Raw genomic sequence first — 57,671 nt, 5'->3', positions numbered from 1 at the left:
GGTGGTTCAGCAGTGCTTCCAAATCGTACCTACAATTGTTTAATAGAGAATAACATCATTGATCATCCGGGAGCAACGACAGATTCAAGAATGCCCGGGCGTGGAAGTTCGGTATGGAATATTTGGTCCATCAATACAGTAGTTCAGTATAATATGTGCCTAAGTACCAGAGGATATTTAGATTCTTATGGAATTCATATTGATAAAGAAAATGAAAATACTTTTGTTCAATATAACTATATGGATGATTGTGAAGGCGGTTTTGTTGAAATTTTGGCAGGAAATAAAAACGCAGTTTACAGGTTTAATGTTAGTGTAAATAGTGGGTTTAGAGTATCAAACTGGGCTAATAGTAACTGTACAATTTATGTTTACTCTGACCGATGGGTAGATCCGCCCAATAGCCTGAATTTAAATGATGGTGTTTATATAAATAACAATACAGTGGTAATTAATAAAGGAACGAAACCTAACGGAGATTCGTTTACCACTAGTATCAGCCTTGATGGAAAAAACATGTTTGTTTATAACAATATTTTTTCTTCAACAAATGGCTCAGGAATGGGTGCAAATAACTTTGCAATCAATGCCAACGGAACACCTTTAACCGTAACTAATAACTTGTTTGAAGGTACTGTGAACCCAGACTGGATAAATACAGATACTAATCCACAAATAGGGAGTGCTCTCTTTACAAGTGTTGGTGAACATAAATTTGCTTTTCAAGTTCATGAAAATAGTTTGGCCGTAAATAACGGTATTTCAATTCAAGGTCCAGTTTTGCTAGGTGCGGGAACTGGAGTATTTGAAAATGTACCTGCATATCCTAATGTTGATTTTTATGGAAACCCTATCGATTTGGCTTCAGGAACACCAAATATTGGTGCTTATAACGGGAAGTCCAATGATGACCTTTTAAGTAACAAAAACAATATTTCAAAATTAGATTTATCCTGGCGAGTTTATCCTAATTCAGAGGTTTCTGAACTTGTTATAACAAACCCTGCTCTAAAATCAAATGCCCCTCTAGAATTGAAATTAGCAAACCTGAAAGGTCAAATTGTGATGTCTAAAAAGATTGTTAAGCATGAAAATCAGTATAGACTTAAATTGCCTTTAGGCTTATCAAACGGTATTTATGTTCTTAATTTGAATATTGACACTATTTCACATAGCAGAAAAATTATACTCCATAAATAGAATTAATAACTTCTAAAATGAATAGAATAATTATTTGTGTGGCATTGTTAACGTGTATGTTTTTTAAGGCCGCTTTTGCACAAAATCAACCCAACATACTTTGGATTGTTACAGATGACCACAGGTATGATGCTGTGAGAGCATTTAATAAAATGCTAACTGGTAATGAAATGAGTGAATTGGGTTATGTGGAGTCCCCTAATATTGACCGCCTATCAGAAATGGGAACCACATTTATAAATACGTATTGTCAGGCACAGGGTTGCGCGCCTTCAAGGTCTTCAATGCATATGGGGCGTTATCCTTTTAGAAGCGGAATTTATGAATTTGAATACTATAATAATAAGGCAGAACACTTACAACCAACATTGCCTGAACAATTGGAAGCGTTAGGTTATCAAACTTTACGCGTAGGTAAGCTAGGTGTACGCATTAAAACTCTTAATGAAAAAGGAAAAGCCATAAAGCATAACATTTATCAGAATAATATTGACTTTAAAAAATTAGGTAGAGATGGTTTTACTGCTTGGGGTAAAGATTGGTTTTATGAATTAGATGGTAAAAAGTTTGATAAAGTCATTAAAAACCTTGAATATTTTGTAACTGATGAAGGGGAGTTTAAATACACCTCATTAGAATTGGAGAAACTAAGACCAGAATATACAGGAATGGCAGAAAATACGCTTAAGGAATATGATATTCTGAGACATTATAACAAGAAAAAAGGCAAGTATATTGATAAAGGCATGATTTTATCAGGAGTAAGCTCAAGAAAAGCGGGTAACACTAGAGATGGCTATTATACTTCGGTTTTTATAGACTATTTGAAAAATAAGGGTAAAACTTTTACTGTTGGTTCACAAACTATTGCAGGTATAGAAGAAAACAAACCACAGTTTTTTTATATAGGATATGATTTTCCTCATACACCAGTATTGCCCCCGGCAAGCTACAGAGAACGTTTTAAGAAGTATACTTATCAGGTACCAGAGTTTAATGAAGTAGAGTTAAATAAAATGCCTGCACAACTGAAAAAGCAGCGTAGTTTTGGAGCATCAGACCATTTTACAGACCAAGAAAAACAAAAAATGATTCAGGACTATTTTGCGTTTTGTGCCTATGGAGATAATTTGGTAGGTCAGGCCGTTGATGCGTTTATCACATACAACGAAGCACGAAACAAACCTTATTTAATTGTTTATGTGAATGGTGACCATGGTTGGAAACTAAATGATCATGGCTCGGTTTCTAAATTTACACCTTGGGATGTTGATGCTCATAACCCCATAGTTGTGGTATCTTCTGATAAAAATAAGTTTCCAGAGGGTAAAGTTATTACGGATTTTACAGAGTTTGTTGATGTTGCACCCACTATATTATCGGCTGTAGGCGCTCAGTTATCTGATGAAAAATATCAATATTTAGACGGTTTAGATATGGCTTTGGTGGCTTCAGGAAAAGCACCAAAACGAGACTATGTGATAGGCGAAAGTCATGCTGTTACTGGTCCCAGAGCATTCATTAGAACAAAGGATTATGTGTTTTCTATGCAAACACGTCCGCATAAAAAGCGAGGCGTGGATTTAGAATGGGCATTAAATGCAACCTATGAAGCGTTAGATCCAGCATTGTATCATATGCCATCAGACCCTAAAGAAGTTAATAACTTAGCTTTTGATAAGGCACATGAAGCTGTGGCAATGAAAATGAAAGACAAACTAATTAAAATTGTTTTGGGAGATAACCGTGTAGAAGTTGGTTGGGGAGATAAAGCAGAAGGTATTGCGGTTTACAGAAGTAATTTTGCACCTGGAGTACATGATTATAAATTATCATTAAAATAAATCAATTATGAACAAGTTTTGTACATGTTTATTTCTTGTATTTTTAAGTATAAGTGGTTTTGCTCAAGAAGCTGATATTGCTACATTTTTAAATATTAAGTCATTTGGAGCTAAAGGTGATGGTAAAACTGATGATACAATAGCCTTTGAAAAAGCTATGGAAGCAGCTACCAAATCTGAAGGAACTGTTTATTTTCCACATGGTAAATATCTTATTAATCCGGTAAAAGTTCCAAGCCACATTACACTTTTGGGCTATTCAGCTTGGGCTTATGCTAATAAGGATAAGCAAGATAAGGATTATATAGGTAAAACTATTTTAATTGCAAAATCAGGTAATGCCCGTGCCTTATTAGATTTAGGAAATAATCGCGGTATTCGTATAATAGGTTTAACGCTTGATGGTAAGCAATTAGGAAAGCGCATGCATGGCGTTTATGCCCGACATTCAGGGTGTGAACAACATAATAATATTGAAGATTGTAGAATTCAACAATTTAGCGGTTCAGGTATTCGATTAGAGCGTTCATGGGTGTTTTCTGTACGCCGAAATCTATTAATGTTTAACCAAGAACATGGTGTTGATATTACCGGAGGCTATGATGGCTGGATTATTGATAATCAACTAACAGCCAATAAAGGATATGGTTTGTTTGCTCGTGGAGAACCACATCCAGATAAGACTGATGCGGAAATAAAAGATTTAAGATTCTTTGGTGGTGCTTCGGTTATGGTTACGGCTAACCGAATAGAATGGAACAAAGAGGGAGGAATTTCTCTAAATCATTCAAATTCAATGCAAATTACAGGTTGTGCTATTGACCATAATTTTGGACCAGGTATTAAAATTACCAATGGAACGGCTCATACCATTTCAGGTAATTTATTGCGTAGTAACGGGGTTGATGCTAAAGAAGATGCTTGTTCACAAATATGGCTGGAAAATCTTAAAGGCGTATCGGTTACCGGAAACTCTATTTGGGGTTGGTATAATCGTAAAGAACATAAATTTGAATTTCCATATCCGTTTTACGGTATAATTATTAAGAATCTTAAGGGAAGTGTCATTTCCCAAAATGCCATGTATCATAGCTCCAGCAAAGAAGGGGTAAGTGATAGAGGTGGAAATGAAACCTCAATTATAAAGGATAACGCCTATGTTAAGCCTATTATTGAAAAGACTGAAAACGGTTTTCGTTTAGTAAACTAACCATAATGAAATGAAGAAAATACTTTTATTCCTAGTTGTTATTTTAGAGCTGAATATGGCTTTTGCGCAATCCAAAAATATTTTGGCATTGCCGGAAAATCAGGCTCCAGAGGATAGAATCTGTTTTGCCTTATATACGGTTCATGATAATATATTGAAGTTAACAGCTCAGTTTTATCCTATTAAGGATTATGAACCATTTTCATCTTTGCTTCAAATAAAAAATGGTGACATATGGGAAACCCTTCAGGAATCAGATATAGAATATCCAGGTTATACGTCTCATTTTAGAATAGAACATTGGGATGACACCAAACAGAAAAATTATCGCATTGTACATAACAACAAAGCATTTTATGAAGGCACCATTCAAAAAAATCCAAATGCCAAAGATGAAATTGTTATGGCGGCATTTTCTTGCCTATCTATTTACAAAAGACATGGGGGGCAAGAGCCAGCTAAAGATATTATAGACAATCTTAAGAAGCTTAAACCCGATGTTTTATTTTTTGCTGGAGATCAAGTATATAACCATAGTGAGCACTATAAAAACTGGATAAAATTTGGAGAATCTTTTGGAGAATTAATTAGTAACACGCCAACAATTACCATTCCTGATGATCATGATGTTGGCCAAGGTAATTTATGGGGTAATGGCGGAAAAAAAATAAGCAGTAGAGATGGCGATCAAGGCGGATATTATATGCCTGTAAATTATATAAAAGAGGTAGAGCGCACCCAAACAAGTCATTTACCCGATCCATATGATCCCACGCCAATAGAACAGGGTATTGGGGTGTATTACACGAATCTTACCTGGGGAGGCATTAGTTTTGCCATTATTGAAGATAGAAAATTTAAATCTGGCCCTAAGCGCGTTCTGGAAAAGAAACATTATAAAGACACACGTGAAATGGATGTTGACGGCGCTACCTTATTGGGTGAAAGACAATTAGATTTTCTCGAAGACTGGACAACCAATTGGAAAGATGCCGATATGAAAGCGGTGTTATCTCAAACCATTTTTACAAACTTAGCAACACATACACCAACCATTGATAAAAAACAGCGTTATAGTACAGATGCTAACGGTTGGCCGCAATCGGGAAGAAATAAAGCTTTAAAGGTTATTAGAAAAAGCTTTTCTTGTATGATAGCAGGCGATCAGCATCTAGGCTCTGTAGTGCATCATGGTGTTGAAGATTGGAATAATGCAGGATTTTCTTTTGCAGTGCCTGCAACATCAAATTTTTGGATGCGTTGGTGGAATCCAGATGCGCCTGGCAAAAATAGAATGAAAGGGGCTCCAGATTATACGGGAGAGTTCAAAGACGCTTTTCATAATAAAATTACCGTACATGCCGTGGCTAATCCTACGCATAAAGACAATAAACCCAGAGAAGATTTATTAAAAGGACGCGCAGCAGGTTATGGTATTATAAAATTTAACAAACCTAACCGACAAATCACTTTTGAATGCTGGGAGCGTAATGTAGATATGTTTGCCCCTAACAGTAGGCCGTATACAGGATGGCCAGTAACATGCAATCAAGAGGATAACTTTCTTATAAAAAACGGGTATGAACTTCCTACGTTAAAGCTGTCAAAATCTAATCAGGTGGTCACCGTCAGAGATAGGTATACTAAAGACGTGATTCATTCCATTCGAATTAAAGGCAATACTTACAAACCCAAAGTGATGTATTCAGGAATTTATACTGTTGAAGTAGGTGAAGGAGAAGCTATGCAGTCACTTTATGACCTTGAGGCAAAGACAAAGAACAAAGACATTATATCTGTAGAAATTTTGTAAATAACACACTTCTGTAAAATGAGTAATATGCAAAATATGATTAGATGTGGTTTTATCTGTATACTTTTTATGGTTTATGGGGTAGAAGCACAAGTAGCAAGCGTAGGGCCACCTAAACCACCATTAGGGAAACGCTGGGTTTTAAATCCTGATTTTTCCGATGAATTTAATGGCACAGAACTAGACACTACTAAATGGTTGAATTATCACCCTACATGGATTGGCAGACCACCAGGACTTTTCATGCCGTCTCAGGTTTCTGTTAAAGATGGATTTCTTCAAATAAAAGGCGAAAAAATGAAACAAGATACTATTGTGCATGCCTATGGGAAAGACATTGTTTTTAATATTAAAGGAGGTGCGGTAGTTTCAAAAAAGGCGGCGTTTTTAGGTTATTATGAATGCAGAGTTAAAGCAGCTGCAACATCCATGAGTACTACATTTTGGTTTTCAGGAAATAATGTCACGGGACCAAAGGGCTGTGACCAGTATAGTCAAGAATGGGATATTCAGGAATGTATTGGTAAACAAGGAGACTTTAAGGGAAGCTATTTTGCCAGTGGGATGCATTCAAATGCACATTATTGGTATAATGACTGTGAAGGGGAAAGGCATGACTACAGAGCTTCGCAAGTACGATTTGAGAACGAAGAGGTAGCTTCAAAAGATTTTCATGTGTATGGCGGATGGTGGCGTGATGCTTTACATGCCAGTTATTATTACGATAATCGCGCTCCTAAACATCAAAAGTTTTTTGATTCTATAAGTAGTAAACCTATGAATACACCAATGTATATGCGTTTGGTTTGTGAAACCTACCCTTTTCCTTGGATTTCATTACCAACAGATGAGGAGTTGGCTGATGATACTAAGAACACCGTTTATTATGATTGGGTAAGAGGTTATGAATTAGTTGATGTTCATGAAAGCACAACATTGAAACCTGAAGCGTTGATTAAAATCTATGATGAAGGCGTGTATTTTGAACAGAGTGTTTTACAAGTTAAAAGCACTAACAAGCTAAAAATACCACTCACCTATAAAGCCAATGTTGATAGAACAGTGACTTTAAAGTTGTTGAACGAGGAAGGTAAAATGGTGGCTCAAAAGAAATTTACAGCCCATGCAGGCTATGCTAATATGGAGTTTGATTTTGAACTTCTTCAAGTTCCTAAAAGAAGTTCAAATTATAAACTAGTAAGCCATATGTGTATAAAAGAGCAAAAGGATCAAATATTAGATATTAATACTATAATCATTAACCTAAAAAACTAAATAAGATATAATGATAAAAATAACCAGAATTTTATGTGTAGCTCTAGGCATTTTTAGTACAGCATGTGCTCAAAAAGATAAAGAGCAGGAAACCAATACAGACCATGCACCGTTTCCTTATATGTTACCAGATGAAAAACCCAATATCCCTTTGAGTGCTGCATTAAATAGAAATTATGATGCTTATATGGGGGCAAAACCTGAAACTAATGAGTTATTTACGCAATTCAAATACACCAAATTAAAAGGTTTTGATTATAACAATGGAGATGGAACCATTACACGACGCGACCCTTCAAAAATCCTTTTTACCAACGGAAAATACTATGTGTGGTATACCCACAGAAACACCGCTTCAGCTCCAGTAGGGGTTTCAAATGCCCATTTGAGTAACGATACTATTCCCTCAGCAGACTGGGATTTATCTGATATTTATTATGCTACTTCAGATGATGGTTTTACATGGGAAGAGCAAGGTGTTGCCGTACCAAGACCACCAAAACCAAATGTGGGATGGCGTTCTGTAACTACGACTGATATTTTAGAATGGGAAGGAAAATATTACCTGTACTATCAAGCTTTCTCTGAAGCGCCAGGTAAAAGTGGCGGGGATAACTGCCCAGTAGCGGTTTCTTATGCCGATTCACCCGATGGACCTTGGAAGCCTTATAACAAGGAAGTTATACCAAATGGTGTGCCAGGGTCATGGGATCAATTTTCAATTCACGATCCATACCCATTGGTACACGATGGTAAAATTTATATATACTACAAATCAGACTTTGGTAAGTCTGACACTTCAAAATTAGTACGTATGCATGGTTTGGCTATTGCGGATAACCCTTTTGGTCCCTTTGAAAAGCACCCTTTAAACCCTATAATGAGCTCAGGGCATGAAACCACATTATTTCCTTTTAAAGAAGGCGTTGCGGCTTTTGCTATTAGAGACGGAAATGAAAGTAATACCATTCAATACGCTAAAGACTGGGTGAATTTTGAAATAGCCAGTACCGTTGAGTTAATGCCAGATGCGGCTGGCCCATATGTTTCTGATGCTTTCACAAACACCAAAAAGGGAAAAGGTATAACGTGGGGATTATCTCATTTTACGGTTCCTCATGGAGATTGGAAACGCAATCATTCGGTATTACTTCGTTTTGATTGCGATTTAAGTCTTGACGTTCATGATGAGGGTATGAAAGGACATCACTATAAACCGGATTTTGAAGATTTATTTAAACATGGATTAAGTGGAGAGCAGCGAGAACGTGTTTTAAAAGAAAATGAAAAATTAAAAAATAAGTAGTTTTAACTTTAGTATTGAAATATAAGTTCATTCTATTTTGAGTTTTGTAGATCGACTATAAAAGGTTAACAAAACTCAAAATAGAAAAGCCTTTAAATTGGAAAATTACTATCTTCAAAATCTAAAAATTTTGATGTTTAATGGCCCAAAATAAAGAATTAGAGTTAGCCTATAAATTTGTAAATTCTACCAATCAGTCCATATTTTTAACAGGTAAAGCAGGAACTGGAAAAACAACGTTTCTGCATCGTTTAAAGCGGGAAAGCCTAAAGCGGTTGGTTGTAGTGGCGCCTACAGGTGTGGCAGCCATTAATGCAAAAGGGGTTACCATTCATTCCTTTTTTCAAATGCCCTTTGGGCCTATTTTACCAGAAACAGATTTAAATGCTTCTAAAGGATTCAATAGAAAATTCAGTAAAACTAAAATCAATATAATTAAGTCCATAGATCTGCTTGTTATTGATGAGATTAGTATGGTAAGGGCCGATTTATTAGATGGAATTGACCGTACGTTACGTCGTTTTAGGAATAGAAATAAAGTGTTTGGCGGAGTACAGGTTCTTATGATTGGTGATTTACAACAGCTTTCGCCTGTAATAAAAGAACAAGAATGGGAGGTATTAAAACAGGTCTACAAAAATGGATTCTTTTTTAGTAGTCAAGCGTTTCAACAGTGTCAGGCTATTACTATTGAACTAAAGCATATATACCGTCAAGAAAACCCAAAATTTATAGAGATTTTAAATGCTATTAGAGATAATCAACTGACAGAATCTATTGCTTCAGAACTCAATAAGCGGTACATTTCTAATTTTCAAACGCAACCCGAAGATGGCTATATTTCTTTAACCACACATAATAATAAAGCAGATGCAGTAAATAAGGCAGAGTTAGACAAATTAACCTCGAAGAAATCTATTTATAAAGCGACCCTTGATGGTAAATTTCCTGAATATGCGTATCCCAATAGTCAGGAATTAACCTTGAAAGTAGGGGCGCAGGTCATGTTTGTTAAAAATGATAGTCATTCAGACAAACGCTATTTTAATGGAAAAATAGGCAAGGTTATTCATTTAGATTCAGATGAAGTTGTTGTGCATTGCCCAGATGATGAAAAAGCTATTATTGTAACACCTGAAACTTGGGAGAATATAACCTACAATGTTGATCCTGATACTAAAGCAATAACAGAAGAAAAAATAGGGTCGTATACACAAATACCGTTGCGCTTGGCTTGGTCAATTACCATACATAAAAGTCAGGGGTTAACGTTTGAAAAAGCAATTATTGATGCCGAAGGTGCCTTTGCACATGGGCAAACTTACGTAGCCTTGAGTAGATGTAAATCTTTAGAAGGTTTGGTTTTAAAACATAAAATTCATCCCAACCAGATAGTTAATGATAGCCATGTAACAGCATTCAATGAAGAGACAGAAAACAATAGACCAGATGAGATTGTTTTAAGTGATTCTCAAAAGAAATTTCAGTTAGACTTAATGGCTGAAATATTTGAATTTTTTGAGTTTTTATATCCTGTCAATAGAATTTTAGATATTTATTATAAAAATAGAACCGTGGTTGAAGGACCTGTTGAACAGGTCTTTCTTGGTATAAAAGATTGTGTAACACATCTGCTTAAAGTAAGCAACAGTTTTAAGCATCAGCTCAATCAGCTTTCAGAAGAATTTGGTTTAGCCGAAAAAAGTCCCATCATCCAAGAGCGTTTTATTAAAGGCTTAAATTATTTCGCTTCAGAATTGGAAGCAAGAATAGTGAAACCTTTAAAGGATTTTGCCTTTACAACAGATAATCAGACTATAGGAGCTGAAATCACAAAACATCTTGATCATTTTGAAGAACTTCTTGAAGTGAAATTATTATATTTTAAAGGACTAGAATGTGGGTTTAAAACTGAACAATTTCTTGAATTGAGAGCCCAATCTGTATTCCAAGGAAAAAATAAACCCAAGAAATCACGAAAAACAGTTATTGATGGTACCAGTCATGTTGAACTCTTTGAAAAGCTTAGACTACTTCGCAATGATATTGCTCGAGAAAATGATTTAATTCACTACCAGATTTTTTCTCAAAAAGCGCTTTATGAAATGTGCGAAACGTTACCAACCACGACAAAAGAATTGCTTCAGATTAATGGTATGGGCAAAAAACGAGTAGAGAAGTATGGCTCAGTAATTTTGAAAGTAATACGCGCGTATTGCGAAGTGCACAACATTGAAACCTCAGAAGAAGAAACACTATTTGAGCAGGCTAAACCCAAACGAAAACGTGGCGACTCTAAGAAAGAATCATTACTATTATTTCAATCTGGAAAATCTATTGAAGAGATTGCTCATGAACGTGAATTGAATGAAAATACAGTGTTTACACATTTGGCAAGCTTTATTAAAACAGGAGAAACAAAAGTAACAGATTTAATTTCAGAGGAGCATTATAATGAATTGAAAGCATTAATTCCTCAAAAAGAATTTGAAACCTTATCAGATTTAAAGCATCAACTAGATGAAAAGTATTCTTATGGAGCATTGCGGTTGGTGTTAGAAAATTTAAACTTTAAGGATTAAGTTTTTGGTGCTTTTTGTGATGTTTTAAAAGCACTAGGGGTTGCACTAAGTTGCTTTTTAAAGATTCTAGAAAAGTAATTGTAGTCTTCATAGCCAATAAGCGTTGCTATCTTTTTTAAAGAGTAATTGGTGGTTGTTATAAGTAAAATGGCTCTTTCTATACGCTTTTGTTGAACATATTTACTAGGCCTGACACCAAACGTTTTGGTAAACTTTCTTGAAAAGTGATCAATGCTTAAATCACAAAAATGAGCCATTTCTTTTACTGATATTGGTTGGCTAAGATGTTCTGAAATATAGTACAGTACCGATTTTGAAAAAGATTTAGAAACTTTTGGTTTTAAAGACACTTTGTAGTTAATAAACTTGGATAGAAGTATTTTCAAAATACCTTGCGTTTCCATAAAAGCACTTGCTGAGAGCTCTTGATTTTTTCGTTCAAACGTTGATAATGTTTCATAATTATCATAATGCTCAGGGGAGTTATTAATTAACGTTCTATTTTTATTGAGATGCAATAAGCGCTCAAATAAGGCTTTGTCAAATGCATTAGCTTCAACTTCATATTTAAAATCTGCAAAATTATAAATAGATAGACTTTTACCAAGTTCCTCAAAAAAACTAATGTAAAACTGTTCGTGGTATACATCACATTTATAACTACTATAAGTAAAGCTAGGAATGAGGTATAGGTGGTTAGGCATTAAATTAAACTTTCTGCTATTGTGATACACTTGAGCGTTTCCTTTGGTTATGAGGTATAATCGGGTAAACGGACTAATCACATTATCAAAATCCCAATGATTATCTAGCTTAGAATAGCCTACGTTTAATAGCCTAAGTTTTAATGATTGAAATTGATTAACCATGAGCCATATATTGAAGCAGTTGTTGTTTTCTATAACTACCAGGACTTGATCCTGTTAATGCTTTAAATTTTCTTGAAAAGTACGATGTATTTGGCATGCCCACATGTGCTGCTATTTGAGGAATACTATCTTTTGTAGTTGATAATAAAAATTGAGCACGTTCAATGCGTTTATGTTGCATATATCTACTGGGTGTAATTTCAAATTTGCTAAAAAAACACTTTGTAAAATGGTCGGGACTTAAATCGCAATATTCAGCTAGGTGTTTAACCGTGATATTTTTATCAATATGTTTACCTATATAAGCTAGAACTTTGGTTAAATCACCTTTAAATCCAACATTTTTGGGCAAAAGAATATCCTTATTGTTAATAAATCTTGAAAAAAGAATAGATAAAATACCTTGAGTTTCTATAATATAATCATCCATGTTTGTATTAATAATTTCGCTATTTAATAACGAATGATTAATATGAGATTTCGGCGTTTTGTCTTTTACGGCTTTATACGGATGAATTTCTAATAAGCGTTTAAAGAGTATTACATCTTGATCTGTAGCTTTAACTTGATAATTAAAATGCTTGAGGTCAAAAACAGACAACCCTAACTTTACCTCTTCAAAAAATCCTGCGTAGTATTGTTCATGATGTGTTTCACAGCTATAACTGTTAAGGGTGTGGTTTGGTACCAAATATAAAAAACCTGGTTCTAAATTAAATATCTGATTTGAATGAGATAAAATAGCTCTCCCTTTTGTAACTAAAATAAGTCTAACAAAAGGACTTATTACGTTTTGATAATTCCAATTGCTATCAAGTTTTTCAAATCCTACATGGAGTAATTTTAGTTTGAGAGAAAGTAGAAAATCGTTCACGAATACCCTAGAGGTTACCTTTTGTTAACCATAAAAGTAAGCAAAAAGTTTTGTTCAAGGTGTTTTTAATATCGGAAATGTGCATTTTTTAGGCTGATTTATTTAGGCTTTTGTTTAATCGTACCCTTAATTTTGCAAGGATAGCAGAAAAATTAAGTTAATAAGGTATGAGATTAAGTTTCCTAGTACTGGTTACTCTAGTATGTTGTGCGTGCAATAATGTGGACATTCCTGATTCGGTGTATGTTGAGTATCAAAAACTACCTAAAAAAGTAGATTTTAATCAACATGTTAAACCTATTTTGTCTGATAAGTGCTTTTTATGTCACGGGCCAGATAAAGATAATATTAAAGGAGGTTTGCAATTGCATACCGCAGAGTTGGCATATGCCGAATTGTCTGAAAGTCCAGGAATCTACCCTATAAAACCCAAAAACTTAAATAAAAGTGAAGTGTTTCATCGTATTTTAAGTGAGGATCCAGAACTGGTAATGCCTGTGCCAAGCTCACATTTAACTTTAGATGATTATGAAAAGGCCGTACTTATTAAATGGATAGAAGATGGTGCAGAATACAAAGATCATTGGGCGTTCATTAAGCCAGTAAAGCATGAGATACCTGATGTTAAACATAAAAATCAGGTAGCAAATGGCATTGATAATTTTGTTTTAGAAGAATTAGAACTTGTTGGTTTAAAGCTTTCAGAAAAGGCAGATAAAGAATTGCTTTTACGGAGAGCATCTCTTGATTTAACAGGACTTCAACCAACTATTGAAGAATTAGATGTTTTTTTAAAAGATGAATCTCCCGAAGCTTATGAAAAGCAAATAGACCGTTTGTTAGCATCGTTGCAGTATGGAGAGCAACGTACTTTAGATTGGATGGACGTGGCACGGTATGCTGACACGCATGGTTACAGTGTTGATTGGTATCGCGATGTTTCACCGTGGCGTGATTGGGTAATTAAGGCCTTCAACGAAAATATGCCTTATGACGAATTCATACTTTGGCAACTTGCAGGTGATATGTTGCCTAATGCAACAAGAGAACAGCGCTTGGCAACAACCTTCAACCGGTTACACCCACAAAATCTTGAAGGAGGAATTATAGATGAAGAATTTCGTTCTGAATATGTGTCTGATAGAACAGCCACGGTAGGGCAGGCATTTTTAGGGCTTACAGTGGCTTGTGCAAAATGTCACGATCATAAATATGACCCTATTTCCCAAAAAGATCATTTTGAACTGTACAGCTTCTTTAATAATGTAAATGAAACAGGGCTTATTCCTTGGGATTTAGCAACTCCAGTACCAACCATGTTACTTCCTACAAACGAGCAAGAAGAATTGATGTTGTATCTGGAATCTCTTGTTGACGAGAAAGAAAAAATGGTTAGTGAGGTTATTAAGAATGAGTCTGATAAAGCTAATAATTGGATAATCAATGAATCTTATAAAACAATAAATACCAAACAAAAGCCTCTTGGTTTAATTGCTCATTTAGACTTCAATCAACAGAATTTTAAAAATAATGTCGCACAAAAAGAAAAACAAAATATTAGAATGCGACAACATTTTGCCGATAACCAAAAGGCCGTTTTTAAAGCGGGAATTTCAGGTTACGGTTTAGCAATGGATGGTGATACGTGGCTGGATTTAGATAAAATTGGTATTTTCAAAAGAGACCAGGCATTCAGTATAGGGATTCAAGTATTCGTTCCAAAAGATTTAAAAAACGGTGTTATTTTCCATAAAATGCAGGGCCCAGAACTTCATAGTTACAGAGGGTATCACCTAAATATAAAGGATAATAAAATAGAAGCCCTTCTGGCTCATGTTTGGCCAGATAATGCTATTGTAAAGCAGTCTTTAATTGATGTACCCAAGGAAAAATGGATTCAGCTTACCATAACCTATGATGGCTCAAGTAAAGCCAGCGGTGTAAACATATACCTTGATGGAGAAAAGCTTGAAACCGAAATTATGGTTGATAACCTGTATAAAGATATCATCTTTAAAAATCAATCTATTGGGATATATAAAGGAAAAACCGAACCTGGTTTAAGAATAGGAGCTATTTGGCGAGGTAAAGGTTTAAGAAATGGAATGGTTGATGATATTTTGGTGTTTAACCGTGAATTGACAGGGCTTGAAGTTATGCAGTTTGCAAATTCCACGAGGTTGAATCAGCTTTTGTCAAAATCAGAAAAAGAACTTAATGCTTCTGAAAAACAACTTCTTAAAGCGTATTTTGTAACCACAAAATCAAACGCTTACAAAGCCTCACTTAAGGAATTGATGAATGCAAGGTCACAATATGTAGATAGTATTGAGCCTATTAAAGAAATCATGGTGATGAAGGAAATGGAAAAACCAAGACAAGCTTATGTGCTTGATAGGGGGCAATACGACTCGCCCACAGATTCGGTTTTTCCTGATGTGCCAGAACGAATCTTCGCTTTTCCAGATGACTTAGAGAGAAACCGTATAGGCCTATCAAAATGGTTAACCCATGAGGATAATCCGTTAACGGCTAGAGTTACCGTAAATAGATACTGGCAAAATATTTTTGGTCGTGGACTTGTAAAAACCTCTGAAGATTTCGGAAATCAGGGAGAGCTTCCTAGTCATCCTAAATTATTAGACTGGTTGGCTATAAAGTTTATAGAATCTGGTTGGGATGTTAAGGCACTGCATAAATTGATAGTAATGTCAAGCACATACCAGCAAACAAGTATTGCAAGTAAAGAGTTGATGGCTATAGACAAAGAGAACAAACTTTTAGCTAGAGGCCCTTCAAAACGATTATCTGGTGAAATGTTAAGAGACAATGCCTTGTATGCTTCGGGCTTATTAAATCAAAAAATAGGAGGAGAGAGTGTTTATCCGTATCAACCTCCAGGATTATGGCGAGTTAGTGGCGGAACATATGAAGAAGGTACAGGAGAGGCTTTATACAGACGAAGTATGTACACCATTTGGAAGCGTACGGTACCCAATCCTACAATAGCAACGTTTGATGCACCAACAAGAGATTTATGTACCACAAGACGTCAAGAAACGAATACGCCATTACAGGCCTTAGTACTATTAAATGACCCAACTTTTATTGAAGCGGCTAGGGTAATGGGGAAGAAAATAGCTGGGTATAATGATTTAAAAGAAGGTGTTGCTACCATATTTAGAAAGCTAACAGGTAGAGAAATTAAATCAACTGAATTGGATGTTTTGTTGGATTTACAACAATCAGAATTAGAAAAATTTAAAAATAACGAAGCTAAGGCTAACGGATGGATAAGTCTGGGAGAGTATAAAATAGAACCAACAGATGACAAAGCGTTAATTGCTGCAAATGCTGTGGTGGCATCAACAATTATAAATTCTGACGCTTTTATAACGAAACGATAATTTCAACAAAACTTAAAACGCCATGTGTGATCATCACGATATATTAAGATCAAATAACAAGGATTTACAAAGCTTTGAAAAACAATTTGATAGAAGGCATTTTTTAAAGAAAACCTCACTAGGTATTGGAGCCCTAGCGCTAGGTAGTTTATTAAATACAGAAAAAGCTTGGGCTAATGTAGGTAGTAATATGCCTTTATTTAATAAAAATAAACAGGGGTTACCGCATCATTTACCTAAAGCCAAACGCATTATATATCTATTTCAAAGTGGAGGGCCATCACAATTAGATTTATTTGATTATAAACCTAAACTGGTAGATATGTTTGGTAAAGACTTACCAGAATCGGTTATAGGCGGACAAAGACTTACTGGTATGAGTGGCAGTCAAAGTACTTTACCAGTAGCACCTTCATCATTAAAATTTAAACAGTATGGGGAGTCTAGAGCTTGGGTAAGTGAAGCTATGCCTTATTTATCAGAAGTGGTTGATGATTTATGCTTCATAAAATCCATGCAAACCGATCAAATTAACCATACACCAGCAGTAACATTTTTTCAAACGGGTCATCAACTTCCAGGTAGGCCTTCCATGGGATCATGGTTAAGTTATGGTTTAGGATCTGATAATGATAATTTACCAACCTTTATTACGCTGGTTTCAAAAAACGGAAAAGGTCAGCCCCTAAAGGCAAGTTTATGGGGCAATGGTTTTTTACCTACTGAGCACCAAGGTGTTCAATTTAGATCAGGAAAAGATCCTGTACTTTACTTAAATAATCCTGATAATTATGATGGGAATGACCGCAAAAAGATGTTAGATTATTTAGGGAGGCTTAACAATATTCAAAATGATGCTTACGGAGATCCCGAAATTCAGGCTAGAATGACACAGTATGAAATGGCTTATCGTATGCAAACATCAGTGCCAGAAGTTACAGATACTTCTGATGAGCCAGATCATATTTTTGAATTATATGGAAAAGACAGCCGTGATGCTGGAACGTATGCAGCCAACTGTTTAATGGCAAGAAAACTTTTAGAAAAAGGCGTGAAATTTGTACAGTTATTTCATCAAGGTTGGGATCAGCATATAGGATGTCCTGGAGGTGTTAGAAACCAAAGTAGGAAAACAGATCAGGCTACAGCCGCTTTAATAAAAGATTTAAAGCAACGAGGTATGCTTGATGATACGCTGGTTGTTTGGGGCGGAGAGTTTGGAAGAACGGTGTATTCACAGGGGCAATTAACCGATAAGAATTATGGTAGAGATCATCACCCAAAAGCATTTACAATGTGGATGGCAGGTGCTGGCGTAAAACCTGGATTTTCTTATGGAGAAACTGATGATTTTAGTTATAACGTAGTGAAAGATCCTGTTCATGTTCATGATTTTCATGCTACACTATTACATCTTTTTGGTATTGACCATGAGCGTTTAACCTTTAAACACCAAGGAAGAAGGTTCAGATTAACAGATGTTCACGGTCATGTTGTAAAAGATTTACTTACCTAATACTAAACTAAAAATTATGACTACTAGAAGAAACTTTTTAAAAAACACAAGCTTAGCAGGAGCCGCTTTGGCAGCATCTTCATCAACTTTTGGAGCGTCTATTATTACAAGTAAGAAACAATCAAATCATTTGCTTAATGAAACAGATACAATTCTAGGTCATGGTGATTATAAGTATAAACTTACTAAAAACTGGGCACAATTGAGTTCTACCAGAACACCATTATTAAATTGCCATGAAATGGTAATGGATAGCAAAGGTCGTTTGATCATGATAGGCGATCATCCGCAAAATAATATTCTAATTTTTGATAAATCTGGTAAGTTATTAGATTTTTGGGGCACAGCTTATCAAGGAGGTCATGGGTTGACATTACATGACGAAGGCGGAGAAGATATGTTATATATAGCAGATTCTGGTTGGGCACTAGGTAAGAATAACAAAATGGTAAAGCATAATGGTCGTGTTGCGAAAACTACGGTTGATGGTAAGGTAATTTTTGATATCGGACACCCAGTAACTATTGGTATTTATAAGCCAGGTGAGGATTTTTGTCCAACCGAAACCGCCATTGGACCAAACGGTGATATTTATGTTGCTGATGGCTATGGTATGAGTCGCGTTGTTCAATATGATGCTTATGGAAGATACATTAGGCATTGGGGAGGAAGTGATAATCCAGATGAAAACTACCGGATAATGAGCGCCCATGGCGTTGCAATAGATTATCGAGATAAAAACAATCCAATGGTTGTTGTAACATCTCGAAGTCAAGCTTGTTTTAAATGGTTTACGTTAGATGGGAAGTATATTAAAACGTTACACTTACCAAATATGCAGGTATGCAGGCCCGTTTTTGATGATACTAATTTGTATGCTGGTGTTTGTTGGTCTCAACCTAAAGTCGGTAAAACCAACTGGAAAGATCATACTGGTTTTGTAACTATTTTAGAGGGTGATAAAGTTGTCTCCAATCCAGGCGGTACAGCGCCTGTTTATAAGGATGGTGAACTTCAAAAGTCTTTTCAAATTGACGAAAAGCCTATACTACATGGTCACGATGTATGTATAGATGAAGATAAAAATGTATATATATGTCAGTGGAATGCTAACCATTCCGCACCATATAAGTTAGAACGTGTTTAAACAAAATTGAGAGTTTTTTATGACTGAAGTACCAGATTTTGTGCTGTTTTTAGGAAGGTTTCACCCCTTAGTAGTGCATTTGCCTATTGGCTTTTTGTTTTTTGCCTTTTTGTTAGAATGGTTTGGAAAACACCCTGATAGAAAAGCGCTAAAATCGGCTGTGCCTTTTGCTCTATTTTTAGGCTTTATAACAGCGCTAATAGCATGTGTTTTAGGGTATATGCTTTCATTGAGTGGTGATTATGAAGTGTCTATGCTAGACTCCCATTTTTATTTTGGAGTCGTTACAACGGTAATTGTTTTACTGGCTTGGTTGATTCGGGTGGATAAATTAAAGTTGACCGTTTTAAATACTGCTAAATCAAATATTTCATTGTTAACGCTCATTGTGGTCTTACTGAGTATCACTGGACATTATGGTGGAAATTTAACACACGGAAGTGACTACTTAACCAAATATTTACCATTTACTCAAAAGGAGCAAAAAACGCTTCCTAAGATTGCTAAAGTAGAGGATGCTGTTATTTTTGACTATTTAGCTCAACCTATTATTGAAGAGAAATGTATAAGCTGCCACAATTCAAATAAGAAAAAGGGCGGATTGTCTTTTCAAGATTCACTATCTATTTTTAAAGGAGGTAAAAATGGAAAAGTTGTAGTGGCCGGAAATGCGATGGAATCTGAAATGATAAAACGTGTGTTGTTAGATCCAAAACATGATGATTTCATGCCTCCTGAGGGCAAAACACCATTGACTGAAGATGAAATTTTTATTTTGAAGTATTGGATAGATAATGCCCATGCTAATTTCAGTTCAAAAGTATCTGCAGTAAAAACCTCAGACAGTATGAAGCATATTGCATCTGTTTTTTTAGGGTTTGAAAAAATGGGGCATAACAAGGAAGTTACTTTGCCAAAAGTATCTCCAGTTGAAACTCATGTTCTTGAAGAGTTAATGGCTGAAGGGTTTAATTTTAGGGAATTGGTTTTCAATTCAAATGTTTATGAGGTAGTTTTACCAAACTACAATATGGATAAGGGTACAAAGGATTTGACTCTAAAACTTCAAAAACTTGCTAATTTAAAGAGCAATATACTGTGGTTATATATTGAAGATAATCAACTTACCGATGCACATCTTGAGATAATTAACACTTTTAATAATCTGGAAAAATTAGTTGTTAATAGAAATCAAATAACTGATAAAGGCTTAAAATTACTAGAAAATCATTCCAATCTTTTAAGCTTGAATATTTATAATAACAACATTACAGATAATTGCTTAGAGAGTTTAATGCATATGCATAAGTTACAAAAGGTTTATGCTTGGCAAACAGCAATAACAGAAGAGAGCCTTAATAAGTATCAGCAAGAGGCTAACTTTCCTGAGGTAATACTTGCATCATATTAAATGCTTGCTTTAAAATAAGGTATAGAAAATTCATAATCTTCATACTGAAATAGTTAAATATTTTTTTAATAATAATATTTAACTATTTTAGTATGCATGAATAACATCTTGCAAGCCAACTTAAAAACACTTCAGAAATCTCAATATATATTAAGTGGTTTAACCAATGACCAATTTTCTGACACTTCGGTAGCACCTTATTATTCCAGTATTGGTAGCCATATTAGACATGTTTTAGATTTTTACGATTGTATTTTTAGGGGTACAAATGAAGGCGTTGTTGATTTAATTGCTAGACGCCGCAACAAAGTGGTAGAGTATGATTGTCAATCGGCTATACAATACTTAAATGAAAGTATTGAAAAATTAAAATCAGTCACTTTCAATATGAGTGATGCACTTATTGTGATTGATGATTTGGGGTTAGGGAAAACAATGATACCTTATACTTACGGAAGCTTGTTTGCTCAGGCCAATAGCCATACTATTCATCATTACGCTATTATCAATTATATTCTTGAGCGTTTAGGGATTGTTTCTAGTGATGTAACGTTTGGCTATAACCCAAGTACTCCAAAACCACTAATTGAGTAATTATTAGTTACAACTATTTCTTAAACATACTATCCATGATGATTTTAATGCCTTTAAACATCATGAAAACAGCCATGGCACAAATAGCGCAGCCAATAATTAATAATGGTAAGTAAAGCGGTTCATCAGGTTTACTAAAAGCAAAACTTAAAAGTATAGGTCCCATAAAGAGGCTTAATAGAGAGAAGAGTAATGTTTTTAGTCCTTTAAATAGTAATTTTTTGTCTGTTTTATTGTCTTGCATCATTATAATTTTTAATCGCCTCACGTACACTTTTGTACTTGGTAAGGAGTTCTAAAGCCAAAGCTTCAGGTATTTGTAGTTCGGTCATTATCATTTTGGTGCCACGATCAACTAATTTATTATTGCTTAGCTGCATATCTACCATTTTATTGCCTTTAACGTGTCCCAATTGAATCATACTAGCTGTAGTAAGCATATTTAATACTAGTTTTTGGGCAGTACCAGCCTTCATTCTAGAACTTCCTGTAACAAATTCAGGACCTACAATAACTTCAACAGGAAATTGGGCAGTTAAAGCAAGTGGACTCTTTTCATTGCAGGTAATACAACCTGTAATAATCTTGTTGTTATTACATTGTTCAAGGGCAGAAATAACGTATGGTGTAGTGCCAGAAGCTGCTATACCAATAACAACATCTTTTTGAGAAATATTATAGGCTTGTAAATCTTTCCAACCTTGTTCGGTTGAATCTTCGGCAAATTCAACGGCTTTTCTAATGGCTGAATCTCCACCAGCAATGAGTCCTACAACCAAATCATGAGAAACTCCAAACGTTGGTGGGCACTCAGAAGCATCAACAATGCCTAGTCTTCCACTAGTACCAGCACCTAAATAAAATAATCGCCCGCCATGTTTAAGTTTAGAAACTATTTGAATCACTAAAGCCTCAATTTGAGGTAGGGCTTTTTCAACGGCTAAGGGAACTGTTTTGTCTTCGTTGTTGATGTTTTTAAGAAGCTTTGAAACAGGCATCTTCTCCAGATGATTATAGTTAGAATCTTGTTCGGTAGTTTTGGTAAAATTCATGATTCAAAAGTAATCAAAATTCATTTACTACTAGGTTGATATTTTAATAAATAGCAAAGGCTTACTTGAATGTAAACGAACTAATACCTTATTGAACAATATATGTTATTTCGTCTGTTTCGGTAACTCTAAAATAACCTAAAGGATAATTTTTAGGATTGCTGGTATTAATACAATTTCCTCTTACTGTGGCAGGCTGTGTTTCAAAAGGATCTCCAGAATTATCATCCGTTTGCTGCAGTAAAATATTTAAAAAATTATAGGTGCGTTCTGAAATTCCTGAATTTTTGATAATCAATTCATCACCAGCTTTTAAATCTTCGTCCGTATAAAAGGCAAAAATTTGATTTCCATCTGTAAATTCATCATCATAAACTTCTAAACTTAAGGTGTTTCTTTCAACAACTAAAAATTCAAATAAATAAAAATTTTCAATATCAGCAGGGTCTGTATAATAGACTTTAATTTCAATATCTTCACCTGAAAAACCACCATCATTTTTTTGTTCAACAAAATCTATAGGAACAACAGGAACAAGGGTTTCTGTAGCTGTATAGGTTTCATTTTTATAATTAATATTAAGTGTATAAGTTTCATCAATAACAGGAATGAAATTGGCGTTGGTATAAACCCCAGATTCTCCTTGCTCTAAAAAATTAAAACTTGTGTTATTGGAATCCGTGACGCTTACGGTTGCTCCGGTGGCTGGTGGCACATTATCTGCAAAATATGGTGCAGTAAGCGTTAATCTTATAGACTGCGAGCTGCCATTAGTGCCTTTTTTCCAACTTAAAGAAGCATCAATAACCAATCTAGGTTCAGCAGTTTGTAAATCAACATCGATAACGTCTTGGCAAGATGTTAATGCCATGGCTATTAAAATACCTATATAAAATAATTTTTTCATGGACTTAAAATTTGAAATTATAAGAAACAGAGGGTACCACCCCAAAAATAGATAACCGCAACGCCTCATTTCTACCTGTTTCAGTATTTTGAGTAAAGCTAATAGAAGCCGCATTTCTTCTATTATAAACATTATATAGGCCAAAAACCCAATAACTTTGCCAACCTTCTTTTTTGTTAGGTTTAGGAGTGTAGTTTACTGCTAAATCTAGTCTGTGATAAGCGGGAAGTCTATCTGAATTTCTGTCACTATAGTTAGGAATATTTAGGCCATTATATTCGTATTGTCCATTAGGAAAGGTAGCGGGTTGGCCCGTTTGGAATAAGAAATTGGTGTTAAACTTCCATTTTTCGTTGATGTCATAACTTGCTGTTATGGATACATCATGGGTTTTATCAAAGGGCGTGTTATACCATTTGCCATTATTAATACCTGTTTCTTCTGGAGTTCTACCAGGTGTTTGTTGTTCTGCTTTTGATATAGTATAGGCTAACCAGCCCTTAAAACGTCCATTGTTTTTTCTGAGTAAAAATTCTAAACCATAAGATCTTGATTTTCCATTGAGGATAACTTGCTCAATGGCATTATTGGCAATTAAATCGGCACCGTCAATATAATCGATTCTATTTTGAACTTTTTTGTAAAAGCTTTCTACCTCGAGAGAATAATCATTATTGTCAAAATTTTTAAAATAACCAATAGCGTATTGATCTAATAGCTGCGGTTTCACGTATTTTCCACTAGGTGTCCAAACATCCAAAGGAGTAGGTGAGTTAGTGTTTGATAATAAGTGGAGATATTGACTCATTCTGTTATAGCTTATTTTAACCGAATTATCCTCATTTAATTGATAAGACAATGAAGCTCTGGGTTCAAGGTTGAAGAAACTTTTAATAACATCACTGCGTTTATAGTTTTCAACACCTATAGGTGTGGCTTTTTCATAAATTTGAAAATCAGTATTAAAGACCACAGCTTGGTCCTTCTCATAGATATTGAGTTCATCTTGTCCTAAGCGATGAAAGCTACTTAACCGTAAACCATAGGAAAGGGCTAGTCTATCTGAAATGTTATGTTCGGCATCAAAATAAATGGCATTTTCAAAGGCGTATTTATCTGTTAATTTAAATGGATTGATGCCAGAACTAGGGGTGGTGGGCTTTATGTCGCCCGGATTGAACTTGTAATAAACGCTATTTAATCCGTATTGTAATTTTAATTTTTGATTTAAATAATGTTTAAAATCATACTTTAAATTGAAATTTCTAATGCCAGAAACCCAATCAAACTCAACAAAATTAAGCTTTAAATCATAATCATAATCTGAATAAATTAATGATAGATTTGAAAAGAGTTTATCTGAAAACAGGTGATTCCATCTAAAATTTAAAACGGCATTACCATAGGAATTTTCAAAAGTATCTTCTATTCTAAACACATCTCTACCAAAATATCCAGAGAGGAAGATATTGTTGCGAGGGTTTATGTTATAACTTAATTTAGTATTTAGGTCATAGAAATAGGCCACATTATCAATATCGAAAAGAGGTAAGAATAAATGTGCATAACTAGATCGCCCTCCCAACAAAAAAGATCCTTTTTCTTTTTTTAGTGGTCCTTCTAAAAGTAATCGGCTAGACACTAAACCAATACCACCATTGGCGTGGAAATTTTTGCTATTACCTTCTTTTTGATAAATGTCTAAAACAGATGAAACTCGTCCACCATACCGCGCTGGAATACCTCCTTTGTAGAGTTTTAAATCTTTGATGGCATCAGGATTAAACACAGAGAAAAAGCCAAAGAGGTGAGAGGAATTATAAATAGTGGCTTCATCTAATAAGATTAAGTTTTGATCTGCGGCTCCACCTCTTACATTAAAACCCGAAGCACCTTCGCCAGCTGTGGTAACCCCAGGAAGTAATGTAATGGCTTTTATAATATCAGATTCACCGAGTACAACAGGAATATTTTTTATAGTGCTAGCGGTAAGTTTATTTACGCCCATTTGAGGTGTCTTAATATTCGTTTTTTCAACATTTTCAGTAATAATAACCGCATCTAAACTTTCAAGTTCATCTTCTAAACTATAATTCTTTGTGATATTTTCAGAAAGCGCAATAGTTTCATAAATTGTAGAAAAACCCAAGTAACTAATGATCATTTTGTAGGTGTTTGCAGGTAACGTGATGGAGTAGAACCCATATTCATTGGTGGTTGTTCCTGCTTGGATTTCTGGAAAAATAATATTAACACCTATAAGTGTTTCATTACTCTTTTCTTCTATAATTGTTCCACTAATAGTGTGTTTTTCTTGGGATACAGCAGAAAATACATTGAGTACCAACACACAAAGCACTGAGGTTAGTAGTTTTTTCATTTACTAGTTTTTTTCTTTTATATAGAATGAGAAAACTATTCTATAGCAATTTTTGTACTGTAAATGTATAAAAAAAAGCTCCCGATATTAGGAGCTTTTCAGTTATCTTAATATAAATACTTTATACCAATATTGTATTATCCTATAAGGCTATTAAAGGTTTTACTTGGACGCATAACTTGATTTATAAGCGTTTCATCAGGTTCATAGTAACCGCCAATATCGGTAGGTTGCCCTTGAATACTATTTAGCTCATTAACAATTTTGTCTTCATTTTCAGCTAATGCCTTAGCAATAGGCGTAAATTCAGCCTTAAGATCTTGATCTTTATTTTGATTAGCCAATTCCTGAGCCCAATACATGGCTAAATAAAAGTGACTTCCTCTATTATCTAATTCTCCAACGTTTCTAGAAGGTCCTTTTTTGTTTTCAAGAAGACGTTCTGTTGCACTATCTAAGCATGATCCTAAAATTTTAGCTTTAGGGTTATTATTTACTTCACTAAAATGTTCTAAAGAAACGGCAAGAGCTAAAAATTCACCTAAAGAATCCCAGCGTAAGTGGTTTTCTTCTAGTAATTGTTGAACGTGTTTAGGAGCAGATCCGCCAGCACCAGTTTCAAATAAACCACCACCATTCATTAGTGGTACAATAGAAAGCATTTTAGCACTTGTTCCAACCTCTAAAATAGGAAACAAATCGGTTAAATAATCACGTAGTACATTTCCTGAAACAGAGATAGTATCAAGCCCTTCTTTAAGGCGTTCACAGGTAAATTGAGTAGCCTCAATTGGAGATAAAATTCGTAAATCTAACCCCGTGGTATCATAATCTTTTAAATACGTATTCACTTTTTTAATCAACTCTGCATCGTGGGCTCTATTTTTGTCTAGCCAAAATACGGCAGGTGTTTGAGAGGCACGTGCTCGCGTTACAGCTAATTTTACCCAGTCTTGAACAGGAGCATCTTTGGTTTGACACATTCTCCAGATATCTCCAGCTTCTACATTGTGAGAAAATAATAATTGACCTGAAGCATCAATAACTTCTACAACACCATTTGAAGCAATTTCAAAGGTTTTATCATGTGATCCGTATTCTTCAGCTTTTTGAGCCATAAGTCCAACATTGGGTACAGTACCCATTGTTGTAGGATCAAACGCACCATTCTTTTTGCAAAAATCAATAGTTGCAGCATAAATTCCTGCATAGCTACTATCAGGAATAACGGCTTTAGTGTCTTGTAATTCTCCTTTAGCATTCCACATTTTACCCGAAGTACGAATCATAGCAGGCATGGAAGCGTCAATAATTACATCACTAGGAACATGTAAGTTGGTGATGCCTTTAGTGGAGTTTACCATGGCAATATCTGGGCCGTTTTTATAGGTAGTCTCTATATCAGCTTCAATTTCTTTACGTTTATCATCGGGTAATTCTTGAATGCGTTCTAAAAGATTTCCTAACCCAGAATTCACATTAACTCCTAACTCTTTAATAACAGCACCATGTTTTTCAAACACATCTTTGAAAAATACTTTTACGGCATAACCAAAAATGATTGGGTCACTAACCTTCATCATGGTACCTTTCATATGTAATGAAAACAAAATATCTTTTGCTTTGGCATCTTCAACTTGTTGTTCCAAGAAGCTTATCAATGCTTTTTTGCTCATTACAGTAGCATCAATAATTTCAGCTTTTTGAAGTGTTAAACCATCTTTTAAAACGGTTATAGTACCATTAGCATCTTTATGCTGTATGGTAATGGTATTTGCTTCAGGAAGTGTTATAGATTTTTCATTGTGGGCAAAATCACCTGCTTCCATAGTAGCTACATGTGATTTAGAATCACTTGTCCATGCCCCCATAGAATGCGGATTCTTTTTTGCATAATTCTTTACCGCTTTAGGGGCACGTCTGTCACTATTTCCTTCACGTAAAACAGGATTTACAGCACTTCCTTTTATTCTGTCATAACGGGCTTTAACATCTTCATCAACATCGTTTTGTGGTTCATTAGGATAATCAGGAATGGCAAAACCTAAAGTTTGTAATTCTTTAATAGCGCCTTTTAATTGCGGAATTGAAGCACTAATGTTTGGTAATTTAACAATATTAGCTTCTGGTTTTTTAGCCAATTCTCCAAGAATAGCTAAATCATCAGAAACACGTTGCTCTTCTGTTAAAAAATCAGGGAACACAGCCAAAATTCTTGCGGCTAGAGAAATATCTTTAGTTTCAATTTCTATACCAGAAGATTTTACAAATGCTTTAACAATGGGTAATAAAGAACGTGTTGCTAACGCCGGAGCTTCGTCGGTTTTTGTATAAATTATTTTAGACATTCAGTGTCGGTTTTATGGAATTAAATAAAGTGAGAAAAAATACCTGCTTAGAATGAGGTTCGTTTTTCGCGATGCGAATATACAAAATTACAGCGTTATAAACATTTTTTACATTATTGAAAACGTTTAGCTATAATAGATTTGCAATAATGCCAAAAATGAATGGTAAAGGTAAGAATGCTTTAAAAAATTAGTAAATAAGTTATTAAATAACAAAAGCCATATCACAACAGAACTTAATCTATGTTGACATGGCTTTCTCGAAATAACGCTACGTGACCTATTTAGTACTTTTACTAAATGTGTTTAAAATTTTCATTTAAACTTTCAGTTCAAGTTTTGTTATTTCAATGAAACATTTTTTTGATTTTCAAAATGTATTGACCCACCAAATAAATGCTTCGTTAATTGTTTTTCTTGATGCTATTAAATCCCTCTTCGCTTTCGCGTTAAAATATTAAAAGCATTGTTTTAATTACCACAATAACTTTTTAATCATTATGGATTTTAAACTTTCAATTAATCATCATATGAACTACTTACATGACTCATATGATTCTTAATATCATGATTATTTTACTTTCATGCCTACACATGTTGTAAATTAATCTCAAAAAACAATTGTGTTTAAGAACGTTACCTTATTTAGAAAATAATGCAAATTCGTTGTTGAGGCGAAACCAACTTATGGGTTGTCATTATTTCTTGTGCTAATATATAAATAATATAGTGTAAAACCAAGGTTTTCAGTGAATTAGTTATTAACCATTTATAAACTCTAGTTATCAACTTTTGTTAATAAAAAAAGCCTTGAGAGAAACTCAAGGCTTTTAAAACTCCCGTTAAGGGATTATACATATTAACGTCTACGCTCAGCGATTCTGGCTTTTTTACCAGTAAGACCTCTAAAGTAGTAAATTCTAGCTCTACGTACTTTACCACGTTTGTTAACTTCAATTTTTTGTAATGCTGGTAAATTTACAGGGAAGATACGCTCAACACCTATTGACCCAGACATTTTTCTAATTGTAAAAGTCTCTGAAGTGCCAGATCCTCTTCTCTGAATAACTACACCTCTAAAAAACTGAGTACGTGTTTTGTTACCCTCTTTAATTTCATAGTAAACAGTAATAGTATCACCAGCTGCAAATTCCGGTAATTCTTTCTTGGTTACAAATTCGTCTTGTACAAATTTTACTAAAGATTCCATATCTTTAAAATATTAAATGGTTGATTCAGAACAACATTCACGATTCTCGCCAGAGGTTAACCCGAAATTGGGTGCAAAAATAATCATAAATTAATTATCAACAACTTTTTATTGTAATTTTTTTAGTGTTACCCTGCGGGTCAGGCTATCCGCTCTATCTTTTTTGAAGCTTCGCTTCGGTATCTACAAACAAAATTTTATTTTGTTCTTGATAACCTCAAAAAAGGATGCCACTACTATCCTTAACACAGTTTATAGCCACATTAGTTATTTGTTATAATAACCTCAGCTAAGTTCAAAATAGAAAAACTATTCCTCTAATAAATCAGGGCGTCGCTCTTTGGTTCTTAAATAGGCTTGTTCTTCACGCCATTTTTCTATTGCGGGTAAATTTCCGCTAAACAACAATTCAGGTACTTTCATGCCTTTGTATTCACGTGGTTTTGTGTAAATGGGCGGTGCTAGCAAATTGTCTTGAAACGAATCGGTAAGCGCAGAGGTTTCATTTCCTAAAACGCCAGGAATGAGTCTTATCATCGCATCACAGAGTACGGCAGCTCCTAATTCGCCACCAGAAAGCACGTAATCTCCAATTGATATTTCTCGAGTAATAAAATGGTCACGAACACGCTGATCTACACCTTTGTAATGACCGCATAAAATAATTATATTCTCTTTTAATGATAATTGATTAGCAATACCTTGCCTTAAGGTTTCTCCATCGGGTGTCATATAAATGATGTCATCATAGTTTCGTTCTGCTTTTAATGCAGAAATACACTTGTCAATAGGTTCAATGGTCATGACCATACCAGCGCCACCACCAAATTGGGTGTCATCTACAGATTTGTAGTTATCTGTAGTATAATCTCTTAAATTATGAAAATGGACTTCTACTAACCCAGATTCAATAGCTCGCTTTAATATGGAAGCTTCAAAAGGACTTTTAAGTAGTTCTGGTAAAACAGTAATAATGTCAATGCGCATGAATAATCAATTAAGAGCGCAAAGATAGTGTAATCTTCCTAATAAATAAGATTTACAACATTCCAGTGCCTAGTGAAAATTGAATAGGTATCTATACTTAATTTAGTTTTATTCTGTCATGTCTATTAGCTAATTCCCAAGCCGTATGAAAGATTAATCGCGTACGGGTTTCAAGGAATTCGTAGTTAATTTTATCGGGTGTGTCAGATGGTCTATGATAATCTGCATGTGTACCGTTAAAGTAAAAAATTACGGGAATATTGTGCTTGGCAAAATTGTAATGATCTGAACGGTAATAAAAACGATTCGGATCATTATCATCATTATAAGTATAGTCAAATTCTAAATTAAAATATGCTTTATTCACTTCTTCAGAAACATCGTGTAATTCTTGACTTAGTTTATCTGAACCTATAAGATACAAGTAGTTTTCACCGCCTTCATGTTTCTTGTCTACCCGTCCAATCATATCAATATTCAAATTAGCAACCGTATTTTTTAAGGGGAAAACGGGGTCAACATCTGCATAATAACGCGAACCATATAAGCCAAGTTCTTCGCCTGTAACATGTAAAAAAAGAATACTGCGTTTAGGACCATTTCCCGCTTTTTTTGCCTCATTAAAAGCCTTAGCAATGGACATTATAGCTACTGTTCCAGACCCATCATCATCAGCACCATTATTAATATCACCATTGCTGGAGATTCCTATATGATCTAAATGAGCAGAAATAATAATAATTTCATCAGGTTTTTCAGAGCCTTTTATAAACGCTAAAACATTTTCAGAAGCTTTAATGTCACCCGTAAAATAAGATGCTGGAATGTCTTGAAAATAATCCTCACCTCCTAATGGAGAAGGGATATTGTTTGATTGATAAAACTCTTTAATAAACGCTATTGCTTTTTTTTGCCCTAGTTCTCCTGTTTTTCTTCCTTCAAATTCATCTGAGGCATACGTAAATAACATCTTTTTAAGGTCACTTGCTACAATATTTTCTACGTAGACTTCTGTGTTAGATACTTTTTGGTTTTTATTTTGAGAAGAACTACAACCAGTTAGTGATAATGTAGCGCAAAAAAGTAGGATTATTTTTTTCAATGTGACTTTATTTACTGTTATTGTTGCGATATTACAAAAATGAATTGATTAGGGCGTGTCTTTTCGGTCTATTTTAACAATTGATTGTCGCTGTCTACCTTAAGTTTTGTATTCTGATTGGCAATTTGCCATGCGGTAGCAAAAATAAGCTTTGTGCGTTTCTCAAGCATGGCGTAATCAATTTTATCGGGCGTGTCACTTGGTTTGTGGTAATCTGCATGAACGCCATTGAAATAGAAAATAACAGGAATACCTTTATTTGCAAATTTATAGTGATCTGATCGCTCATAATAGTGATTAACATCATTCTCTTTGTTATATCTGTAGTCTAAATTAATATTGAAAAAGGTGTTGTTTATCTTTTCTGATAAGTAGTGTAGTTCAAGGCTTAACCTATCTGAACCAATTAAATACAGGTAGTTTTTATTGTTTTGGTGTAAATCATCAATACGACCTATCATATCAATATTAAGATTGGCTATGGTGTTATGTAGTTCAAATACTGGGTACTTTGTGTAGAATTCAGCTCCCAGTTGACCAATTTCCTCGGCAGTTAAATGTAAAAATAGAATAGACCGCTTGGGTTGATGTCCATTTTTGGCAGCTAGTTTAAAGGCTTGTGCCATTTCCATAATGGCAACATTACCAGACCCATCATCATCTGCACCGTAATAAATGTCGCCGTTATCAGATAGACCTAGGTGGTCTAAATGTGCCGATATGATGATAACTTCTTCAGGTTTTTCTTTTCCTTCAATATATGCCAAAACATTTTCTGAGTCATTTAAATCATCTGATAAATAATGATTAGGAACAATTTGATAATAATTATTTGCTCCAAAAGGGGTTGGTATATGCTCAGTTTGGTAGTAATTCTTTAAAAAATTTGCTGCTAATTTTTGCCCTTTTTCACCCACTTTTCTGCCTTCAAATTCACCAGATGCGAATGTATAAAGATGTGATTTTAATTCCTCTTTTGTAATAGTATTGGAATATTGAGCAATTAAAGCGCTGTCAGCAACTACAATACTGTTTTTTAGGGTTTTAATACGTTGTGTGTATTTAGGTGTTGCACAGGTACCTAGTAAAGCAAGTAATGAAAGCGTGAAAATGGTTTTCATAATATTTTATAGGCCTAATACCTACATTTGCCAATGTGTCAATTTAAAAAAATAATCTTTTATTAGTCATTATCAAATTAATGGCTTCAACGAATATAGCAATTAACTAAGAATTTCTTATGGTTTAGATAGGTTCTTTTTCAAAAAAGAATTTGGGTAAACCTTGTAGTGCAAAGGGTTGAACTCACCTAGCTGATATTTGTCATAGTATAAATCTCTCATCTCAATTATATTTACTTAATGTGAATCAATAAATAAGCTCTAAATAAAGTGATCATGTGATGGGGAAGGTTCTTGTTTATATAAAAATACCGTATCATGAAAAACATTCTTTTACCTTCAGATTTTTCTAAAAACTCATTGAATGCCATTCATTATGCAATGGATTTACTTAAAGATGAGCCTTGTAATTTTTACATATTGAATGTGCAAAAAGCGTCTTCTTTTATTTCAGATGATATTATAGCTTCTAACACTTCAACCACTATTTATAATACTTTAATTGATGCTGCTAAAAAGTCTATTGAAAATATTATTTCAATAGTTACTAGTGAATATCAAAATGATAAGCATGAATTTTTTTCAATTGTTGATTATGATAATTTTATTGATGCTATAAACCAAATTTCTGATGAGTACCAAATAGATTTCATTATTATGGGAACAAAAGGTGCTTCAGGGTTAGGAAAAAAATTATTTGGTAGTAATACTGTTAGGGTTATACAGCGGTGCAAAACACCTGTTTTAGTAATACCTGATGCCTGCAAGTTTAAGACAATAGAAAAGATAGCATTTACAACTAATAATTTGGCCCTGTTCAACTCAAAAGAGTTTAGAGTGATGCAGCATTTATGGGAATTGAGTAAGGCTCAGTTAAACATTATTCATGTGGCCGATGAGCATCACTTAGCACAAAACCAGGAACGTAATGAGGAGTTTTTTAAAACCTATTTTCCTGAGGCTAGCCATGATTATATAGATTCCAATTCAAAACATATTTTTGAAGCTATTCAGAACTATATTGCCGCGAATAATATAGAATTGTTAGCGATGATGAATAAAAAACATTCATTTATAGAGCGGTTATTTACAAAACATATGGTAGAAACGTTTGCGTTTAAAATTGATATTCCTTTTTTAGTCTTGCAACTTCATACAAATAAAAAGAAATAAAAAAGGTTGAGTTTTGAAGTAAAACTCAACCTAAATATAATCTGTTTTTTTAGCCTATGCAGAATTTGAATGGGATACCGTGGTATTTAAATTTGAAAACAAGTACTCTTGGCTGAACTTCATTTTCATAAAAAGGTTTTGATTCACTTTAACAGGAATCTCTAAATTTGGAAATTTGATTAAGTAATGTTGCTGGTCTTGGCCAACAAGTTGAACAACAATAGGTTTTTTCTCCATAATCTAAAATTTTTAAAAATTAAACTATAAAAAATTGACGTATTGTTTTTTATACAAATGGCGTTCCAAATTAATACACAACATTAACATGAAACTTTGACAGGTTATAGAAGCAAATTTATCCTTTCTTTTGCTTGTTTATTTCGTCTTGTAATTGACGTCGTACTTTCTGCTCGCGCTCTAATGCCGTTCGTCTGTGCTCGTCAAACTCTTCTTCAATTTCTGCTAAATTTCTTCTGGCTTCGGTAGTTATTGCATTACTGTTTTTAAACTTATAAATAAAAAATAACAATAAGGCTAATAGGGCACCAATTATAGACCACATTAGCACATTGTAATTGGTTTTACTCATTTGCATACCAAATAAGGCCATACTATTCTTTTCAATATTTGTTTGGTCTAAATCCATCTTCGTATTTGAAAGATTGCTTTGCAAATCTGAAATTTCTTGAGCCTGTTGTTTTACAACGCTTCTTGTTTCGTTTAAGTCTTTATGCACAGCTTTTAGGGTATCTAAAGTATGTGCTTTTAAGGTGTATAACCAGCTTTTGTTAACTACTTTGTAATTTTGATAGTTATTTGATTTTCTTATTACAAATTCAAATTGGTTATCTATAGTACCGCTGTTAAGAGAGAGATTGTCATCCTCACTTTTTACTTGTGAAAATGAGGTCATTGAAAATAAAAAAGAGAAAAGAATAACAAGTAAAGACTTTATAAAATTCATTTTTCGGAATGCTTTAATGGTTTATTTTGGTTGCGCAATTTATAAAATATTGTTTATTAAATGCTTATAATATTCAAAAAGCCTCATAAAATGAGGCTGATTTATATACGTTTTAAATTTTAATTTAGATCATCATTTTTTAATAATAAGTATAACGTCTTACTTTGGCAATATATTTTGCTAATCTAACCACTTGATGGCTGTAGCCATATTCATTGTCATACCAAATGTAAATAATAATATTTTTTCCATCGGCTCTTACAATAGTGGCTTTACTATCGTATATTGAAGGAGCAGAACTTCCAACAATATCGCTAGAAACTAATTCGTCACTCAATTCAAATTTTATTTGCTCCACTAAATCACCTTCCAGGGCATATTTTTTAAGAATGGTATTAACACCATTTAAGCTGGTTTTTGTTTCTAATTCTAAATTAAGAATCGCTAAAGAACCATTAGGAACGGGTACTCTAATAGCATTTGAAGTTAGTTTTCCTTCCAAACTGGGAAGTGCTTTGGCTACGGCTTGGCCTGCTCCAGTTTCTGTAATCACCATGTTGAGTCCCGCTGCACGACCACGTCGGTATTTTTTATGAAAATTATCAACTAAATTTTGGTCATTGGTGTAGGCATGAATCGTTTCAAGATGCCCGTTTTTTACTCCAAATGAATCTTCAATGACTTTTAAAACAGGGGTAATGGCATTCGTTGTGCAGGATGCTGCTGAAAAAATGTCAATAGTATCAGGGTTGTATGCTTTGTGGTTTACGCCATATACTATATTGGGGATTTCTTTACCGGGCGCGGTCAACAGGACTTTATCTACTCCTTTAGATTTTAAATGCTTGCCTAACGATATTTTATCTCTAAAGGCACCTGTATTATCTATAACTAAGGCATTATTGATACTGTATTTTGTATAGTCCATGTTTTCAGGTGAATTTGCTGAGATAACATAAACCGTTGTTCCATTAATAATCAAAGCATTTTTATCAATATCTGTTGAAACTGTTCCTGGAAAATCACCATGAACCGAATCGTTTCTTAAGAGAGAGGCTCTTTTTTTTAAAATTTCGGCAGTGATGTCTCCCCGTGTCACAATGGCTCTTAGTCTTAATTGGCTTCCCGATCCTGTTCTTGTCATGAGTTCTCTAGCAATGAGTCGTCCTATTCTACCAAAGCCGTACAGAATGACATCTTTAGGAGCAATCTCTCCATTTTTTCTAGCGTCCTTAAGCTTTCTAGCTATAAACGCTGTAGCGTTATTGTGCTGGTTTTCTTCAAGGTGATATTCATAGGTAAGTTTACCTATATCAAGCTTAGCAGGAGGAATGTTTAAGCTTTTTATGGCTTGAGCGATTTCTACCGAATCAAAAATGGAGATAGGTTTTTGAACAAATTTGCCAGCATAGTCATGAAGATTTAAAATTTGACTCACCGTTCGGTCAATAAGTTGATTTCTAAAAAGAACAAGTTCAATGGATCTGTCATACCAAAGGTCACTTATAATTTTTATAAATTCAACGGTTGCTTTCCTTCTATCGGCTTGAAAAGCCAATTCGTTTTCATAAGTTTTGTTAGAACTCATAGTGTTTTGTTGTAGTTTAGTTTTGAATAAAATTTTCGACTAAAATACCATATTTCAAACGTTTTCGTAAAAGGTTTTAAGAAAAAAATAACCCTTCAAAATTCACTCGGTTTTGAAGGGTTATCTCTTATAATTGAGAACAACTTATCTGAAGTTGTAACGCTCTTTTTCTCCTTGCTCATTAATCAACTCTATTTTCAATGATTCATAAAGCGATTTGTTTTTTAGAACACGCTGAACATCATCAACAGAATTGATTTTAACCCCGTTAATAGCTGTAATAATACAACCTTGAGTTACCCCGTTATTTTTCCAATATTCTTCGTATTCTTCATTCAGCTGAATAATTTTAACCCCATTTTCAGCACGGTATTTTTTTAAATCAGTTGCTTTAGCATTTTTTATTCTTCCCACTAATGGCATAGTGATAGTTTCGTTTTTTGCTAAGGTTACAGCAACTGTTTTAATTTTACCATCTCTTGAAAGTTTTAAGTTAACCACATCATTAGGACGTTTGGCACTTAAATGCCCAGTTAAATCTGAAAACTTGGAAACTTTTATGTCGTCAATCTCTTTAATAATATCTCCTTTTTGTAAGCCGGCTTTATCGGCACCTGAATCTTCAACTACACTATCTACGTAAACGCCTTCGGTATCACTAACCCCAATACGCTCAGCAATGTCACTATTAAGGGCACCACCTTGAATACCTAAAATACCATTTTGAACATTGCCATATTCCATGATGTCTTCAACCACTTTTCTAGCAATATTACTAGGTACAGCAAATGAATATCCAATATAAGATCCTGTTTGCGAGGTAATAGCCGTATTAATACCCACAAGTTCACCATTGGTATTTACTAAAGCACCACCAGAATTTCCTGGATTTACAGCGGCATCAGTTTGTATAAAAGACTGTGCACTGGTTCCTGATAAATCTCTTGATTTTGCACTGATAATACCAGCAGTTACCGTTGATGTTAAATTAAATGGATTGCCAACAGCCAATACCCATTCACCAACTTTTGCGGTATCTGAATCAGCGAAAGTTACAAAAGGTAAATCTTCATCAGCTTCTATTTTTAATAAAGCGATGTCAGTTTTTGGATCGGCCCCAACCAATTCAGCTTTATAGGTCTTATTATTGTTTAATGTTACAGATAGTTCCTGTGCATTATTGATAACATGGTTATTCGTAATAATATAACCATCAGCATTAATAATAACCCCAGACCCTGTGCCAACCTGAGCCTTTGGTGAACTTCTTCCGTAAAAGAAATCCTGAAAGCTCATTTGACCAGAACTCATAGTAACATTTTTTACATGAACTACAGCGTTAACCGTATTTTCGGCAGCACTAACAAAATCTGGTGCTTCACCCGTTTTTAGCAAGGTGTTTAAATTACTGGTTGGTAAAAAAGCAGGACTAGTATCTGCTGTAACAACCACAGGTTTGTTGTCTTGTATAAATAGTTTATAAGCGCCTAAAGTAAAAATACCACCTAAAGCTGAAACCAAAACTAATGTTATAATCTTCTTCATAATATGCATTTAAGTTTTATTCATTAACATTAAAATTAAATATTTATTGAATTTTAAATTCAACTTTAACGACGATTTAACACGCCACATTTACGGTTTAATATTTATATATTTGCAAAAAAAATATGCAGCAAACGTTTTATAAATATCAAGGAACTGGAAATGATTTTGTGATGATTGATAATCGTCAACAAAATTTTGACAAAAATGATACCAAACAGGTCGCCTTTATGTGTGACCGACGTTTTGGCATAGGCGCCGATGGATTAATTCTTCTTGAAAATCACCCAGAATATGATTTTAAAATGGTGTATTACAACGCTGATGGAAATGAAAGTTCTATGTGTGGTAATGGTGGTAGATGCCTTGTTGCTTTTGCACAACAGTTAGGGGTTATTTCAGACAAAGCTGTTTTTGAGGCTGTTGACGGCTTACATCATGCAACCATTAAAGATGGTATTGTGAAGTTACAAATGGTTGATGTTGATACTATTGAAACTTATGAAAATTACGTGTTTTTAAATACAGGTTCGCCACATCACGTTCAATTTGAGGATCAAATCCAAGCGTTTGATATTAAAAAAGAAGGCGCAAAAATAAGATATGGAGCACCATATAATGAGGCCGGAGCAAACGTGAATTTTGTAAAGAAAATTTCAGAAAATACGTTTAGGGTAAGAACGTATGAGCGCGGTGTTGAAGATGAAACTTTGTCATGTGGTACGGGAGCTACAGCGGTAGCCATTGCTATGCACGCTATGGGAGAAGTTAACACTAATCATGTTAAGCTTAGCGTGGAAGGCGGTGAACTTGAAGTGTGTTTTGATACGCAAAATGGTGAGTATAAAAATGTATGGTTAATTGGGCCAGCAACTTTTGTTTTTAAGGGAAGTATATGATAACTCTAAAAGGAGAACATATTTACCTTCGTGCCTTAGAACCTGAAGATTTAGAATTTATTTACCAGGTAGAAAATGATGAATCTATCTGGGAAATTAGTTGCACGCAAACACCTTATTCTAGATTTTTAATCAAACAATATCTTGAAAATGCACACAAAGATATTTTTGAGGTTAAGCAATTGCGACTTGTTATATCAAATTATAAAGATGAGCCTCTAGGTTTGATTGATTTGTTTGATTTTGATTTTAAGAATAGAAGGGCAGGTTTAGGTATTTTAGTGAAAAATTTTGAAGATCGATTCAAAGGTTACGGTAGCGAAGCACTAGATTTACTTATAAAGTATAGTTTTTCACATTTAGCATTACATCAACTGCATTGTTGTATTTCAGAAGACAATGAAGCCAGTCTTAAACTATTTTTAAGCAAAGGATTTATAGAAGTAGGCTTGAAAAAGGATTGGAATTTAGTTAACGGAGAATATAAAAACGAATATTTATTTCAGCTTATTAATCATTAAATGTACATTAAAAAAATACTTTTAGCTACAGCTATTTTGGGGCTTATTGCAGCCGCTTTTTTTGCCAATTTTGTTTATAAGGCAATGTTGAAGCCTAATACGGCATTCAATAATGAATCTGCATATGTTTTTATTCCAACTAATGCCACTTATCAGGAGGTTAGAAGTCAGTTAGAACCTCTGTTGTTAGACATAGATTCATTTGATGATTTGGCTGAAAGGAAAGAGTACTCTTCAAATATCAAGGCGGGAAGGTATGAGATTAAAAAGGGGATGACCAACAATGATATTATAAACTCCATTAGAAGTAGAAATCTACCCATAAAATTAGCTTTTAATAATCAAGAGTCTCTTGAGAAGTTGGCGGGAAGAGTGTCTATGCAAATTGAGGCAGATAGTATTTCGTTAATAGAGGTGATGAAAGATGCTACATTTCTTAAAGAAAACGGATTTACTGAAGCAACAGCCCTAGGTATGTATATTCCAAATAGTTATGAGTTTTATTGGAATACCTCTGCGCAAACCTTTCGAGAAAAAATGTTGACCGAATATAAACGTTTTTGGAATAGTGCCAGATTAGAAAAAGCAAAGGCTATTGGTATGGCTCCTGATGAAGTGATGACATTAGCTTCCATTGTGCACGAAGAATCTAAACAAGCTCAAGAACAACCTCGTATTGCAGGCGTTTATTTGAATAGGCTAAGGATTGGAATGCCACTTCAAGCAGATCCTACCTTAAAGTTTGCAGCCTATCAATTACCTAAATATAAAGATACCGTTATAAAACGTGTTCTTAATATTCATAAAGACATTGATTCGCCTTACAACACCTACAAGCATAGAGGGCTTCCTCCAGGCTTAATAGCTATGCCGGATATATCGGCCATTGATGCGGTTTTAAATTCTGAAACCCATAAGTATTTATATTTTGCTGCTGATGCGAAGCGTTTAGGTTTTCATAAGTTTGCTAAAACCTTATCTCAACACAATATGAATGCCAGAGCTTATCAAAGGTATTTGTCATCACAGGGTATAAACAAATAGGACGTTTGAAAGGGGGTAGATACATTTTATTTATACTTTTCCCTATTATAATACATGCTCAATCTAAGTTTGAAACTTTTTTTACTCCAAGCGATACTTTAAATGTAAAAAGGCGTAATGCGGTTATCATTTCTGAAGTTGCAATTGGTGGCGTAACTTTAATTGGTTTAAATCAATTATGGTATGCAGATTATGAGCGTTCAAAGTTTCATACAGTAAACGATAACAACGCATGGTTGCAAATGGATAAATTGGGGCATGCGTTTACATCGTATCAATTGGGTAAGCACGGAGCACAATTATTAAATTGGAGTGGTGTTAGTAAAAAGCATCAGCTTATTTATGGAGCAACCTTAGGGTTTACGTTTTTAACTGCTGTTGAAATTTTAGATGGTCATTCAAAAGAATGGGGTTTTTCCTGGGGTGATGTTTTGGCCAATGCGGCTGGTTCGGGGTTGTATATTGGGCAAGAATTATTGTGGAATGAGCAGCGAATTGCACTAAAATACTCTTTTTATCATACAAAGTACAGCCAAATACAGCCTGATAAATTCGGAACTTCTACTCTAGAACAAGCTTTAAAAGATTACAATGGTCAAACCTATTGGCTTAGCGTAAACTTGAAATCTTTTTTTAAAACAAGTAAAATACCTAGTTGGTTTAATGTTGCTGTAGGCTATGGGGCTGAAGGGATGCTTTATAAGGGGAAAAGTTCTGAAACTCCGCTATTTATAGGAGATATGCCGTATAGACAATATTTTCTTAGCCTCGATATCAATCTCAGTGCTATACAGACAAACTCTAAATTTATCAATACTGTTTTTGATGTTTTTAATATGATAAAAATACCTTTACCTACCTTAGAATTTAGCAAAAATACGTGTGTATTTCATCTATTCTACATTTAAAAAATACACATAATCGATTAATTTTGAAGTTATTGAAAAAAAATCTAATTTTGCACGCTCAAATTTCAAGGTGTATTTCAGTTTAAAAATACGCTGAAAAAATTTAAAACTATGGTAAAAAATATTGCAAGTTTAATGACTCTCATGCTTACAATATCAACACTATTGTATTTCTCAATTCAATCTGATAAGCACATTGATTTGAGTAAATATTCAACGGAAGGTTTAGATTTAGACTATACCGTTAAGCGTGAGGCAAATCAATATTATGACTTCACTAAGTCATTGAATATTGATAAAGATTATGAATATTCTCCATATTTAGGGAAATCCTTTGTAGGTTTTAAAGAAGCATTAGCATTTAAAGAATCTGGCGGAAATTATTTTTCGGTAAATACGTTTGGGTATTTGGGTAAATATCAATTTGGAGCCAGTACATTAAGGTTAATAGGTATTCATAATACGCAAAAATTCTTAAAAGATCCCAAATTACAAGAAAAAGCTTTTGTTGCCAATTTAGCTAGAAACAAGTGGATTTTAAGGCGAGATATTAAAAATTTTGTTGGTAAGCGCATTAATGGTGTTATTGTAACGGAGTCTGGTATTTTGGCTGCGGCACACCTAGCGGGGCCTGGAGCGGTAAAGAAATACTTAAGAAGTTATGGTTTAGATAATTTTGCCGACGGATTTGGTACTACGGTGTATTATTATATGAAACGGTTTTCAGGCTATGATACCACATTTGTAAAAGCTGATAAAAAAGCGAGAGCAATATAATATAAAGTATAGCGGTTTCTAACGCTTATCAATAATAAATATGGTAGGTCTTTTATGAAGATCTACCTTATTTTTTTTCCAAAATATGGCAGGCTGTGTCTTTATAAATTCGGTTGGTAGTGTAATATCACAGGCTACACAAATATACGTGTGTGTATCTAAAAGATTGGCTAATTCTTCTAATAGCTTATTATTTCTATAAGGTGTTTCAATAAATATTTGAGATTGATTTCGTTCAAAAGACAAACGTTCTAGTCGCTTTATTTCCGACCTTCGCTCCCCTTTATCAATAGGTAGATAACCATTAAAAGCGAAACTTTGTCCGTTCATACCAGAACTCATTAGGGCTAATAAAATTGAAGAAGGGCCAACTAAAGGTACTATTTTTATGTTTTTGTTATGCGCTATATGAACAACGTCTGCACCAGGATCGGCTACGCCCGGACATCCTGCCTCAGATAATAAACCTACGTGTATTCCTTTTAAGCAAGGTTCAATAAAAGAGGGTAAATCAGAAGGGTCTGTAAACTTATTTAAAACGAAAATCTTTAGAGAAGGCTGAGATTTTTCAGGACAAATTCTTTTAATAAAACGTCTAGCTGTTTTTTCGTTTTCTACAATAAAGGTGTCTATTTCTGTAATAATTTGCTTAACAGACACAGGTAAAACCTCTAAGGGGTCATTGTCTCCTAAAGTTGTTGGTATAAGGTACAGTTTGCCTTCAGGCGTCATTTTATTTGTGAGTTAATTTCGTTACAATTTGGTCACAGGCTTCGCTAAGCATGTTATAAACATTATCAAATCCTTGACTACCTCCATAGTAAGGGTCAGGAACATCGTAATTTTTGTTTGGGTATACGGTGTTCAATATCATGTTTACTTTTTGAGTATCACCCTCGTGTCTGGATAGCTTAAGTACATTTTGATAATTGGAAGCATCCATAACATATATATAATCAAACCTGTCAAAGTCAGATGCCTCAAATTGCCTACCTCTTAAATTTGTAATGTCAATACCGTGCTTTTTCGCTACAGCTATAGAGCGTTTGTCTGGCATGCTACCAATATGATAGGCTGCGGTTCCTGCTGAATCAACCGTAAATAAGTTGTTGGGTAATTTTGATTTAAGAATACCTTCAGCCAAAGGCGAACGACAAATGTTTCCTAGGCATACCATCAAAATTTTAGTCATGATGTTAAGTTTTAAACAGAAAGTTTTTTGGTAATGTCTTCAACATACTTTCTAAACTGCTTATCGGTAGAGGTTAAATTATCTACCGTTTTACAGGCATGAAGCACAGTGGCATGATCACGTTTTCCTATTTGTGATCCAATGCTTGCTAAGGAAGCTTTGGTGAATTTTTTTGCAAAAAACATCGCGAGTTGTCTGGCTTGAACAATATGACGTTTTCTTGTTTTAGATTGCAACGTGTCAATATCCATTTGGAAATAATCAGACACCACTTTTTGGATATAATCAATAGAAACTTCGCGCTTGGTGTTTTTAACGAACTTTTCAACTATAACTCTAGCTAAATCAATTGTAATTTCCTTTTTATTAAAAGAAGATTGTGCGATTAGCGAGATAATGGCGCCTTCAAGTTCTCTAACATTTGTTTTTATGTTCTTGGCAACATATTCTACAATATCGTCAGGCATTTCAACACCATCACGATAAAGTTTGTTTTTCAGGATAGAAACACGGGTTTCGAAATCTGGACTTTGTAGTTCGGCCGATAACCCCCATTTAAATCGAGATAATAAACGCTGTTCAATATCTTGCATATCAACAGGAGCCTTGTCACTGGTTAAAATGACTTGTTTTCCATTTTGATGCAAATGATTAAATATATGGAAGAATACATCTTGCGTTCCTGTTTTTCCAGATAAAAACTGTACATCATCAATGATTAACACATCAATTATTTGGTAAAAATGAATGAAGTCATTTCTGTTATTCTTTTTTACGGCATCAATATATTGTTGTGTAAATTTTTCAGCAGAGATATATAAAACTGTTTTTTCAGGATATTTATCTTTAATATCCACACCAATAGCATGTGCTAAATGGGTTTTTCCTAAACCAACACCTCCAAAAATCAATAAAGGATTAAATGACGTGCCTCCTGGTTTTGCTGCAACCGCTAAACCAGCACTGCGCGCTAGCCTGTTTGAGTCGCCTTCAAGGAAGTTTTCAAAGCTGTAATTTGGATTTAACTGAGATTCAATCTTAACATTTCTAATTCCAGGAATAACAAAAGGGTTTCTTAATTCTGGATTTTTGTTGTTAAGTGGAATATCAACATCTTGAGATTTTACAGCTGATCTATTTGAACTAGGAATTTTTTCTGTAAAAGGTTGCTTGTTGCCATACGTGTTTTCCATTTTTATAATGTAAACTAATTTGGCAGACTCTCCCAGTTCTTTCGTTAAGGCTACTTTTAAAATTTTTACATAATGTTCTTCTAGCCACTCGTAGAAGAATTTACTTGGAACCTGAATACTGAGGGCTTTATTAGAAAGCTTCACTGCGGCAATGGGTTCGAACCATGTTTTATATGCTTGCGGTTGAATGTTATCTTTTATAAACTCTAGACAATTATTCCATACCGATTGCGCAGTTACACTCATTTTTTAAGTTCTATAGGTTTTATGTTAGTAATTAGTTAGCTGGATAGGAAAACAGCTGTGTTTCCCTTTAATTGCGAGGCAAATATGTGAACAAAATTCTTAAAAAAAAAATGAAAATCTATTGAATTTTTAGAAATTTTTCCTCATGTTTAAACTCTAGCCGAAGCTACAAAAAAATATTTAAAAAAGCTTATGAAATTCGATGAAATACAAATTAGAGTGAGGTATGGAGAAACAGATCAAATGGGTGTTGTTTATCATGGAAATTATTCATTATATCTAGAAATGGGGCGTATTGAGTGGTTAAGAAAAATAGGGGTGTCTTATAAGAAAATGGAAGAAAATGGTATCATGCTTCCGGTTGTTTCAATGAGTTTAAATTATAAAAAATCAGCGGGTTATGATGATATAATTAATGTAAAAACTCAACTAAAAAAAACACCATCTGTAAGAATAGAATTTGACTACGAAATCACTAATGAAAAAGGTGAGATTTTAACCACTGCAAATACCGTTTTGGTTTTTATTGATAAGAATACAAACAAACCTACAAGACCACCTCAATATATCTTAGATGCTATAAAAGATCAATGAACACGTTTGATATCTATTTCATAGAGCTTTTCAAATGTTTGCGCTACCATGTCTGCTTCTTTTTTTCTTACTGAAATGGTGATTTGACAGTTAAGTTCTAGCTTTTGATTCGTAATATTTAGTTGCTTTTCTTTTACAATTCGCATGACTGTGTTCATGTTTTTGTATTCAAACGTAATAATATAGTCAATGTTTATTGTTTTTTCTATAATATTTGAAGCCTCAAGTATCATTTGAGCAGCTGTTTTATAAGCATTTATTAGGCCGCCAACGCCTAATTTAACACCTCCAAAATATCTAACCACCACAATTAAAATATTGGTTACATCAAATGATTGAATTTGCCCATAAATAGGCATGCCTGCAGAGTTACTGGGTTCTCCATCATCATTAGCGCGGTATGATATGGTTTCTGTACCTAATTGGTAGGCGTAACACCAATGTCTTGCGGCATGGTGTTCTTTTTTTAAGACTTCAATATGTTCTTTTATTTCAGTTTCAGTTATCACAGGAAAAGCGTAACCAAAAAACTTACTGTTTTTATCTTTAAACAGAATAGGGGGAGGACTGGTTTTAAGTGTTCTGTAGGTATCCTTAATATCCAAGGGTGTTAAAATTTATGAGATTAGTTTAGAAAATTTAATAGAAGATAAGTTTTGTTTGTTTATAATCTATACGTACTATCAATGAACTATTCATTACCATATTTTGACATAAATAGATGACAATAAGATGTGTATGGGTTTTTACATTTGAGTAACTACAAATAACTAAAATTAGATGAAATTAAAATTACAATTTCGAAAATACTATTTTTCATTAGTATTTTTGACGTTTTATGGTGTTAATGCTCAAATTAGTTTGGGAACTGGTGAAAAAATTCACCAAAAGGAATCGCTTGTAATTGATCAGATTCCAGAAGATTTACCGTCCAGTCTTTCATTGGAAGTCCATTATTCAGAAGAGTTGATGACCATAAAGTTAGAAAAATGTTCTGTTTACGGAAAGAATACTAGATTTTTAATCGATGACGGAACAGGTAAACTGGTTGAAGTTGAAAAGCCTGAAGAGTGCGTATATACTGGATATGTTAAGGAGCATCCCGAATATTACACAAACGCTGTTATAATAGAAGGGTCTTTAATTGCCACAATTGTTAGGTCTAAGGAAGAACTTATAGAAATTAGGCCTGTATCAAAAGATAAGAAGAAGCATCAAATTTTTTCAGTTAAAAATGAGCATTCCCATTTGGAAAAAGGGTGTATGAAACCTAAAGAGTCGGAAGAAGAAAACTTCGCGTTACCAAAAATTACAACTCAAAATGAGTTTGTTTCACTTCCAATTTCATCGAATAAACAGATATTTCAAAAAGTAAATGATAGTAAATTGGTAGCTAATTTGTCTCCAACTACTGTAATGGATGTTCTTGAATATGAAATTGGTGTGGAAATTGGTTCAAGAGCATTTTTTGCGAGTACAGCTTACAACGGAAACTTAGCCGCAGCTCAAGCTTCAGCGCAATCCATAATTGGTAATTTGAATAGTAGATTTCTTCATGGTTCTGGGGTGTCGTTTAAATTAGGTACGGTGATTATTAGAACCAATGTGAGTACAGATCCTTTGAGGGATTTGGTTACTGCCACAGGCGGAAGCGCCAATGCAAGTGAAAGCCTTAAGGCCTTTAAAGATTACTGGAATAGTAATCCTGGTGGTGAAATAGGAACTACCCACGATGTTGCTGTATATCATGTGCTTTCAAATCCATCTGGTTTAGCATATGTTAACAAGGTAGCCACTGCATATAAGTATGGTACGTTAGGAGGTAATGGTCCTACTAGCTGGGCAAACGGTACGGCGGTTCATGAGGTTGGACATATTTGGAATTTAAGACATACTAATAGCTCCGGAATATTTTATGAAAATAGGCCAAGAAATAATTTAGGTTCTACATCATCTGGAGGTAATGATTATTTTATTAGTGTTATGCATGGATCTGGTAATCATAATATTGGGCGATTTTCCACCGCCGAGGCTCAAGTAGTTAGGCAAGTTCTTAATCAAAAAAGATCAGCAGGTGATTTAATTGCTAATCCTGATCCTGTAAAGCCTTTTGGAGTTTATGATGAGTTTGAAGTGCAGTCTGATGATCCTGTAATAATAGATGTTATTTCTAATGACTATGATGTTAATAATGATGTGTTAGATGTGAGGGTGTTGGATCAAGTTAGTAATTTAGGAGGAACAATTAGTTTATCACCAGGTACAGGACCTGGGGGTAGAAATGAATTAATATATACACCGCCTGCATCCGGACTCAATGGTAGAGATTTTTTTCACTATACTGTTTTTGATACTTCTGGACGTACAGATTTTGGTGCCGTGTATATGTATAGAGAAACATCTCTTTTTAATGAAAACAGTGATGAGTTTTTATTTGATCTAGGGACTCGTACTTCTGCACTTTGGCCGGATTATGATAGAGTACATGGTGATACGTCTAACAGTTTATATGGTTGGACAGATACTTCAGTAGTAGTTGATAGGGATAGAGGAAGTGATTCGGGAACTAATAATCTTAACAGAGATTTATGTATGTCTTCAGAGCCCGCGACCTTTGAAACAAAGGTTCAAAATGGAAATTGGGAAGTGTTAATCACCTTTGGGGATAGATCTTATGCTCATGATGAAATTTTTGTAAAAGCTGAAGGTGTCGATAAGCTAGAGCATATTAGTACGACACCTGCTGTGTATTTTAATAGAAAATTTGAAGTTGAGGTTATGGATGGAAAACTTTCGTTGGAGTTTTCAGATCGAGGCGGAAGCGATTCTAATTGGGTTGCTACTAGGATCATTTTAAGATATTTAGGGGCTTTGAGTGTTGAAGAAAATAGTCTTGAAAAAGTGTTTTCTATGTACCCTAATCCTGTGAAATCAATCTTAAATATGGAAGTAAAAGATCGACTTAATGGAGATATTACTATAGTTAATGTCTTAGGAAGTGTTATGTATTCAAAGGCAAAGGCTTTTGCTAATGGTAAAGTAAAGGTAGATCTTGATAGTTGGGCAAGTGGTGTTTATTTCTTAACTTTTAAAAGAGATAACAGAAAAGTTGTAAAACGGATCATAATTGACTAATAGAAATTAGGTTATTTTAAGACGATAAAAGGCTTGTTTTTAAAACAAGTCTTTTTTATTGTAGAAAAGATCAATTATATCATCTTTTTCAGGGTTGATATTCCATGCCTTCATCCCTGCTTTTATAGCGGTCTCAATATTATTACTATTGTCGTCAATAAAAATACAGTTTTCAGCTTTTAAATTATTGGTATCTAAAACAAACTCAAAAATATCAATACTGGGTTTTCTTAAATGTATTTCATGAGACAGATAAAAGGCATTAAAACAAGCTTTGAATTCTTCATAGAATGCAATATTTTTTTTTATCCATTCTATATGAAGTTCGTTGGTGTTACTTAACAAAATAAGTTTGAATTTGTTTTTAGTTTTTAGATTTTTTATAAAATCTAACCTATACGTTGGAAAGTCTTTTAAAATATTATTCCATAGGTTAATTAATTTACTTTTGGTTAAATGAGGGAATTTTTTGGCGTAAAATTCTATAAAATCATCCGTAGAAATAGTGCCTATTTCATAGTGCTCATTGATCTTGATGATGTCTTCTGAAAGTGCTGAAATACCAAATGCTTTTAGAGATTCTTGAAGCCCATTTTTAATATCTAAATCAATAAAAACATTGCCAAAATCAAATATTAATGTGTTGATCATTTTGATAGGTTTTTAGTGAGTCAGACATGAAATTTTCAATAGATACAGTCATTCCTGATAGTTTGGGTGCTCTAGTACCTTCAAAAAATGTATTTGTACCTTGAAAAACACGAGCTTCATCCCAAAGGTTTTCGTCAATAAACGTTTGAAGGGTTTGCGTGCCGCCTTCAATAATTATAGAGTTGATGTTGTTTTTGTAAAGTATATCACAAATTTGTTTTGCTATAGGTTTTGAAAAATCAATTAGATCACTTGATATTATAAGGGTTTCAGCTTGATTGTTGAAGATAGAAAACGTGTTTGGAATACGGTTTTCTCTGTCAATAACAACTCGAATGGGGTTTAATCCTTTCCAGGTTCTGGTTGTTAAACTTGGGTTGTCGTCTAAAACCGTTGTTGTACCTACTAAAATAGCTTGCTCTTCTGTTCTCCACTTATGAACTAATTGTCTGGAGTATGAATTGGTAATCCAAACAGGTTTTTGTTCGTCTTTAGTTTTAGGAGCTATAAACCCATCAGCTGATTCCGCCCATTTTAAAATAATGTAAGGGCGTTTTTTATTGTGGAATGTAAAAAATCGTTTATGGTGGGTTTTGCAAGCCTCTTCTAAAACACCAACTTTAACATGACATCCGGCATTTATTAATTTGGCAATACCTTGTCCTGCAACTAACTCATTGTCATCAACACATCCTATTACTACATTAGGAATGTTATGTTTTATAATTAAATCAGAACAGGGCGGTGTTTTGCCATGATGTGCACAAGGTTCAAGGGTTGCATATAGTGTGGATTTCTTTAATAGGGATTTATTTGATACCGATGCAATTGCATTGACTTCGGCATGATTTCCACCATACGGACTTGTAAAGCCTTCACCAATAATAGTGTTATTTACCACAATAATGCAGCCAACCATAGGATTGGGTCTGGTAGTTCCTAAACCATTTTTAGCAATTTCAATACAGCGCTTTATGTAAATTTCGTCAATAGTTAACACTAGTATTTTATTTTTATTTCTTCTGTTTTATCAATGTTATAGCTATGAGAAAACCCTAAAATAGTATAATCAATAGTACCTGTGTAGCGGACAGCAACTTTTTTGCTGAACAAACTATTTATTAGTCCGCTTAAATTTTTATTGCTAAACAGGCTATCTTTAGAAATGCTGGTTTTTAAAGGTATTTTAAACTCTTTTTTTGAAGGCACATTAAATGCTTCTGTAGAAACCAAAGCCATTTCGTTATTGTTTATAAAAACTTTAATCTCATCCGTTTTTAGTTTACCACCTACATCGTTGGGGTTTAAAAATACAGCATCAGCACGAATTATAAAATGTTTTGAGGTAGATTCTAAAACGTCTATATTTTCAATGCCTTTAAATTCAGGCTTTTCAGTAATAGTACAGGCAGAGAATAATAAGTATGTTGATAAGATTATAAGCTTTTTCATTTAAAAATTTTGCTATTTGGCGTATCTTCACTGTTTCAATAAACAGTCATTAAGTGGGTAAAGATACTATAGTTATTCGAGAAATAGAACCACAAGATAATACCCTACTTGAGCAGGTTATAAAAGCGTGTTTTCATGAGTTTGAAATTCCGTTAGAAGGTACAGCTTATTCAGATCCTGAAACGGCAAAGATGTATGAATCGTATCAAAACACTAATGAGGTTTATTATGTTATTGATTGTGGAGGAGATATTTTAGGGGGTGGCGGTATAAAGCCCTTAAACAATTTTGAGACTACAGTATGTGAAATTCAAAAAATGTATTTTTCTCCTAAAGTAAGAGGTAAGGGTTATGGTAAGGTTTTATTTAGTAAATGCCTAGAAGTGGCAAAAACTCTGGGGTATGAAAAATGCTATTTAGAGTCGGCCTCTCAATTAAAAGCAGCTATTCATATTTATGAACGTTTTGGCTTTCATCATTTAGAAAAAGCGCTAGGAAATACAGGTCATTATTCTTGTGGTGTTTGGATGATAAAAACATTATGAAGCTAACAGATATTCAAAAGAAATTCAGACTAGATTTGTCGGAAGCCTATCAATTGGAAGAGGTAAACAACTTTTTTTTCATGCTAGTTGAGGCTTATTATGACAAGACTAGGTTAGATATGGCCATGCATCCAGAAATGGAAATTCTGAATCCGCAACTCATTTTGGAGTCTTTAGAGCTTTTGAAAGGTAATAACCCCATTCAATACATTTTAGGGGTGACGGAATTTTACGGTTTGCCCTTTAAAGTTGATGAAAACGTATTGATTCCAAGACCAGAAACCGAGGAGTTGGTAGAATGGGTGTTGCACCATACCGAACCTAATCAGGAAATCAAGATTTTAGATATAGGAACAGGGAGTGGCTGTATTGCTATTTCGCTGGCTAAAAACTTAGTGAATGCCAAAGTTACAGCGCTTGATGTAAGTGCAGAGGCTCTAAGGGTAGCACAATGTAATGCCGTGTTAAATGAGGTGACTGTAAATTTTGTAGAAGCCGATATTCTTAATATACAATCTTTGGCAGATGAAACATTTGATATTATAGTTTCCAATCCGCCTTATGTGCGAGAAAAGGAACAAAAATATATGAAGCCCAATGTTTTAGAAAACGAACCCCATTTGGCTCTATTTGTAAAAGATGATAATGCTTTAAAATTCTATAAAGCCATCACAGAATTTGCTTTGACTAATTTGGTTAGAGACGGGCAGTTACTTTTTGAAATAAATGAATTTTTAGGAAAAGAAATGATTATGCTTTTACAGAAGTATAATTTTAAACAAATTGAATTAAAACAGGATATCTTCAAGAAAGATAGAATGATAAAAGGTGTTAAGAATTGATGAATACCATTGAACAGCAGATTGAAAATTTACGTAAAGAATTAAGAGCGCATAATTACAGCTATTATGTGTTAGATAACCCAACTATTTCAGATTTTGATTTTGATGTAAAGCTAAAGCAACTTCAAGAGTTAGAAGAAAAACATCCTGAATATTTTGATGCCAATTCACCAACACAACGGGTAGGTGGTGCTATTACCAAAAATTTTGAAACGGTAGTGCATGAGCATCGAATGTATTCACTTGATAATTCCTATTCGAAAGCCGATTTACAAGATTGGGAAACTAGAATTAAAAAATTAGTTGATGGAGACATTCAATATACCTGTGAGTTAAAGTATGATGGAGCGTCTATTAGTTTGACTTATGAAAACGGAATATTAATAAAAGCAGTGACACGTGGTGATGGATTTCAAGGAGATGATGTAACTGCTAATGTTAAAACTATTAAATCGGTTCCTTTAAAATTAAAAGGAGATTATCCTGAAAAATTCGATATAAGGGGGGAAATTGTTTTGCCTTTTGATGGGTTTAATAAAATGAACCAAGAACGCATAGAAATGGGAGAAGAACCTTATAGAAATCCAAGAAATACCGCTTCGGGAAGTTTAAAATTACAAGACAGTAGTGAGGTTGCCAAGCGGCCGTTAGAATGTTTACTTTATAATATAACAGGAATAAACTTAAAAATAAACACGCAATATGAATCTTTAGAAAAAGCCAGAGCATGGGGTTTTAAAGTACCCGATGCTGCTACATTAGCCAATTCAATTGATGAGGTATTAGCGTTTATAGAATATTGGAATGAACGTAGGTATAACTTGCCTTATGAAACAGATGGGGTTGTGGTAAAGGTAAACAGTTTGCAACAACAGGAAGAGTTAGGGTATACGGCCAAAGCACCGCGCTGGGCAATGGCTTATAAGTTTAAGGCAGAGCAAGTATCTACTAAACTTAATAGTATTTCATATCAGGTTGGGAGAACGGGAGCTATTACTCCTGTAGCCAATTTAGAACCCGTAGAATTAGCAGGAACTACAGTAAAGAGAGCATCCTTACACAACGCAGATCACATAGAAAAACTCGATGTGCGTGCAGGAGATACTGTGTTTGTAGAGAAAGGAGGGGAAATTATTCCAAAAATCTTGGGTGTCGATTTGAGTATGCGTTCTGAAGATTCAGAGCCTACAACATATATTTCGCAGTGCCCAGAGTGTGGAAGTGCTTTAATTAGGCAAGAAGGCGAAGCACAGCATTATTGCCTTAATTATGCGGGATGTAACCCTCAAATTATTGGAAGGATTCAACATTTTATTTCAAGAAAAGCTATGGATGTTGATGGTTTAGGTGGAGAAACGGTGGCTTTACTGGTTAATGAAGGGTTGATTTCTAATTATTCTGATTTGTATGAATTAACAAAAGATCAGTTGATTCCTTTAGAACGAATGGCAGAAAAAAGTGCTGATAATCTGATTCAAGGCATAGCAGCATCAAAATCAATAAGATTTGAACGTGTTTTGTATGCTTTAGGAATTAGGTATGTGGGAGAAACAGTAGCCAAAAAATTAGCTAAGCACTATAAAAATATAGATAGCATTATGGCGGCCACACAGGAAGAATTGATAAATGTTAATGAGATTGGCGTAAAAATAGCTGAAAGTGTTATAGAGTTCTTTTCTTCGGTTGAAAATATAAGAATCATTACCAGATTAAAACAGTTTGGCGTGCAATTATCAATGACTGAAACCGAATTGGCAGGGCAAACCGAGCTGCTTAAAGGAGATACCGTGGTGATTACAGGAGTCTTTGAGACCATTTCAAGAAATGAACTTAAAAAACTCATTGAAGACAATGGAGGAAAGGTGAGTAGTTCTATATCATCAAAAACGAGTTATATTGTTGCTGGGGCTAACATGGGGCCAAGTAAAAAAACGAAAGCAGAAAAACTAGGAGTGTTAGTTATAAATGAAAGTGAATTTTTACAAAAGTTAAATTAATAGTGTATTTCATCGATAAAATTATGTTTTTTAACGATTTTTTTAAATAGTTTTTTATGTTTGTGTACTAACTCGAAGTTGTTATTATGCAAAAATCCAAAATAATAGGAGGTATAGTCTTTATAGTCTATCTAGTCTTTATGATTTTAGAATTTAGCGAGCATTACAGTTTCGCTTTTCTTTTAGATTCATTAATGGTACCCCTAATAGGTGTGGCTTATTTTTATTCAAAAACGCCAAAGAATATTTTCTTCTTATTATTCTTACTGTTTTATACGCTTTCAGATATTATAGGGGTTGTTACGCATGTACTAACTTATTATAATCTTAGTGAACCGGAATCTTTGGTTTTTTACAAGTATGATTACTATATAGGGAATACTTTGTATATTTTTTCATATGTGTTTTTATTGATTAGAGTTGCCTCTAAAATATCCTTTTTTCATGTTTTAAGGCATTTGAAAGTGCATGTTATTGTATTAATCGGACTGAGTGTTTATTTGGTATATGTATTGCAAAACATTATTAATAAAGATCTTGAATATGAGTATGAATATAGTGTAGAATTGGTTTATAATATTATAGTCCTTTTATTATTGTCTGCCGCTCTACTTAATTACTTTTATAGAGAAAACAAACGTTCTCTATTTATGTTTTTGGGTACATTATGCATTGTGTTTGCTGAAGTACTTGATGTAGCTTATATCTACATTGATCAGAAAAGTATTTTGAATGTAACGGCTGCTTCTTTAACATTAGCTGCATTTTATTTTTATTGTAAGCAAACTAAGTTTAGAGATGTTATTTATAGAAAAGAGGAAGAGAAATATATGATGGTTGAATAAGCGCGTAAGTTTTGCTTGTCATGTGTTTCTTTTTTGCTAAAATAAGATGAATCACACCTGGATAAATCTTGTTAAATTAATATAGAAGTTCCTTCTGCCGATTTTTCATTCTCTTTGTCAAAGTAAAAATCTATGCGTCCTAAATTGATGCCATAACACCCCACCTGATTTACTAATACATGTTTATCATCGACATTTTTTACAATAGTTGGTTTGGGTAAAAAGGTATGAGTGTGTCCGCCTATTATTAAATCAATATTATTGGTGCCTTTGGCTAGATTTAGATCGCATATTTTATCGGGGGTGTTTTTATAATAATATCCAAGATGAGATAGGCAAATGATTAAATCACAATCCTGTTCGTGTTTTAATATTCGGGTCATTTCCTGAGCTGTTTCAATAGGGTCTAAATATTTGGTTTCTTTAAATAATTCATGATTTACTAAGCCATCTAATTTTATACCTAATCCAAACACGCCTATTTTAATGTCGTTTTTAAAGAAAATTTTGTAAGGTTTTGTATGTGTGTGCATGATGGTGTTTGAAAAATCATAATTAGCTATTATAAATTCAAACTCAGCATGCGGTAATTGGTCATACAAACCGTCAATACCGTTGTCAAAATCATGATTTCCCAAAGTGGCAGCATCATATTTTAGCATGCTCATAAGTTTAAATTCAAGTTCACCACCGTAATAGTTAAAATAAGGAGTGCCTTGAAATATGTCGCCAGCATCGAGCAAAAGGGTGTTTGGATTTTCTTTTCTAATGGAATCAATCAAACTAGCACGTCTGGCCACACCACCTTGTTTAGCATTCTTGTTGCCACTTGAATTAAAAGCGTCAATATGACTGTGTACATCATTAGTATGCAGAATGGTAATTTGTTTTTGCGCACCTAAAGAAGAAAATGACTGTATGCCAAAACCTCCTATAGCGGTTAGTGCCGTTGCTGCTGTTGCTTTTTGAAGAAAATATCTACGCTTCATGTGCTTTCAACTAGTTGTTTATTTGAATAAATCTGTTGTCAATAACAGGTTGTATGGTGTCTATTTTTTTAAAATTATCTAAAATGATAGATCTAATTTTATAATTTAAGTTGAAAACAGTATCACTTTCTTTAAAAAAGTCCATATGGTCTCCTCCATGATGTAAATAATCACTTGTTGCTACGTAATATTTTTTTTCAGGATTAATAGCTTCATTATTTATTTCGGCTTTTACTAATTCATAATTTTTATTGATTACAAGTTGTAATTTTGAAATAGGATGCGCTTGTTTTGACTGAATTAAGTAGTTTATCATTTTAAATATGGTCGTTCCTTTAAGCGGTACTACAACGATGCTGTTTTCAAAAGGCATAAGTTCATAAGCATGGCTTGCTGTAATATTTCCTTGTGGTAAATTTGATCGGATACCTCCATAATTTAATAGCACCATATCAATATTTTTACCTGTTCTTTTTTTAAATACGGGGTTGGCTTCATCAAAAATAATATCTACCATATAGTTCCCAATTGCCGTGTTAAATGTGCCGTTTGTTTTAGCATATGTTTTTACTGAGTAGGCTAAAACACTATCCAAGTCTTTTTTTATATGAGTACGGTAAGGCTCTATAAAATCTTCAACCTCAGACTTTTTTAAAAGCGAGTCTGAAACTGTGATTTGGTTGGCTTCAATTTTTGTTAAATGCCATGATTTGTTTTTACAACTAAAAAAAAATAAAAAATTTAACAAAATAAAGAAAAGTGTAATCCTCATATGAAAAAAGATAAATTGAATGTACTTTTGTTACCTTTGCGCAAACCATAAAGGTAGAATGATTTTAAAAGGTTTTAAAGAAAAATCTATTAAAAAGAAGTTAAATAAATTGTTGTCAGAACGATGTGTTAATACTTCTGATAATAAGGTAGCTAGCGTTGGTGTTGTTGTAAATATTGATGAGTTTGAAAGTATTGATGTCTTTGAGCAATTAGTTTCAACCTTGGGTGTTAATGCTAATAGACTAAAAGTTATTTCTTTTTCAGAGCATATAACAGAAGATTTAAATACTTGGGATGAACGTTACAATCCTAAAGATTTTTCTTGGGATGGAGCAGTGAAAAATACAAGTTTGCAATCCTTTTTAGACACTAATTTTGATGTGCTTATTAGTTATTATGAGCAAGATAAGTTAGAATTGAAATTGATAACAGCATCGTCAAAAGCAATGTTTAAAATTGGAACATTAGAGTCTGATATGCGATTAAATGATTTAATTATTAAAATACCATTAAAAGCATTCGATGTATTTAAAGAGGAAGTCTTTAAGTATTTAAAAATATTAAATAAAATAGAGTAGAATGAGTAAATTTTTAGGGACAGGTGTTGCACTCGTTACCCCATTTAATGAAGATTTAAGCGTTAATCATGAAGCGCTTACTAATATTGTAAACTATAATATAGAAAACGGTACAGATTATTTGGTAATATGTGGTACTACAGGAGAAAGTGTTACACTTACCAAAGAAGAGAAAAAAAAGGTTATTCAAATTATAGTGCAAGCTAACCATGGGCGTGTGCCTTTGGTGTTAGGTATTGGGGGGAATAATACATCGTCTATCATTGAAGAGATTCAGTCTACAGATTTAAGAGATATTGACGCTATTTTATCTGTGTCACCTTATTATAGTAAACCAACTCAAGAAGGTATTTATCAGCATTTCAAAGCGATTGCAGAAGCATCGCCTGTAGATGTTATTTTATATAATGTACCAGGAAGAACCTCAAAAAATATGGAGCCAGAAACCACTTTGAGGTTGGCCAATGATTTTGCGAATGTTATTGGTGTGAAAGAAGCAGGTAATAATATGTCTCAATATTATGAGCTTATTAAGAATAAACCTGAAGATTTCTTAATCATTTCTGGTGATGACGATTTAGCTTTAGGGGTTGTTTTAGCTGGAGGTGCTGGTGTGATTTCTGTAATTGGGCAAGCATTTCCTAAAGAATTTTCTCAAATGATTAAATTGGGCTTGCAAGGAGATGCCAAAGAAGCTTTTAAACTACATTTTAAGTTAATGGATGTTATTGGGTATATTTTTGCTGAAAATAACCCAGCAGGTATTAAAGCGGTATTAGAAACTTTAGGTTTATGTGCAGATAGGGTACGTTTACCTCTCGTATCGGCATCACAAGCATTAAAAGAAAACATAAAAAGTTTTGTAGAAGCATTCTAGTTTTGGGAAGGAAGATTAAAGATCCAGGGGTAGGAAATGTATCGGTGCAATTTGCAAAACGCATGATTAACAACCGTGGAAGCTTTAATGTGTTGCATGAAAATAAACCGCGTCGTTTTTCTGAAGCCTACAACTATTTGGTTACTATTTCTTGGTCGCAGTTCTTTGGTCTTTCTCTTATAACATA

51 protein-coding genes (2 of these 51 cut by a window edge) are annotated in these 57,671 nt (G+C 34.0%); 27 read left to right on the top strand and 24 right to left on the bottom strand.

The window, feature by feature from the left end:
- The 7 genes from FGF67_RS12370 to FGF67_RS12340 all read left to right on the top strand — a co-directional run.
- A protein-coding gene (locus FGF67_RS12370) for a T9SS type A sorting domain-containing protein (protein ID WP_139698064.1) crosses the window boundary here: on the top strand, nt 1-1,200 show its final stretch. The gene continues 1,230 nt to the left of window position 1, outside the view; only the last 1,200 of its 2,430 coding nucleotides appear in the window; the start codon falls outside the window, past its left edge; it ends in the stop codon at nt 1,198-1,200.
- Nucleotides 1,201-1,217: 17 nt separating this feature from the next.
- Entirely contained in the window at nt 1,218-3,044 is a 1,827-nt protein-coding gene (locus tag FGF67_RS12365) for a sulfatase-like hydrolase/transferase (RefSeq protein WP_139698063.1), read from the top strand.
- Nucleotides 3,045-3,051: 7 nt separating this feature from the next.
- Complete coding sequence (locus FGF67_RS12360; RefSeq protein WP_139698062.1) at nt 3,052-4,254, top strand: right-handed parallel beta-helix repeat-containing protein; 1,203 nt, start codon at nt 3,052-3,054, stop codon at nt 4,252-4,254.
- Between the two features lie 10 nt (nt 4,255-4,264).
- Nucleotides 4,265-6,067, top strand: a complete 1,803-nt coding sequence (locus FGF67_RS12355) for an alkaline phosphatase D family protein (RefSeq protein WP_139698061.1) — start codon at nt 4,265-4,267, stop codon at nt 6,065-6,067.
- A gap of 18 nt (nt 6,068-6,085) precedes the next feature.
- Nucleotides 6,086-7,342, top strand: coding sequence for a LamG domain-containing protein (locus FGF67_RS12350; protein WP_199240683.1), 1,257 nt, complete (start codon nt 6,086-6,088; stop codon nt 7,340-7,342).
- A gap of 10 nt (nt 7,343-7,352) precedes the next feature.
- Nucleotides 7,353-8,648 (top strand): glycoside hydrolase family 117 protein, encoded by a 1,296-nt coding sequence (locus FGF67_RS12345; protein WP_139698060.1) that lies wholly within the window; start codon nt 7,353-7,355, stop codon nt 8,646-8,648.
- A 140-nt stretch (nt 8,649-8,788) separates the two neighbouring features.
- Complete coding sequence (locus tag FGF67_RS12340) at nt 8,789-11,230, top strand: helix-turn-helix domain-containing protein (protein WP_139698059.1); 2,442 nt, start codon at nt 8,789-8,791, stop codon at nt 11,228-11,230.
- On the opposite strand, the gene FGF67_RS12335 is transcribed toward FGF67_RS12340, so the two are convergent.
- Both FGF67_RS12335 and FGF67_RS12330 read right to left on the bottom strand, forming a co-directional pair.
- A complete protein-coding gene (locus FGF67_RS12335; RefSeq protein ID WP_139698058.1) occupies nt 11,227-12,099 on the bottom strand; it encodes an AraC family transcriptional regulator in 873 nt (290 codons plus the stop codon). The two genes, FGF67_RS12340 and FGF67_RS12335, sit on opposite strands and share 4 nt — an antisense overlap.
- Nucleotides 12,092-12,973, bottom strand: a complete 882-nt coding sequence (locus FGF67_RS12330; RefSeq protein WP_139698057.1) for a helix-turn-helix transcriptional regulator — start codon at nt 12,971-12,973, stop codon at nt 12,092-12,094. Before FGF67_RS12330 ends, FGF67_RS12335 begins: the two co-directional genes overlap by 8 nt.
- Nucleotides 12,974-13,140: 167 nt before the next feature.
- Here FGF67_RS12330 and FGF67_RS12325 point away from each other — a divergent pair, with 167 nt between their 5' ends.
- The 5 genes from FGF67_RS12325 to FGF67_RS12305 all read left to right on the top strand — a co-directional run bounded on the left by FGF67_RS12325 (nt 13,141) and on the right by FGF67_RS12305 (nt 21,048).
- Nucleotides 13,141-16,380: a DUF1553 domain-containing protein gene (locus FGF67_RS12325; protein ID WP_139698056.1), complete on the top strand. Its 3,240-nt coding sequence runs from the start codon at nt 13,141-13,143 to the stop codon at nt 16,378-16,380.
- 22 nt (nt 16,381-16,402) lie between these two features.
- Nucleotides 16,403-17,896, top strand: a complete 1,494-nt coding sequence (locus tag FGF67_RS12320) for a DUF1501 domain-containing protein (RefSeq protein ID WP_139698055.1) — start codon at nt 16,403-16,405, stop codon at nt 17,894-17,896.
- 16 nt (nt 17,897-17,912) lie between these two features.
- Nucleotides 17,913-19,043, top strand: a complete 1,131-nt coding sequence (locus FGF67_RS12315) for a twin-arginine translocation signal domain-containing protein (RefSeq protein WP_139698054.1) — start codon at nt 17,913-17,915, stop codon at nt 19,041-19,043.
- Between the two features lie 19 nt (nt 19,044-19,062).
- Nucleotides 19,063-20,454: a c-type cytochrome domain-containing protein gene (locus FGF67_RS12310; RefSeq protein WP_139698053.1), complete on the top strand. Its 1,392-nt coding sequence runs from the start codon at nt 19,063-19,065 to the stop codon at nt 20,452-20,454.
- A 96-nt stretch (nt 20,455-20,550) separates the two neighbouring features.
- On the top strand, nt 20,551-21,048 hold the full coding sequence (locus FGF67_RS12305) for a DinB family protein (protein WP_139698052.1): 498 nt from the start codon (nt 20,551-20,553) through the stop codon (nt 21,046-21,048).
- 13 nt (nt 21,049-21,061) lie between these two features.
- Here FGF67_RS12305 and FGF67_RS12300 read toward each other — a convergent pair whose 3' ends face one another.
- The 9 genes from FGF67_RS12300 to FGF67_RS12260 all read right to left on the bottom strand — a co-directional run bounded on the left by FGF67_RS12300 (nt 21,062) and on the right by FGF67_RS12260 (nt 32,155).
- The gene (locus FGF67_RS12300) at nt 21,062-21,292 is read right to left on the bottom strand and encodes a DUF6095 family protein (RefSeq protein ID WP_233244073.1); all 231 of its coding nucleotides are present in this window, start codon (nt 21,290-21,292) and stop codon (nt 21,062-21,064) included.
- Nucleotides 21,279-22,100, bottom strand: a complete 822-nt coding sequence (murQ, locus tag FGF67_RS12295; protein WP_139698050.1) for an N-acetylmuramic acid 6-phosphate etherase — start codon at nt 22,098-22,100, stop codon at nt 21,279-21,281. Before murQ ends, FGF67_RS12300 begins: the two co-directional genes overlap by 14 nt.
- An 88-nt stretch (nt 22,101-22,188) precedes the next feature.
- On the bottom strand, nt 22,189-23,007 hold the full coding sequence (locus tag FGF67_RS12290) for a DUF4249 domain-containing protein (RefSeq protein WP_139698049.1): 819 nt from the start codon (nt 23,005-23,007) through the stop codon (nt 22,189-22,191).
- Nucleotides 23,008-23,011: 4 nt separating this feature from the next.
- Nucleotides 23,012-25,387 carry a TonB-dependent receptor gene (locus FGF67_RS12285; protein ID WP_139698048.1) on the bottom strand — a complete coding sequence of 792 codons (2,376 nt, stop codon included), beginning with the start codon at nt 25,385-25,387 and terminating at the stop codon, nt 23,012-23,014.
- 137 nt (nt 25,388-25,524) lie between these two features.
- On the bottom strand, nt 25,525-27,735 hold the full coding sequence (locus tag FGF67_RS12280; RefSeq protein ID WP_139698047.1) for an NADP-dependent isocitrate dehydrogenase: 2,211 nt from the start codon (nt 27,733-27,735) through the stop codon (nt 25,525-25,527).
- Nucleotides 27,736-28,594: 859 nt separating this feature from the next.
- Nucleotides 28,595-28,945: a 50S ribosomal protein L19 gene (rplS, locus tag FGF67_RS12275; protein WP_139698046.1), complete on the bottom strand. Its 351-nt coding sequence runs from the start codon at nt 28,943-28,945 to the stop codon at nt 28,595-28,597.
- Between the two features lie 309 nt (nt 28,946-29,254).
- Nucleotides 29,255-29,932: a tRNA (guanosine(37)-N1)-methyltransferase TrmD gene (gene trmD / locus FGF67_RS12270; RefSeq protein ID WP_139698045.1), complete on the bottom strand. Its 678-nt coding sequence runs from the start codon at nt 29,930-29,932 to the stop codon at nt 29,255-29,257.
- A 97-nt stretch (nt 29,933-30,029) separates the two neighbouring features.
- Nucleotides 30,030-31,034, bottom strand: coding sequence for a M28 family peptidase (locus FGF67_RS12265; protein ID WP_233244072.1), 1,005 nt, complete (start codon nt 31,032-31,034; stop codon nt 30,030-30,032).
- Between the two features lie 68 nt (nt 31,035-31,102).
- Nucleotides 31,103-32,155 (bottom strand): M28 family peptidase, encoded by a 1,053-nt coding sequence (locus FGF67_RS12260; RefSeq protein ID WP_139698044.1) that lies wholly within the window; start codon nt 32,153-32,155, stop codon nt 31,103-31,105.
- A 318-nt stretch (nt 32,156-32,473) separates the two neighbouring features.
- Here FGF67_RS12260 and FGF67_RS12255 point away from each other — a divergent pair, with 318 nt between their 5' ends.
- Complete coding sequence (locus FGF67_RS12255; protein WP_139698043.1) at nt 32,474-33,328, top strand: universal stress protein; 855 nt, start codon at nt 32,474-32,476, stop codon at nt 33,326-33,328.
- A 54-nt stretch (nt 33,329-33,382) separates the two neighbouring features.
- On the opposite strand, the gene FGF67_RS12250 is transcribed toward FGF67_RS12255, so the two are convergent.
- From FGF67_RS12250 to FGF67_RS12235, 4 genes are all read right to left on the bottom strand, one after another.
- On the bottom strand, nt 33,383-33,565 hold the full coding sequence (locus FGF67_RS12250; protein ID WP_139698042.1) for a hypothetical protein: 183 nt from the start codon (nt 33,563-33,565) through the stop codon (nt 33,383-33,385).
- A gap of 118 nt (nt 33,566-33,683) precedes the next feature.
- Nucleotides 33,684-34,292: a tRNA (guanine-N1)-methyltransferase gene (locus tag FGF67_RS12245; protein WP_139698041.1), complete on the bottom strand. Its 609-nt coding sequence runs from the start codon at nt 34,290-34,292 to the stop codon at nt 33,684-33,686.
- Between the two features lie 139 nt (nt 34,293-34,431).
- Entirely contained in the window at nt 34,432-35,880 is a 1,449-nt protein-coding gene (locus tag FGF67_RS12240) for a glyceraldehyde-3-phosphate dehydrogenase (protein WP_139698040.1), read from the bottom strand.
- Nucleotides 35,881-36,024: 144 nt separating this feature from the next.
- A complete protein-coding gene (locus tag FGF67_RS12235) occupies nt 36,025-37,425 on the bottom strand; it encodes a trypsin-like peptidase domain-containing protein (protein ID WP_139698039.1) in 1,401 nt (466 codons plus the stop codon).
- A 125-nt stretch (nt 37,426-37,550) separates the two neighbouring features.
- Here FGF67_RS12235 and dapF point away from each other — a divergent pair, with 125 nt between their 5' ends.
- From dapF to FGF67_RS12210, 5 genes are all read left to right on the top strand, one after another.
- Nucleotides 37,551-38,324 carry a diaminopimelate epimerase gene (dapF, locus tag FGF67_RS12230; protein WP_139698038.1) on the top strand — a complete coding sequence of 258 codons (774 nt, stop codon included), beginning with the start codon at nt 37,551-37,553 and terminating at the stop codon, nt 38,322-38,324.
- Nucleotides 38,321-38,845, top strand: a complete 525-nt coding sequence (locus tag FGF67_RS12225) for a GNAT family N-acetyltransferase (RefSeq protein ID WP_139698037.1) — start codon at nt 38,321-38,323, stop codon at nt 38,843-38,845. The genes dapF and FGF67_RS12225 overlap by 4 nt, the downstream gene beginning before the upstream one ends.
- Nucleotides 38,846-39,889, top strand: coding sequence for an endolytic transglycosylase MltG (gene mltG, locus FGF67_RS12220; RefSeq protein ID WP_139698036.1), 1,044 nt, complete (start codon nt 38,846-38,848; stop codon nt 39,887-39,889).
- 5 nt (nt 39,890-39,894) lie between these two features.
- Nucleotides 39,895-40,797, top strand: a complete 903-nt coding sequence (locus FGF67_RS12215; protein WP_139698035.1) for a DUF2279 domain-containing protein — start codon at nt 39,895-39,897, stop codon at nt 40,795-40,797.
- Between the two features lie 111 nt (nt 40,798-40,908).
- Nucleotides 40,909-41,574, top strand: a complete 666-nt coding sequence (locus tag FGF67_RS12210; protein ID WP_139698034.1) for a transglycosylase family protein — start codon at nt 40,909-40,911, stop codon at nt 41,572-41,574.
- An 18-nt stretch (nt 41,575-41,592) separates the two neighbouring features.
- Here FGF67_RS12210 and FGF67_RS12205 read toward each other — a convergent pair whose 3' ends face one another.
- The 3 genes from FGF67_RS12205 to dnaA are packed head-to-tail and all read right to left on the bottom strand — an operon-like array spanning nt 41,593 to nt 44,205.
- Nucleotides 41,593-42,306 (bottom strand): SAM-dependent methyltransferase, encoded by a 714-nt coding sequence (locus tag FGF67_RS12205; protein ID WP_139698033.1) that lies wholly within the window; start codon nt 42,304-42,306, stop codon nt 41,593-41,595.
- Nucleotide 42,307: 1 nt separating this feature from the next.
- Nucleotides 42,308-42,766, bottom strand: a complete 459-nt coding sequence (locus FGF67_RS12200; protein ID WP_199240682.1) for a low molecular weight protein-tyrosine-phosphatase — start codon at nt 42,764-42,766, stop codon at nt 42,308-42,310.
- A gap of 11 nt (nt 42,767-42,777) precedes the next feature.
- Entirely contained in the window at nt 42,778-44,205 is a 1,428-nt protein-coding gene (gene dnaA, locus FGF67_RS12195; RefSeq protein ID WP_139698032.1) for a chromosomal replication initiator protein DnaA, read from the bottom strand.
- 192 nt (nt 44,206-44,397) lie between these two features.
- Between dnaA and FGF67_RS12190 the strand changes: the two genes are divergently transcribed.
- Nucleotides 44,398-44,799 (top strand): acyl-CoA thioesterase, encoded by a 402-nt coding sequence (locus FGF67_RS12190; RefSeq protein WP_139698031.1) that lies wholly within the window; start codon nt 44,398-44,400, stop codon nt 44,797-44,799.
- Here the strand turns inward: FGF67_RS12190 and FGF67_RS12185 are convergent.
- Nucleotides 44,793-45,404, bottom strand: a complete 612-nt coding sequence (locus FGF67_RS12185) for an IMPACT family protein (RefSeq protein ID WP_139698030.1) — start codon at nt 45,402-45,404, stop codon at nt 44,793-44,795. The two genes, FGF67_RS12190 and FGF67_RS12185, sit on opposite strands and share 7 nt — an antisense overlap.
- Nucleotides 45,405-45,579: 175 nt before the next feature.
- On the opposite strand from FGF67_RS12185, the gene FGF67_RS12180 reads away from it, so the two are divergent.
- Nucleotides 45,580-47,934 (top strand): zinc-dependent metalloprotease, encoded by a 2,355-nt coding sequence (locus FGF67_RS12180; protein ID WP_139698029.1) that lies wholly within the window; start codon nt 45,580-45,582, stop codon nt 47,932-47,934.
- Nucleotides 47,935-47,973: 39 nt separating this feature from the next.
- Here FGF67_RS12180 and FGF67_RS12175 read toward each other — a convergent pair whose 3' ends face one another.
- The 3 genes from FGF67_RS12175 to FGF67_RS12165 are packed head-to-tail and all read right to left on the bottom strand — an operon-like array spanning nt 47,974 to nt 50,037.
- Nucleotides 47,974-48,585 (bottom strand): HAD family hydrolase, encoded by a 612-nt coding sequence (locus FGF67_RS12175; protein WP_139698028.1) that lies wholly within the window; start codon nt 48,583-48,585, stop codon nt 47,974-47,976.
- Nucleotides 48,563-49,585 (bottom strand): bifunctional diaminohydroxyphosphoribosylaminopyrimidine deaminase/5-amino-6-(5-phosphoribosylamino)uracil reductase RibD, encoded by a 1,023-nt coding sequence (gene ribD, locus FGF67_RS12170; RefSeq protein ID WP_233244071.1) that lies wholly within the window; start codon nt 49,583-49,585, stop codon nt 48,563-48,565. Before ribD ends, FGF67_RS12175 begins: the two co-directional genes overlap by 23 nt.
- Entirely contained in the window at nt 49,585-50,037 is a 453-nt protein-coding gene (locus FGF67_RS12165) for an LEA type 2 family protein (protein ID WP_139698027.1), read from the bottom strand. Before FGF67_RS12165 ends, ribD begins: the two co-directional genes overlap by 1 nt.
- A 53-nt stretch (nt 50,038-50,090) precedes the next feature.
- Here FGF67_RS12165 and FGF67_RS12160 point away from each other — a divergent pair, with 53 nt between their 5' ends.
- From FGF67_RS12160 to FGF67_RS12145, 4 genes are all read left to right on the top strand, one after another.
- The gene (locus tag FGF67_RS12160; protein ID WP_139698026.1) at nt 50,091-50,582 is read left to right on the top strand and encodes a GNAT family N-acetyltransferase; all 492 of its coding nucleotides are present in this window, start codon (nt 50,091-50,093) and stop codon (nt 50,580-50,582) included.
- Complete coding sequence (gene prmC / locus FGF67_RS12155) at nt 50,579-51,424, top strand: peptide chain release factor N(5)-glutamine methyltransferase (protein WP_139698025.1); 846 nt, start codon at nt 50,579-50,581, stop codon at nt 51,422-51,424. The genes FGF67_RS12160 and prmC overlap by 4 nt, the downstream gene beginning before the upstream one ends.
- The gene (gene ligA / locus FGF67_RS12150) at nt 51,424-53,421 is read left to right on the top strand and encodes an NAD-dependent DNA ligase LigA (RefSeq protein WP_139698024.1); all 1,998 of its coding nucleotides are present in this window, start codon (nt 51,424-51,426) and stop codon (nt 53,419-53,421) included. The genes prmC and ligA overlap by 1 nt, the downstream gene beginning before the upstream one ends.
- A gap of 86 nt (nt 53,422-53,507) precedes the next feature.
- Entirely contained in the window at nt 53,508-54,266 is a 759-nt protein-coding gene (locus tag FGF67_RS12145) for a hypothetical protein (RefSeq protein ID WP_139698023.1), read from the top strand.
- 71 nt (nt 54,267-54,337) lie between these two features.
- Here the strand turns inward: FGF67_RS12145 and FGF67_RS12140 are convergent, their stop codons facing one another.
- Together FGF67_RS12140 and FGF67_RS12135 are read right to left on the bottom strand one after the other, a co-directional pair.
- Nucleotides 54,338-55,255 (bottom strand): bifunctional metallophosphatase/5'-nucleotidase, encoded by a 918-nt coding sequence (locus FGF67_RS12140; protein WP_139698022.1) that lies wholly within the window; start codon nt 55,253-55,255, stop codon nt 54,338-54,340.
- Nucleotides 55,256-55,265: 10 nt separating this feature from the next.
- Nucleotides 55,266-56,027 (bottom strand): 5'-nucleotidase C-terminal domain-containing protein, encoded by a 762-nt coding sequence (locus FGF67_RS12135; RefSeq protein WP_139698021.1) that lies wholly within the window; start codon nt 56,025-56,027, stop codon nt 55,266-55,268.
- Nucleotides 56,028-56,085: 58 nt separating this feature from the next.
- Between FGF67_RS12135 and FGF67_RS12130 the strand changes: the two genes are divergently transcribed.
- The 3 genes in view from FGF67_RS12130 to FGF67_RS12120 are tightly spaced (at most 2 nt apart) and all read left to right on the top strand, a layout consistent with a single transcriptional unit that may run on beyond the window.
- The gene (locus FGF67_RS12130; protein WP_139698020.1) at nt 56,086-56,607 is read left to right on the top strand and encodes a DUF6913 domain-containing protein; all 522 of its coding nucleotides are present in this window, start codon (nt 56,086-56,088) and stop codon (nt 56,605-56,607) included.
- 1 nt (nt 56,608) lies between these two features.
- Nucleotides 56,609-57,484, top strand: coding sequence for a 4-hydroxy-tetrahydrodipicolinate synthase (gene dapA, locus FGF67_RS12125; RefSeq protein WP_139698019.1), 876 nt, complete (start codon nt 56,609-56,611; stop codon nt 57,482-57,484).
- A 2-nt stretch (nt 57,485-57,486) separates the two neighbouring features.
- A protein-coding gene (locus FGF67_RS12120; RefSeq protein WP_139698018.1) for an ion channel crosses the window boundary here: on the top strand, nt 57,487-57,671 show its 5' portion. The gene runs 739 nt beyond the window's last position; only the first 185 of its 924 coding nucleotides appear in the window; the start codon lies at nt 57,487-57,489; the stop codon falls past the right edge of the window.

The sequence above is a fragment of the Allotamlana fucoidanivorans genome (assembly GCF_006265225.1).
Taxonomy (GTDB): Bacteria; Bacteroidota; Bacteroidia; order Flavobacteriales; family Flavobacteriaceae; genus Allotamlana; species Allotamlana fucoidanivorans.
The sequence above is the reverse complement of the archived record's forward strand: the minus strand, read 5'-3'. Positions and strand labels throughout refer to the sequence as shown.

Coding starts and splice junctions, on each gene's coding strand:
- FGF67_RS12135 (WP_139698021.1), bottom strand. CDS start 56,027: ATGAGGATTACACTTTTCTTTATTTTGTTAAATTTTTTATTTTTTTTT.
- FGF67_RS12260 (WP_139698044.1), bottom strand. CDS start 32,155: ATGAAAACCATTTTCACGCTTTCATTACTTGCTTTACTAGGTACCTGT.
- murQ (WP_139698050.1), bottom strand. CDS start 22,100: ATGAATTTTACCAAAACTACCGAACAAGATTCTAACTATAATCATCTG.
- FGF67_RS12345 (WP_139698060.1), top strand. CDS start 7,353: ATGATAAAAATAACCAGAATTTTATGTGTAGCTCTAGGCATTTTTAGT.
- FGF67_RS12350 (WP_199240683.1), top strand. CDS start 6,086: ATGAGTAATATGCAAAATATGATTAGATGTGGTTTTATCTGTATACTT.
- FGF67_RS12340 (WP_139698059.1), top strand. CDS start 8,789: ATGGCCCAAAATAAAGAATTAGAGTTAGCCTATAAATTTGTAAATTCT.
- ligA (WP_139698024.1), top strand. CDS start 51,424: ATGAATACCATTGAACAGCAGATTGAAAATTTACGTAAAGAATTAAGA.
- rplS (WP_139698046.1), bottom strand. CDS start 28,945: ATGGAATCTTTAGTAAAATTTGTACAAGACGAATTTGTAACCAAGAAA.
- FGF67_RS12225 (WP_139698037.1), top strand. CDS start 38,321: ATGATAACTCTAAAAGGAGAACATATTTACCTTCGTGCCTTAGAACCT.
- FGF67_RS12130 (WP_139698020.1), top strand. CDS start 56,086: ATGATTTTAAAAGGTTTTAAAGAAAAATCTATTAAAAAGAAGTTAAAT.
- trmD (WP_139698045.1), bottom strand. CDS start 29,932: ATGCGCATTGACATTATTACTGTTTTACCAGAACTACTTAAAAGTCCT.
- dapF (WP_139698038.1), top strand. CDS start 37,551: ATGCAGCAAACGTTTTATAAATATCAAGGAACTGGAAATGATTTTGTG.
- FGF67_RS12285 (WP_139698048.1), bottom strand. CDS start 25,387: ATGAAAAAACTACTAACCTCAGTGCTTTGTGTGTTGGTACTCAATGTA.
- FGF67_RS12205 (WP_139698033.1), bottom strand. CDS start 42,306: ATGACGCCTGAAGGCAAACTGTACCTTATACCAACAACTTTAGGAGAC.
- FGF67_RS12255 (WP_139698043.1), top strand. CDS start 32,474: ATGAAAAACATTCTTTTACCTTCAGATTTTTCTAAAAACTCATTGAAT.
- FGF67_RS12305 (WP_139698052.1), top strand. CDS start 20,551: ATGAATAACATCTTGCAAGCCAACTTAAAAACACTTCAGAAATCTCAA.
- FGF67_RS12165 (WP_139698027.1), bottom strand. CDS start 50,037: ATGAAAAAGCTTATAATCTTATCAACATACTTATTATTCTCTGCCTGT.
- FGF67_RS12210 (WP_139698034.1), top strand. CDS start 40,909: ATGGTAAAAAATATTGCAAGTTTAATGACTCTCATGCTTACAATATCA.
- FGF67_RS12280 (WP_139698047.1), bottom strand. CDS start 27,735: ATGTCTAAAATAATTTATACAAAAACCGACGAAGCTCCGGCGTTAGCA.
- FGF67_RS12320 (WP_139698055.1), top strand. CDS start 16,403: ATGTGTGATCATCACGATATATTAAGATCAAATAACAAGGATTTACAA.
- FGF67_RS12200 (WP_199240682.1), bottom strand. CDS start 42,766: ATGACTAAAATTTTGATGGTATGCCTAGGAAACATTTGTCGTTCGCCT.
- FGF67_RS12235 (WP_139698039.1), bottom strand. CDS start 37,425: ATGAAGAAGATTATAACATTAGTTTTGGTTTCAGCTTTAGGTGGTATT.
- FGF67_RS12325 (WP_139698056.1), top strand. CDS start 13,141: ATGAGATTAAGTTTCCTAGTACTGGTTACTCTAGTATGTTGTGCGTGC.
- FGF67_RS12190 (WP_139698031.1), top strand. CDS start 44,398: ATGAAATTCGATGAAATACAAATTAGAGTGAGGTATGGAGAAACAGAT.
- FGF67_RS12335 (WP_139698058.1), bottom strand. CDS start 12,099: ATGGTTAATCAATTTCAATCATTAAAACTTAGGCTATTAAACGTAGGC.
- prmC (WP_139698025.1), top strand. CDS start 50,579: ATGAAGCTAACAGATATTCAAAAGAAATTCAGACTAGATTTGTCGGAA.
- FGF67_RS12140 (WP_139698022.1), bottom strand. CDS start 55,255: ATGAAGCGTAGATATTTTCTTCAAAAAGCAACAGCAGCAACGGCACTA.
- FGF67_RS12315 (WP_139698054.1), top strand. CDS start 17,913: ATGACTACTAGAAGAAACTTTTTAAAAAACACAAGCTTAGCAGGAGCC.
- FGF67_RS12250 (WP_139698042.1), bottom strand. CDS start 33,565: ATGGAGAAAAAACCTATTGTTGTTCAACTTGTTGGCCAAGACCAGCAA.
- FGF67_RS12175 (WP_139698028.1), bottom strand. CDS start 48,585: ATGATCAACACATTAATATTTGATTTTGGCAATGTTTTTATTGATTTA.
- FGF67_RS12355 (WP_139698061.1), top strand. CDS start 4,265: ATGAAGAAAATACTTTTATTCCTAGTTGTTATTTTAGAGCTGAATATG.
- FGF67_RS12240 (WP_139698040.1), bottom strand. CDS start 35,880: ATGAGTTCTAACAAAACTTATGAAAACGAATTGGCTTTTCAAGCCGAT.
- FGF67_RS12365 (WP_139698063.1), top strand. CDS start 1,218: ATGAATAGAATAATTATTTGTGTGGCATTGTTAACGTGTATGTTTTTT.
- mltG (WP_139698036.1), top strand. CDS start 38,846: ATGTACATTAAAAAAATACTTTTAGCTACAGCTATTTTGGGGCTTATT.
- FGF67_RS12360 (WP_139698062.1), top strand. CDS start 3,052: ATGAACAAGTTTTGTACATGTTTATTTCTTGTATTTTTAAGTATAAGT.
- dapA (WP_139698019.1), top strand. CDS start 56,609: ATGAGTAAATTTTTAGGGACAGGTGTTGCACTCGTTACCCCATTTAAT.
- FGF67_RS12290 (WP_139698049.1), bottom strand. CDS start 23,007: ATGAAAAAATTATTTTATATAGGTATTTTAATAGCCATGGCATTAACA.
- FGF67_RS12180 (WP_139698029.1), top strand. CDS start 45,580: ATGAAATTAAAATTACAATTTCGAAAATACTATTTTTCATTAGTATTT.
- FGF67_RS12300 (WP_233244073.1), bottom strand. CDS start 21,292: ATGCAAGACAATAAAACAGACAAAAAATTACTATTTAAAGGACTAAAA.
- FGF67_RS12145 (WP_139698023.1), top strand. CDS start 53,508: ATGCAAAAATCCAAAATAATAGGAGGTATAGTCTTTATAGTCTATCTA.
- dnaA (WP_139698032.1), bottom strand. CDS start 44,205: ATGAGTGTAACTGCGCAATCGGTATGGAATAATTGTCTAGAGTTTATA.
- FGF67_RS12310 (WP_139698053.1), top strand. CDS start 19,063: ATGACTGAAGTACCAGATTTTGTGCTGTTTTTAGGAAGGTTTCACCCC.
- FGF67_RS12245 (WP_139698041.1), bottom strand. CDS start 34,292: ATGAATTTTATAAAGTCTTTACTTGTTATTCTTTTCTCTTTTTTATTT.